Source organism: Luteibacter sp. P4_D7_3 (assembly GCF_056401735.1).
Genome location: NZ_JBFUIT010000018.1, coordinates 1 through 57,267, shown reverse-complemented (window position 1 = coordinate 57,267; position 57,267 = coordinate 1). Strand labels below are relative to the sequence as shown.

42 protein-coding genes are annotated in these 57,267 nt (G+C 63.5%); 14 read left to right on the top strand and 28 right to left on the bottom strand.

Going from position 1 to position 57,267, the window contains the following annotated elements:
* Positions 1-193: integrase core domain-containing protein (locus tag AC1DSN_RS03730; protein ID WP_477329635.1), on the top strand; the 193-nt coding region annotated here is incomplete at its 5' end.
* A gap of 75 nt (positions 194-268) precedes the next feature.
* On the opposite strand, the gene AC1DSN_RS03725 is transcribed toward AC1DSN_RS03730, so the two are convergent.
* On the bottom strand, positions 269-1,117 hold the full coding sequence (locus tag AC1DSN_RS03725; RefSeq protein ID WP_477294365.1) for a LysR family transcriptional regulator: 849 nt from the start codon (positions 1,115-1,117) through the stop codon (positions 269-271).
* Positions 1,118-1,229: 112 nt separating this feature from the next.
* Here AC1DSN_RS03725 and AC1DSN_RS03720 point away from each other — a divergent pair, with 112 nt between their 5' ends.
* Positions 1,230-2,231, top strand: a complete 1,002-nt coding sequence (locus AC1DSN_RS03720) for a zinc-dependent alcohol dehydrogenase family protein (protein WP_477329633.1) — start codon at positions 1,230-1,232, stop codon at positions 2,229-2,231.
* 20 nt (positions 2,232-2,251) lie between these two features.
* Here the strand turns inward: AC1DSN_RS03720 and AC1DSN_RS03715 are convergent, their stop codons facing one another.
* From AC1DSN_RS03715 to AC1DSN_RS03675, 9 genes are all read right to left on the bottom strand, one after another.
* On the bottom strand, positions 2,252-3,241 hold the full coding sequence (locus AC1DSN_RS03715) for a glycoside hydrolase family 43 protein (protein ID WP_477329631.1): 990 nt from the start codon (positions 3,239-3,241) through the stop codon (positions 2,252-2,254).
* Positions 3,242-3,314: 73 nt separating this feature from the next.
* Complete coding sequence (locus AC1DSN_RS03710) at positions 3,315-5,435, bottom strand: TonB-dependent siderophore receptor (RefSeq protein ID WP_477294371.1); 2,121 nt, start codon at positions 5,433-5,435, stop codon at positions 3,315-3,317.
* A 1,146-nt stretch (positions 5,436-6,581) separates the two neighbouring features.
* On the bottom strand, positions 6,582-7,490 hold the full coding sequence (locus AC1DSN_RS03705; RefSeq protein WP_157504091.1) for an alpha/beta hydrolase: 909 nt from the start codon (positions 7,488-7,490) through the stop codon (positions 6,582-6,584).
* A gap of 105 nt (positions 7,491-7,595) precedes the next feature.
* Positions 7,596-8,255 carry a M24 family metallopeptidase gene (locus AC1DSN_RS03700; RefSeq protein ID WP_477329629.1) on the bottom strand — a complete coding sequence of 220 codons (660 nt, stop codon included), beginning with the start codon at positions 8,253-8,255 and terminating at the stop codon, positions 7,596-7,598.
* Positions 8,256-8,285: 30 nt separating this feature from the next.
* A complete protein-coding gene (locus tag AC1DSN_RS03695; RefSeq protein ID WP_477294376.1) occupies positions 8,286-8,867 on the bottom strand; it encodes a TetR/AcrR family transcriptional regulator in 582 nt (193 codons plus the stop codon).
* 3 nt (positions 8,868-8,870) lie between these two features.
* A complete protein-coding gene (locus AC1DSN_RS03690; protein ID WP_477329627.1) occupies positions 8,871-10,328 on the bottom strand; it encodes an efflux transporter outer membrane subunit in 1,458 nt (485 codons plus the stop codon).
* On the bottom strand, positions 10,318-11,853 hold the full coding sequence (locus AC1DSN_RS03685; protein WP_063573016.1) for a DHA2 family efflux MFS transporter permease subunit: 1,536 nt from the start codon (positions 11,851-11,853) through the stop codon (positions 10,318-10,320). Before AC1DSN_RS03685 ends, AC1DSN_RS03690 begins: the two co-directional genes overlap by 11 nt.
* A complete protein-coding gene (locus tag AC1DSN_RS03680) occupies positions 11,850-12,917 on the bottom strand; it encodes an HlyD family secretion protein (RefSeq protein ID WP_345777502.1) in 1,068 nt (355 codons plus the stop codon). Before AC1DSN_RS03680 ends, AC1DSN_RS03685 begins: the two co-directional genes overlap by 4 nt.
* 145 nt (positions 12,918-13,062) lie before the next feature.
* Positions 13,063-14,139: an NAD(P)H-dependent flavin oxidoreductase gene (locus AC1DSN_RS03675; RefSeq protein ID WP_477329625.1), complete on the bottom strand. Its 1,077-nt coding sequence runs from the start codon at positions 14,137-14,139 to the stop codon at positions 13,063-13,065.
* A gap of 182 nt (positions 14,140-14,321) precedes the next feature.
* Between AC1DSN_RS03675 and AC1DSN_RS03670 the strand changes: the two genes are divergently transcribed.
* The 4 genes from AC1DSN_RS03670 (at position 14,322) to AC1DSN_RS03655 (ending at position 21,197) form a co-directional block, all read left to right on the top strand.
* Positions 14,322-15,032: a FadR/GntR family transcriptional regulator gene (locus AC1DSN_RS03670; RefSeq protein WP_213949038.1), complete on the top strand. Its 711-nt coding sequence runs from the start codon at positions 14,322-14,324 to the stop codon at positions 15,030-15,032.
* 199 nt (positions 15,033-15,231) lie between these two features.
* Positions 15,232-18,027 (top strand): TonB-dependent receptor, encoded by a 2,796-nt coding sequence (locus AC1DSN_RS03665; RefSeq protein ID WP_477294384.1) that lies wholly within the window; start codon positions 15,232-15,234, stop codon positions 18,025-18,027.
* A 26-nt stretch (positions 18,028-18,053) separates the two neighbouring features.
* A complete protein-coding gene (locus tag AC1DSN_RS03660) occupies positions 18,054-18,917 on the top strand; it encodes an aldose 1-epimerase (protein ID WP_477294386.1) in 864 nt (287 codons plus the stop codon).
* A gap of 33 nt (positions 18,918-18,950) precedes the next feature.
* Complete coding sequence (locus AC1DSN_RS03655; RefSeq protein ID WP_255548593.1) at positions 18,951-21,197, top strand: alpha-galactosidase; 2,247 nt, start codon at positions 18,951-18,953, stop codon at positions 21,195-21,197.
* On the opposite strand, the gene AC1DSN_RS03650 is transcribed toward AC1DSN_RS03655, so the two are convergent.
* Positions 21,194-21,712 (bottom strand): helix-turn-helix transcriptional regulator, encoded by a 519-nt coding sequence (locus AC1DSN_RS03650; RefSeq protein WP_477329623.1) that lies wholly within the window; start codon positions 21,710-21,712, stop codon positions 21,194-21,196. The two genes, AC1DSN_RS03655 and AC1DSN_RS03650, sit on opposite strands and share 4 nt — an antisense overlap.
* Positions 21,713-21,950: 238 nt before the next feature.
* Between AC1DSN_RS03650 and AC1DSN_RS03645 the strand changes: the two genes are divergently transcribed.
* A complete protein-coding gene (locus AC1DSN_RS03645) occupies positions 21,951-22,592 on the top strand; it encodes a response regulator transcription factor (protein ID WP_197478261.1) in 642 nt (213 codons plus the stop codon).
* 13 nt (positions 22,593-22,605) lie between these two features.
* Here the strand turns inward: AC1DSN_RS03645 and AC1DSN_RS03640 are convergent, their stop codons facing one another.
* Entirely contained in the window at positions 22,606-25,593 is a 2,988-nt protein-coding gene (locus AC1DSN_RS03640; protein WP_477329621.1) for a sensor histidine kinase, read from the bottom strand.
* A 267-nt stretch (positions 25,594-25,860) separates the two neighbouring features.
* Between AC1DSN_RS03640 and AC1DSN_RS03635 the strand changes: the two genes are divergently transcribed.
* Positions 25,861-27,177 carry an epoxide hydrolase family protein gene (locus tag AC1DSN_RS03635; RefSeq protein ID WP_477294574.1) on the top strand — a complete coding sequence of 439 codons (1,317 nt, stop codon included), beginning with the start codon at positions 25,861-25,863 and terminating at the stop codon, positions 27,175-27,177.
* A 152-nt stretch (positions 27,178-27,329) separates the two neighbouring features.
* On the opposite strand, the gene AC1DSN_RS03630 is transcribed toward AC1DSN_RS03635, so the two are convergent.
* The 6 genes from AC1DSN_RS03630 to AC1DSN_RS03605 form a co-directional block, all read right to left on the bottom strand.
* A complete protein-coding gene (locus AC1DSN_RS03630) occupies positions 27,330-36,476 on the bottom strand; it encodes an autotransporter-associated beta strand repeat-containing protein (RefSeq protein WP_477329619.1) in 9,147 nt (3,048 codons plus the stop codon).
* A gap of 578 nt (positions 36,477-37,054) precedes the next feature.
* On the bottom strand, positions 37,055-38,416 hold the full coding sequence (locus tag AC1DSN_RS03625) for a TolC family outer membrane protein (RefSeq protein WP_063573451.1): 1,362 nt from the start codon (positions 38,414-38,416) through the stop codon (positions 37,055-37,057).
* Positions 38,417-38,701: 285 nt separating this feature from the next.
* Positions 38,702-39,205: a hypothetical protein gene (locus AC1DSN_RS03620; RefSeq protein ID WP_477329617.1), complete on the bottom strand. Its 504-nt coding sequence runs from the start codon at positions 39,203-39,205 to the stop codon at positions 38,702-38,704.
* 226 nt (positions 39,206-39,431) lie between these two features.
* Complete coding sequence (locus AC1DSN_RS03615; protein WP_477329615.1) at positions 39,432-40,808, bottom strand: Fic family protein; 1,377 nt, start codon at positions 40,806-40,808, stop codon at positions 39,432-39,434.
* Between the two features lie 1,159 nt (positions 40,809-41,967).
* On the bottom strand, positions 41,968-42,279 hold the full coding sequence (locus tag AC1DSN_RS03610; protein ID WP_477298170.1) for a hypothetical protein: 312 nt from the start codon (positions 42,277-42,279) through the stop codon (positions 41,968-41,970).
* Between the two features lie 90 nt (positions 42,280-42,369).
* Positions 42,370-43,143, bottom strand: a complete 774-nt coding sequence (locus tag AC1DSN_RS03605) for an RNA polymerase sigma factor (RefSeq protein ID WP_477298168.1) — start codon at positions 43,141-43,143, stop codon at positions 42,370-42,372.
* On the opposite strand from AC1DSN_RS03605, the gene AC1DSN_RS03600 reads away from it, so the two are divergent.
* Positions 43,128-43,826: an ATP-dependent Clp protease proteolytic subunit gene (locus AC1DSN_RS03600; protein ID WP_477329613.1), complete on the top strand. Its 699-nt coding sequence runs from the start codon at positions 43,128-43,130 to the stop codon at positions 43,824-43,826. The two genes, AC1DSN_RS03605 and AC1DSN_RS03600, sit on opposite strands and share 16 nt — an antisense overlap.
* Here AC1DSN_RS03600 and AC1DSN_RS03595 read toward each other — a convergent pair.
* Together AC1DSN_RS03595 and AC1DSN_RS03590 are read right to left on the bottom strand one after the other, a co-directional pair.
* Entirely contained in the window at positions 43,796-44,083 is a 288-nt protein-coding gene (locus AC1DSN_RS03595) for a DUF1330 domain-containing protein (RefSeq protein WP_477329611.1), read from the bottom strand. The two genes, AC1DSN_RS03600 and AC1DSN_RS03595, sit on opposite strands and share 31 nt — an antisense overlap.
* Before the next feature lie 69 nt (positions 44,084-44,152).
* A complete protein-coding gene (locus AC1DSN_RS03590; protein ID WP_477295454.1) occupies positions 44,153-44,887 on the bottom strand; it encodes an SDR family oxidoreductase in 735 nt (244 codons plus the stop codon).
* 154 nt (positions 44,888-45,041) lie between these two features.
* Between AC1DSN_RS03590 and AC1DSN_RS03585 the strand changes: the two genes are divergently transcribed.
* Positions 45,042-45,416 carry an energy transducer TonB gene (locus AC1DSN_RS03585; RefSeq protein ID WP_477295456.1) on the top strand — a complete coding sequence of 125 codons (375 nt, stop codon included), beginning with the start codon at positions 45,042-45,044 and terminating at the stop codon, positions 45,414-45,416.
* Between the two features lie 10 nt (positions 45,417-45,426).
* Here the strand turns inward: AC1DSN_RS03585 and AC1DSN_RS03580 are convergent, their stop codons facing one another.
* The 3 genes from AC1DSN_RS03580 to AC1DSN_RS03570 are packed head-to-tail and all read right to left on the bottom strand — an operon-like array spanning position 45,427 to position 47,512.
* Entirely contained in the window at positions 45,427-46,413 is a 987-nt protein-coding gene (locus AC1DSN_RS03580) for an acyl-CoA desaturase (protein ID WP_477295458.1), read from the bottom strand.
* A gap of 48 nt (positions 46,414-46,461) precedes the next feature.
* Positions 46,462-46,941, bottom strand: a complete 480-nt coding sequence (locus AC1DSN_RS03575) for a hypothetical protein (protein ID WP_477295460.1) — start codon at positions 46,939-46,941, stop codon at positions 46,462-46,464.
* Positions 46,934-47,512 carry a DUF4166 domain-containing protein gene (locus AC1DSN_RS03570; RefSeq protein ID WP_477295462.1) on the bottom strand — a complete coding sequence of 193 codons (579 nt, stop codon included), beginning with the start codon at positions 47,510-47,512 and terminating at the stop codon, positions 46,934-46,936. The genes AC1DSN_RS03575 and AC1DSN_RS03570 overlap by 8 nt, the downstream gene beginning before the upstream one ends.
* 80 nt (positions 47,513-47,592) lie before the next feature.
* On the opposite strand from AC1DSN_RS03570, the gene AC1DSN_RS03565 reads away from it, so the two are divergent.
* Positions 47,593-47,916, top strand: a complete 324-nt coding sequence (locus tag AC1DSN_RS03565) for a metalloregulator ArsR/SmtB family transcription factor (RefSeq protein WP_477295464.1) — start codon at positions 47,593-47,595, stop codon at positions 47,914-47,916.
* A gap of 14 nt (positions 47,917-47,930) precedes the next feature.
* Positions 47,931-48,719, top strand: a complete 789-nt coding sequence (gene ubiG, locus AC1DSN_RS03560; protein ID WP_477295466.1) for a bifunctional 2-polyprenyl-6-hydroxyphenol methylase/3-demethylubiquinol 3-O-methyltransferase UbiG — start codon at positions 47,931-47,933, stop codon at positions 48,717-48,719.
* Positions 48,720-48,759: 40 nt separating this feature from the next.
* On the opposite strand, the gene AC1DSN_RS03555 is transcribed toward ubiG, so the two are convergent.
* Both AC1DSN_RS03555 and AC1DSN_RS03550 read right to left on the bottom strand, forming a co-directional pair.
* On the bottom strand, positions 48,760-49,440 hold the full coding sequence (locus AC1DSN_RS03555; RefSeq protein WP_213949057.1) for a type 1 glutamine amidotransferase domain-containing protein: 681 nt from the start codon (positions 49,438-49,440) through the stop codon (positions 48,760-48,762).
* Between the two features lie 78 nt (positions 49,441-49,518).
* Positions 49,519-50,127: a TetR/AcrR family transcriptional regulator gene (locus AC1DSN_RS03550; RefSeq protein ID WP_477295468.1), complete on the bottom strand. Its 609-nt coding sequence runs from the start codon at positions 50,125-50,127 to the stop codon at positions 49,519-49,521.
* Positions 50,128-50,415: 288 nt separating this feature from the next.
* On the opposite strand from AC1DSN_RS03550, the gene AC1DSN_RS03545 reads away from it, so the two are divergent.
* Positions 50,416-51,309 carry an alpha/beta fold hydrolase gene (locus AC1DSN_RS03545; protein WP_477295476.1) on the top strand — a complete coding sequence of 298 codons (894 nt, stop codon included), beginning with the start codon at positions 50,416-50,418 and terminating at the stop codon, positions 51,307-51,309.
* A 56-nt stretch (positions 51,310-51,365) separates the two neighbouring features.
* Here the strand turns inward: AC1DSN_RS03545 and AC1DSN_RS03540 are convergent, their stop codons facing one another.
* The 3 genes from AC1DSN_RS03540 to AC1DSN_RS03530 all read right to left on the bottom strand — a co-directional run bounded on the left by AC1DSN_RS03540 (position 51,366) and on the right by AC1DSN_RS03530 (position 56,243).
* A complete protein-coding gene (locus AC1DSN_RS03540) occupies positions 51,366-52,199 on the bottom strand; it encodes a hypothetical protein (protein ID WP_477329609.1) in 834 nt (277 codons plus the stop codon).
* A gap of 223 nt (positions 52,200-52,422) precedes the next feature.
* On the bottom strand, positions 52,423-55,482 hold the full coding sequence (locus AC1DSN_RS03535; protein ID WP_477329607.1) for a TonB-dependent receptor: 3,060 nt from the start codon (positions 55,480-55,482) through the stop codon (positions 52,423-52,425).
* Between the two features lie 521 nt (positions 55,483-56,003).
* The gene (locus AC1DSN_RS03530) at positions 56,004-56,243 is read right to left on the bottom strand and encodes a hypothetical protein (RefSeq protein ID WP_477329606.1); all 240 of its coding nucleotides are present in this window, start codon (positions 56,241-56,243) and stop codon (positions 56,004-56,006) included.
* A 317-nt stretch (positions 56,244-56,560) separates the two neighbouring features.
* Between AC1DSN_RS03530 and AC1DSN_RS03525 the strand changes: the two genes are divergently transcribed.
* A partial coding sequence (locus tag AC1DSN_RS03525) for a DUF418 domain-containing protein (RefSeq protein ID WP_477329604.1) occupies positions 56,561-57,267 on the top strand: 707 nt, incomplete at its 3' end.

The window sequence follows — 57,267 nt, the reverse complement described above, 5'->3', positions numbered from 1 at the left end:
CTTCAAGACGCTCAAGTACGAGTGGGTACCTGAAGGAGGCTACGCATCTATCGCCGAGGCCGAGAAGGAGCTGACCGACTTTCTGATCTACTACAACCTAGAACGGCAACACTCGCGACTAAACGACATCCCGCCAGTGCTCTTCGAGCAACTGGCGGCTCAGGCTCCTACACCGGTGTCCAGAAAAGCTTGACCACTGCAATTCATCGGCGATCCCGCGGCAGCAGGCGGGGTTGAGGCAAGCACCCGTTCGCCGATGAATCGGCTCCTACGGGGGTGCGGTATCGCCTGTGGCGCGGAGCACTTCGTCGACGAAGGCGCGCAAGCGTGGAAGGTGGCGAAGATCCTTGTGGTAGCCGAGCCAGACGTCGCGACCGGGAGGTGTTTCGCCGAGATCGATGCGGCGCAGACCGGGCGTCGCGTCACCCAGTGGACAAGGCAACACCGCGATACCCACGCCGAGCGCGCAGGCGCGTGCCTGCGCCTCGCGGCTGTTGCTGCGGAAGGCTACGCGAGTGTCAGGCAGGCGCGACTGCAGCCATGCTACGTCGGGCATGTCGCCGAAGGCGGTGTCCATCGTGATCCGTTGGGGTGCCACTGTATCGTCGTGCGTCGTCGCGATGTAGGCCGCGTATGGCATATGCAGAAGCCTGCGCTGTGCGATGTCCGGCTCGTCGAACGGCGCGATGCGGAAGACGAGGTCCGCCTCACGGCGCGCCAGGCTCAGCCGTCGCGCATCCGTGATCAGTTCGACGGTCACCGCCGGATGGCGACGATGCATCGCTGCGATCGCGGGACTCAGCACGTGCGCGCCGAACCAATCCGATGACGACACGCGCAGATCACCCTCCAGTTCTCCTGCGTGCCCGCTCGCTGCACGAGCGATGCCCAGCGCTTCGGATTCCATCCGTTCGGCGTGCGCGAGCACGGCCGCACCCTCGTCGGTGAGGACGAACCCTTCGCTGGTCCGCTGGAACAGGGTCAGGCCCAGGGACGCTTCAAGCGCGCGGATGCGCCGGCCCATGGTCGGCTGGGTCTGGCCAAGTTCGCGCCCGGCAGCGCCGAGCGTGCCGCCTCGGGCCACCGCCAGAAAGATGCGCAGATCGCTCCATTCCATGCCGCATCATGCAGTTATGCATGGGTGTCGTGCAATTCTGGCCGTTCTCCATGCGTGATCGAAGGACTAACGTAGTCGCCAAGGACGACGCCGTCGCCCACCAGAGCCCACCATGACACCTTCCCGCCCGATGTCCGCCCTGCGCCTCGATGCGCCGGGTACCCCCCTGGTCCTTGCCCACCTTCCACGCCCGGTAGCGGGCGTTGGCGAAGTCCTTGTCCGCATCCTGGCCGCGGGTCTCAACCCGCTGGACACGAAGATCCGTGCCGGCCAGGCCGCGCATGCCCGCCAGCCGGCACCGGCCGTGCTCGGCATCGATATGTCTGGGACGGTCGAAGCGGTGGGCGATGGTGTTGATGGGTTTGCGCCCGGCGACGCCGTTTACGGCATGACCGGCGGCGTCGGTGGCGTGCAGGGCTCTCTGGCGGAGTTCGCCGCCGTCGACGCACGGTTGCTCGCGCACGCTCCTTCCCGCATCCCCCTCGCCGATGCCGCCGCCATCCCGCTGGGTTTCATCACCGCCTGGGAAGGCCTGGTCGATCGCGCCGACGTGCAGCCCGGGCAGTCGGTGCTCGTCCATGGCGGAGCCGGCGGCGTCGGTAGCATGGCCGTCCAGTTGGCGGTGGCACGCGGTGCGCGCGTCGTGGCGACGGGCAGCGCTTCCCAGCTGGCGACGATGACCGCCATGGGCGCGACCGCCGTGGACCGGCAGGTCGAAGACATCGAGACGATCGTCCGCGAATACACCAACGGCGAGGGTTTCGACGTGGTTTACGACACTCTCGGCGGCGCGACGCTCGACGCATCCTTCGTCGCCGCGCGACGTAACGGTGGCCACGTGGTCAGCAGCCTCGGCTGGGGTACGCACTCACTCGCGCCGCTGTCGTTCCGCGCGGCGAGCTACTCCGGTGTGTTCACCCTGATGCCGTTGCTGACCGGCCACGGGCGCGAGCAGCATGGGCRCATCCTGGCTGAAGCGACGCGGCTTGCCGACGCAGGGAAGTTGGTGCCGGTGCTATCGGCGCAACGCTTCAGACTCGCCGGCGGCGATGCCGCGCTCGATCTGGTCGAGAGCGGCCGTTCCGCCGGCAAGGTGATCGTGACCCTTCCCTGAGCCGATCAGTGCAGGGCCGATCAACGCAACGGATTCGCCTTGACACCTTCGTTGGTCATCTTGACCGGGAGGATGCTGCCGTCCTTGTCGAACGACATGACATCGATGGACGTCACCCGATCGTTACCGTTGGTGTCGCCCAGAGGATGCCGGTGGTAAACGATGTACCAGCTGTCGTCCTTCGCGTTGTGGAACACCGAGTGATGGCCGGCCCCGGTGGCGACCTGCGGATCTTGCTTGAGGATCGTGCCCATCCGCTTGAACGGTCCCATCGGTGAATCGCCGATGGCATAGGCGACGGAATAGTTGGGGCCGGTCCAGCCGCCTTCCGACCACATGAAGTAGTAGTGCCCGTTGCGCTTGAACATCAGCGGGCCCTCGACGTACTCCGGTCCCGGCGTGATTTCCTTGAAGGCCGTGCCGTCGGCCATCGGCTCGACGCCGGTGAAGTCCGACTTCAGCTTGACGATGTTCGCGTGCTTCCAGCCGCCGTAGATCATGTAGTACGTGCCGTCGTCGTCATGAAAGACGAACTGGTCGATCGGCTGCGCGCCGTTGTGGAAGGCACCGACCAGTGGCTTGCCCAGCAAGTCCTTGAATGGCCCCTCGGGCTTGTCGGCCACCGCCACGCCAATGCCGCCCACTTCCTTGTCGCTCTGGATATCGTTCGCGGCAAAGAAGAAGAAGTACTTGCCATCCTTCTCGACCAGGGCGGGCGCCCAGAGCGCTTTCTTCGCCCAGGGAATCGCCTTTATCTCGAGCACGTTCGCATGTTTCGTCCAATGGACGAGATCGGGCGAGGAGAACGCGTCGAAATGGGTCTGCTCGCTGTACGGGAGCGATGTGGTCGGATAGATCCAGTACTGGCCACCGAAGATGGCGGCTTCCGGATCGGCGTACCAGCCGGGAAACACGGGATTACCCGAATAGCCCGGAGGCGGCGCGGCCAGCGCATTCGTGGAGAGCAGCGCGGCCAGTGCCGCGCTCCCAAGCATCTTGCGAAACCCCATCACGATCTCCGGTTCGACGTTAGCGAACGTTCGATCCTAATGGGTCTGGCCGTCCAAAGGTTACGACGGCTTATCAGAACCGGTAGCGTGCGGAACCGACAATGCTGCGACGCGGACCGTAGAAACAGTCACCGCGGGCAAGGCAGCTTGCGCTGTACGCCTGGTCGGTGAGATTGGCCGCGTTGACGGAGAAGCGCCACGGGCCCTGTGTGTACGCGACCATCGCGTCGAACAGCGTCTTGTCCGGGACGCGAATCGACCCTGTCTCGTCGTAGTTCACGCCGATGTAGCGCGCGCCCATGCCGAAGCTCAAGCCGTCGCCATCCGCGTCGTTGACGTGATACACGCCCCATACCGACGCCTGGTTCTTCGGCAGGCCGGCGACGATCGTGCCGTCGTCGGGACGTGCCTTGGTCCAGGTGTAGGTACCGATCAGGTCGACGTGACTGGCCACGCGGGTCGACGCCTCGAGTTCGACGCCGCGGGTCTTCGCGCTGCCGGCCTGGATCTGGTTGAGCGGATTGGTCGGGTCGGGCGCCAGCCGATTCTCTTCGCGCAGGTCGTAGTACGTCGCCGTGATCAGCGTGGCGCTGCCGACCGGCTGGTACTTCACGCCAGCTTCGTACTGCTTGCCGCGCAAGGGCTGGTAGGGACGGTTGTAGAAATCCAGGCTGTCCAGCGGCTGGAAGGACTCCGTGTAACTGACATATGGCACCAGGCCGTTATCGAAGCGATACATCACCCCGTAACGAGCCGTGGTGGCGTTGTCCACGGAGCGGGTATCGCCTGTCGCAAGCGTGGCGCGGTCATGGCGCACGCCCACGGTACCGATCCAGTGCTCGCCCCAGTTGATCTGGTCCTGCAGGTACACGCCGGTCTGGCGCGTCACGCTCGATGCCACCGGGAAGATGTCCGGTGCAACGAAACCATTGCCGTAGACAGGCGAGTAAAGGTCGAACGGCACGCCATCGAAGCCATTGCCCTGGCGCGAGTCCGTGTGTGAGTGCGCAAGGTCGACGCCGATCAGCACACGATGATGCATCCCGCCAACATCGACGTCGGCTTCGGCGTGCGAATCGGTAGTCAGGCGCTTGTGCCGATCGATCGATACATAGCTGTAGCGCGCGACGGTGCGCTGCGCGTCGTCCAGGAACGGGTACGACGGATTCGAGTACACGTCGGGATACAGCGAGCGGTAATCGACATTGTCGTGCGAGTAGCGTGTGTTCTGAACGAACTTCCAGGTGTCGTTGAAACGGTGTTCGAACAACGACGTGATGGAACGCTGGTCGGTGTTGTAGCGATCGAAGCCCGGCTCGCTGACGAAGCGATCGGTGCGGATGCGACCGTTCGGATTCGGAAAGATCGTACCGGCATGCGGCAGGAAGTTGAGCGTCGAACCGCTGTGGTCGAACTGCAGGTTGGCGAGCAGCGTCCAGTTCGTATCGGCGTCGGGATGCCACGTAATCGATGGTGCGATGGCCTTGCGGTCATCGGCAACATGGGCGACCTGCGCGTCTGCATCGCGGACCACGCCGATCAGCCGATACGCCCAGTGCCCAGCGCTATCCAGCGGCCCGGTGAAGTCGAACGCAAGCTGCTTGCGCGCATTGTTGCCGAGCTGCACTTCGACTTCGTGACCCGGCATGAACTCCGGGCGCTTCGAGGTCAGGGCGATGAGGCCACCCGTGGTGCCCTGGCCGTAAAGTACCGACGACGGACCGCGAACGATCTCGAGGCGGTCGAGGAAGTAGGGCTCGGTGCGTGCATAGGCATTGCCGAAGAACTGCCGAAGACCATCGAGGTACTGGGTGAACGAGGTGCCGCGCAGGAACGCGTCATCGCCGCGGCTATCGACGCCATAGGCATCGGCCCGGACGCCGGCCGAATAGCGCAGCGCGTCCTGAACGGTGAGCACGCCCTGGTCGATCATCTGCGTGTTCGAGATGACGGAAATCGCTTGCGGCGTCTCGATGAGTGGCGTGTCCGTCTTCGTTGCGCCCGAGGCGTCGGAGCGCGTGTAGCCCTCGTCCTGCTTGAGGCCCTGCACAGCGACGGGAGCGAGCTGCACGGCCTTGTCGCTGGAAGCCTGAGCGGTTGCGTCTCCTCTAGGCGTGAGACTTTGGCCGGGCGTGGCGAACGGAAGCAACGCTCCGGCGATCAGGAGCGGCAGCGAATTCCTGCGAAGAATCATGGAGTTGTCCTATAGGTCGCACGAGGGCCCTTCTCCCTTCGTGCGAGCTTAATTGCGAATGACTATCATTTGTATGATGTAGGAATTCGCTGACTCGCGCAATCTTGCGATTCGCAGAAAAGCGAAGGCCCCGCACGAATGCGGGACCCCGTACGCCGGAACCTCTTGAATATCCCACTCTTGGTGAGGACCCCGAAGGGCGGACGAACGCCGGGCCGGGTATACGTTCGCCGAGGACGATACGTGCAGCACACGCAGCCCGCAATGAAGATGTTTCTTAGAGACGGTCGGTAGACCCTCGCGCTTGGTAAGCGAACGTGAAGCACATTGCCGACATGATCTTCCGCAAGGACCGATAACGAACAACGCAACGAATACGCCTCACTACTTGCTTTACCTAGTGGGGCTTTTCGATGGGAGTGAACTGGGCTACGGGGCTTATGAGATGGCAGCCCTACGTTGCATCATCAGGGAAAGCCTTTCCGCTAAATCACCTGCATCCTTTTAGATTCGCATTGCGCTTGCCCGCAGCGCCAGGCTCGAGTGAGATCGATGTTGACATCGAAATAGGATTCTCCATGCACACCTTTACGCGTGGGCGCCGTGCCGGAGACTCGTCGGAATCGACCTACGCGGACGCGCGCGAGTGTCGCGTCTTCGACGAGGAGCGTTATGCGCTCTCGTACAGACTTCCCGAGATTGTCAAGAATCTCTGGGCACGCAAGTGTTACCACGCGCGAAATCAGAACTATCTCAGCCTGGATGGAATATCGACTGCCGAGAGACCATGCGACTACCGCGTCTTCTTCGTATTGCGACGTTTGAAAAGAGATGGGGCTTCCCCACGGCCCTGCGTAAGACTGATTGTCCAGAGCGCCTACGCTACCCGTCCCAGTAACCAGGGAAAGGAAAGACCAATCCGCTTTCGCGTGCTCCTGCATCGAGTTCTAGGGTTAGGCGTCGGCTCAAAAAAGCGAAGGCCCCGCACGAATGCGGGGCCCCGTAGCCCGGATCTCTTGGATATCCCACTCCTGGTGAGGACCCCGGAGGGCGGATGAACGCCGAGGCGGGCGGTGCGTTCAGAACGAACGATACGTCTAACGCCAAAACACCGCAATGCCGATTTTTCTCAGATGTATGTAGGACTTACCTCTGCAAGTCCCGTTTCCCCGGCAACGCCCACAGCAATCCCCGCGTGATGACCGAAGGAAATACCGTGAGGTGATCTTCGTCGGGGATGGTCGTCATCTGGATATGCAAACCGGGATACCGCTTCGCCTTGAGTTCATCCATGAAACGCCGCGCGTTGCGCACCATGTCGACGCTGCGGTTGTAGCGTGGATCGTGCGACGAAGGCTCGAGGGTTTCGTAAGCGCCAAGTACCATCAGCACATGGGCCGGCATGTCCTTCAGCGTCGATGTGGCCTTGCGCATGCGCGTGAACTCGACCTGCCGATCGAACTGCAGGGACGGACTGCCGAGGATGTAGTACTGGAACATGCCCGGGTCTGCGATGAGCATGTCCAGGCCGAGCAAGCCGCCGTACGAGTGACCGGTGTAGATCTTCCGGCTCATGTCGGCGCGATAGTTCGCAGCGATCAGGGGGAAGACCTGCTCCTTGATGAAGCGACGATAGAGATCGCTCTCACCATAGACGACGGGACGCCCGGGCATATCGGACACAGCGTCTGCGGTGCCGTGTGGCGTCGGCGTGTAGTCGCGTCGCCGGCTGTACTCCGGCGTGTCGCCCACCGCATACGCCAGGCCAACGAGGATGAAGTCTTCGGTGCCGTCGCCGTGGTCGCCGACGCGGCGTCCGATGCTTCGGATCAAAGGGAAAGCGTAGTTGGCATCGGTCACGAAGATGACCGGGTATCGCCGGTTCGGGTCCTTCCTGTACGACGGCGGGAGGCTGACCAGGACCTGATAATCGCGATCCGTTCCATCGGCATGCAGCGTGCGAACTTCGGTGTCGTCCAGCACGTAGGGTGGAGGCACCTGGGGGTCGATCGGCTTTGAAGAGACCACTGACGGCGCGGCAGTGGCCGCGCTCATCCAGATGGCACACGCCACGAGAAGCGATCTACTACGTCGGTCCATCCCTGGTGCCTCGCGTCGGGTCAAAACCCGATTGACGCACGACGCCCGAAAAATCTCCAGCTACGCCATCAGCAGGTCTTCGTAGAACGCCCCGATAGGAAGGGTCGGATGCGCGATCTGGATTTCGAGGATCCACAACCCCGGAACGGGGACTGCGTCGAAGCCACCGAGCGCACCGGCCTTGTGCACGGCATGCGGATAGTCGCCGACCCGATGCCCCTTGGTGGCGTGGTTGAGGCGCCAGCCCATGGCCTCGGCTTCGGCACTGGCGTAGTCGTAGAGGGCCACGCCCGTCACGCCTCCGCGCCACCGGGCGGCAGTGCGGGCGAAGAGCTGGCGTGAGGCTTCCGAGCACGCGTGCATCGTCGCGTCGTCACCGACCACGAAGGTGTCACCGACATCGCCCTCGTGGCCATCGAAAACCGGACCCAGGTCGATGAAGAAGATGTCGTTCGCGGCGAGCACGGTATCGGGGGCGGAACGCTGACGGAACGTCTTCAGCGTGTTGGCACCGAAGCGGACGATGCTCGGGTGCCAGATGCGCTGCATGCCGGCGGCGGCCAGGCGTTCGCCGGCCAGATCGATGGCCTCCGGCTCGCTCATCCCCGGCGCGACACGCGACGCGATATCGCGCAGGGCCGTCCATGACTGCTCGCGGGCACCGAGCATCTGCTCGAGGGAGAAACGCTTGCCAACATGTTCGGCGGTCGCGACGGCCATGGCTCGGTCCTGCTTGGGGTCAGGGCCCGATTATCCCTCTTCGATGCCCGCCAGTTCGAGCGCCGCGCGCCGACCGGCGGCAAGCACCTCGTCCGACGTGGCTGGATCGTTGGTGGCGCGGGCGACCTGCATGGTGCCAGCCATCAGGCCGTAGAGGGCGATGGCTCGCGACCGCGCCTGGGCCGGTGGTAGCGCCGGCCATTGCGTGGCTGCCAGTTCCAGGAACTCGTTCACTCCGACCGTGAAGGCCGCTCGCACGGCGTCCGAATGACGGGCTACTTCGGCAGCGACAGCGGACGAGGGACAACCACGTCCGGGATTGTCCCGATGGCGAATGGAAAAGTAGCTCCGGATGAGCCCGCCGAGTCCCTCGCCACCATCGATCCAATGCCGGAGTCGCGCCACCCGGTCCTTGAGCGCCGCCGTCACTGCCTCCCGCGTCAGGTCTTCCTTGGATTCGAAGTGGTTGTAGAAGGCACCGTTGGTGAGACCCGCCGCTGCCATCAGCGATTTCACACCCTCGCCTTCGATGCCGTGTTCGCGAAAACGGAACGCGGCGGTCTCGACGATGCGCTGGCGGGTCTGGTCCTTGTGTTCCTTGTCGTAACGCATGGCTCAGTGCTCCGTGGTGGCGACGTCGTCGCGAGGTGCGTCCCAACCGCCGCCGAGGGCGCGGAAGGCGGCCACGGCGGAGCGCGCGTCGTTCGCGTGGACCTGTGCGAGCAGGTCCCGCGATGCGAGCAACTGGCGATCCTCGTCGAGCACTTCGATAAGGCTGATCGCACCGCCCTTGTACGCATCCTGCGCTGCGTCGCGAGCACGGATGTGCGCATCCACTTCGTCGGTCAGCAGCGCGTGCTGGGCCTCGAGCTGGGACAGGGACACGATGGCGTTCTCCACGTCTTCCGTGGCACGCAGCATCGACGCGCGGTACTTCGCCAGCGCTTCGGCATTGGCGCCCCTGGCCTGCTGCACCTCGGTGTCCACGCGGCCGAAGTCGAAGAGACGCCAGTGCAGGCCAAGCGCACCCTGGGGCTGGAAGGCGGCGCCGGTAAGCAGGTGGCCGGCGCCCAGCGTGCTGAAGCCGAGCAAGGCGGACAAGGAGACCGACGGGTAGTACTCGGACACGGCGACACCGATCCGCGCATTGCTGGCGGCGAGCTCGCGCTCGGCGGCGATCACGTCCGGGCGGCGACGAAGCAGGGCAGCCGGGCCGCCCGCCGCATCCACGCCGGGCACGAGGTACGACTTGCCGGCGCCACCGATCTCCGCGGCGTAGGTTCCCGGTGCCGCGCCCATGAGCACGTCGAGACGATTGAGCTGTGTTTCCAGTTCGATCTTCAGCGGAGGTATCGTCGCCCGGGCCTGCAGGAGCAACGCTTCGGACTGGGCCGTCTCGCGTGCCGTGCCTACACCGTGCTCCGCGCGCAGGCGAACGAGGTCGACCAGGCCAGTTTCGTTCTTGATCTGCTCTTCGGCGATGGCGATACGCTCCTGCGCACCGCGCACGCGGAAGTACGCGTCGGCCGCTTCGGCAGCCAGCGAGATGCGCACGCCGACGTGCGTGGCCTCTGCCGCCTGGTATTCCGCATCGGCGGCTTCGGCACCGCGGCGGAGGCCACCGGCAAGATCAGTCTCCCAGCTGGCACCGGCACCGATGTCCTGGATGGTCTGGTCGCGCTCGTAGCCCGGGAAGGCGCTGGCGATCGTGCCGAGCGGGCTGCGCGTGGACTGGTGCTGCCGGGCGACGCTGCCGTCGAGGCTTCCGCTCGGCATGCGATCGGCCTGTGCGTGCGCTGCCGCGGCACGCGCCTGTGCAACGCGGGCCGTGGAGGCGGCAAGGTCAAGATTTTGCGCCATCACGCGATCGACGATGGCAACCAGCTCGGGATCGTTGAAACCCTTCCACCACGCGTCCAGTGATGGAGCAGGCGCCGCGACCTGGCGCGCGGCCAGCGCGTCGGACTCATGCCAGGTCGGGTTGCTGGCCATGTTGGGCCGGACGTAATCGGGACCGACCGTGCATCCCGCGAGACCCGCGGCCAGCAAGGCGAAGAGGAATTTAGTGCGCATCGGGGGAAGGCCCTTTCGGCGGCTGCACCTTGCGCATCAACGGGACCATGATCGTCGCGATGACAAAGCACACCATGATGGAGAGGAAGGCGTCGCTGTAAGTCAGCGTCTGCGCCTCACGGAAGGTCAGTTGCCAGAGCGATTGCAACGCGGCGGTGTAGTTCTCGGTATCCGCCGGGTTGGGCAGTAGGTTGTTCATCGCTTCGTTGGTCGGGTTCAGGTGCTCGGCAAGGCGGTAGAAATGCAGATTGGTACGATCGCTGAGGATCGTTGCGCATCCGGCGATGCCCATCGCGCCACCGAGGTTGCGCATGAGGTTGAACAGACCCGACGCCTGCTTCAGTTTCGAAGGCAGCAGTCCGCCCAGGGTGAGCGTGACGGTCGGTGGAATGGCCAGCTGCTGGCCCATGCCACGAAGTGCCTGCGGGAACAGCAGCTCCGTGCCGCTCCAGTCATGCGTGATCGGGGTGAACTCGAACATCGACACCGCGAACAAGGCCAGGCCGACCATCAGCAACCAGCGCAGGTCGACGCGGTTGGCCAGCATCGAGTAGATCGGGATGGTCAGGATCTGGAAGACGCCCGTGGAGAACACCGCTTTGCCGATCTGCAACGCGCTGTAGCCTTCCACGCGGCCCAGGAAGAGCGGCGTCAGGTAGATGGTCGCGAACAGGCCGATGCCGGTAACGAAGGAGAAGAAGCAGCCCAGTGCGAAGTTGCGGTCCTTGAGCGCACGAAGGTCCACCACCGGATGCTCGGCGGTGAGCCCGCGCCAGACAAAGAGCACGCCGGAGATCGCGGTGATCCATGCCGTGGTGCGGATGGTCGAATCCTGCATCCAGTTCCAGCGCGGGCCTTCCTCGAGCGTGTATTCGAGGCAGCCCAGGAAGGTGGCGATCAGCGCGATGCCCAGCCAGTCGCCCACTTTGAGCAGCGAGAAATCGGCTTCGTCGATCTTCACCAGGATCGGCACGGCAATGGTCACGAACGCACCGGGAATCAGGTTGACGAAGAACAGCCAGTGCCAGGAATAGTGGTCGGTGATCCAGCCGCCAAGCGTTGGCCCGAGCGTCGGCGCCAGCGAAGCGAGCGCGCCGATGGTCGCCGCCGCCACGACGCGGTTCTTCCCTTCGAAAAACACGAAGGCCGTGGTGAAGACCATCGGGATCATCGAGCCGCCGAGAAAGCCCTGGGCGGCGCGGAACACGATCATGCTCTGGATGTCCCAGGCCAGGCCGCAAAGCAGGCTGGTAAGCGTGAAGCCGGCCGCCGAAACGGCGAACAGCCAGCGCGTGGAAAACACGCGGCTCAGCCATCCCGAAAGCGGAATCACCACAATCTCGGCGATGAGATAGCTCGTCTGTACCCAGGCGGTGTCGTCCGCGCCGGCCGAGAGGCCACCGCCGATATCGCGCAGGGAGGCGGACACGATCTGGATGTCCAGCAACGCGATGAACATGCCCAGGCACATGCTCGCGAAAGCGAAGACCTTCTGGCCCTGGGTGAGATGAGCGATCGGGTTCATGGCGCTTTGGTATCGATCGTCGCAGTGACGGAAAGGCCCGGGCGCAACGTACCGAGGTCGCCGTCGTTACCGTCGAGGGTGACGCGGACCGGTACGCGCTGGACGATCTTGGTGAAGTTGCCGGTGGCGTTCTCCGGCGGCAGGACGCTGAATTGCGCACCGGTGGCCGGCGCAAGGCTGGTCACGTGGCCTTTGAATGTCTTGCCCGGCAACACATCGGCGCGAACATCGACCACCTGCCCCACGCTCATGCGGGCCAGCTGGTCTTCCTTGAAGTTGGCATCGACCCAGAGGCCGTGGGCGGGCACGACGACGAGCATCTGGCTACCCGCCGCGGCATAGGTACCGACGCGTGCGCGACGGTTGCCGATGACGCCATCGACCGGGGCACGCAGTTCCGTGTACGAGAGATTCAGCCTCGCAATGTCGGCTTCGGCGTGGGCCTGGCTCAGTGCGGCCTCGACCTGATGCTTCTGCGTGTCGATGACGTCCAGCTGTCGCTGCGCGCCCTGGACCACCGCCGAAGCGCGGTCGGTGGCTGCATGGGCCGTCTGGAAATCGGCCTGGGCACGCTGGGCGCTTTCCACCGAGACGGCCGAACGGCCGGCGAGGTCGCGGTAGCGCTGGTCGTCGAGTTTTGAACGGTTCGCTTCGGCCTGGGCGGCCGACAGCCCGGCCTGGGCCTGCGCAATCACGCTGTGCTGTAACTGGGCCACCGCATCGAGGTTACGCAACGACGCTTCCTGCGCCGCGACGGCCGCCTCGGCTTTTTCCAGCGCTGCCTTGTAGTCGCGGTCGTCGATCTTCACCAGAAGATCGCCCTTGTGGACAGCCTGGTTGTCCGTGACGGCGATGCCCTGGATGTACCCGGGAACCTTGGAGCCGATCACGGTGATGTCGCCGCCGACATAGGCGTCATCGGTGTCCTCGATGAACCGTCCGGTCGTCCACCAATGGGCGCCGTACAGGCCGACGACCACGATGAGGCCAACGAGGCCGATGATTTTAAAGCTCTTTTTTCGTCCCACAGCTTCGGAGACAGGAGTATCGATGACGGCGGCCACGGCGGTACCTGCTGGATAGTGAAATTACGAACGTACTTTTAATGAAGATGATACGCGTAATCTCAAGAGGCCGTGCACGACTTTTTTTCAAGGCAGACGTGAAAAGGCCGCCATGCGGCGGCCTCGGTATGCCTGTGGCATCGTTTTATAGGCGAAGCAGGCGGGCCGCCTGCTCCACCACGTCGGCGACGATCTGCGCCGCCCCCGCCTCCCGGGCCAGGGCGCCGGACTGCCCGGACCACAACGGTTGGAAGTCGCCCAGCCCGTCCGGTTCGGTGGCGGCGCGCAGAGGAGTCAGCGGACCACCGGCCAGCGGGAACGGGAGCGGGTCCGTCGACAATACTCCCAGCTCACGCATGATCCGGTTGACTACACCGCGCGCCGGTCTTCCGGTGAGTACGTTGGTCACCGCCGTGTTGTCGTCGCGTGCGGTGCGCAGCGCGTTGCGATGCGAAGTGACGCTGGTCGCCTCGTCCGCGAGCAGAAACGCCGTACCCAGCTGTACCGCCGATGCGCCAAGGCAAAGTGCGGCGGCCATGGCCCGGCCGTCGACAATGCCTCCCGCGGCAATGACCGGCACGGTCAGCGCATCCACCATCTGCGGCACGAGCGCGATGCTGCCGGGTTGGGTGGCCATGTCATCGCTAAGGAAGTTGCCGCGATGCCCCCCCGCTTCGTAGCCCTGCGCGATGACAGCATCGCAACCGCGATCCTGGAGCCAGCGCCCCTCCGCCACTGTCGTCGCCGATGCAATCACGATAGCGCCGGTTGCCTTGACGCGATCCAGCAGCACGTCGTCTGGAAGGCCGAAATGAAAGCTCACCACTTCAGGACGCAGGTCCGATACGAGCGAACACATGGCGGCATCGAAGGGTGCGCGTCCGCCAGCCTTCGGCAGCGTAGCGACATCGACGTCGAACTCGGCGAAGTAAGGCGCAAGTCGGTCGAGCCAGCGCCTCGTCATGTCGTCGGTCGGCGTGACAGGTGTATGTGCGAAGAAATTCAGGTTGATCCGGGAGCCCGGCGCTGCCGCGCGGAATGTCCTTACTTCCGCGTCTATCGTGTCGAGGGAAAGGGATGCACAGGGAATGGCTCCGAGGCCACCGGCACGTGCCACCGCGATGGCGAGTGCTGACCCACCCGATCCCGCCATGGGCGCGAGTAACAGGGGGTGCTCGATGGCGAAGAGGTCGAGGGCGCGGCGATCTATCCAGGCGGTCATGGCGATTCCTGACGAACAGGCATCGACGCACGCAGGAGGGTACGTCGACGCATTGCGATGAGAAGATTCTAGCCTGCCACAATCAGACATGGGTCAAGACCGTCGGAGCAGGTAGCTTCTCTTTCGACGCTCGCACCCCGTACGATGTATGCCTCGGGCGAATCGTCAAAGGAGCGCATTGCATGGTGAAGCCCGTGGGAGCACGTAGCCTCCACAACCAGGTCGTTCACGAACTGGGACAGCTGATCGTCAGCGGCAAGCTTGCGCCGGGCGAGGGTCTTCCGCGCGAGGATCTCCTGGCCGAACAGCTGCAGGTCAGCCGCACCGCGCTGCGCGAAGCGATGAAAGTTCTCGTGGCGAAGGGACTGATCGAATCCCGCCAGCGAACCGGTGCCCGCGTGCGCGAGGCCATTCACTGGAAACAGCTCGATGCCGAGGTGCTGGCCTGGCGCTGCGCCTCCATGCCGACGGACAGCTTCGTCGAACAGCTGGTCGAAATGCGTGAGCTGATCGAGCCCGGTGCCGCGGCCGCAGCGGCAAAACGACGAACCGACGCACAGATCGTCGAGCTCAAGGCCGCCTACGATGCGATGGCGGCGTCCGAAGACCTGGATGCCTGGGCCGAAGCGGATCTGGCCTTTCACGAGATCCTGCTGAAGGCCACCAACAACTCGCTCATGGTGTCGCTGTTTTCGGTGATCGAGACGGCGCTGGGCACGTTCTTCCTCCTCTCCGCACGCAACGCGAGCAACTTCAAGGCGGCCCTGCCGCAGCACCAGAAGGTCTATGAAGCCGTGCGTCGCGGCCAGCCCGAGGTGGCGAGGAAGGCCATGCTGGCCATGGTGGCCGAGTCACGGGCCAACATTCTCCGCCAGGCCCAGACCAAGGCCTGAGCGCGGGCCGGCGGGAAGCCCCGTGCAGCGCCATTTCACGCAAATGCTGCGCCGCAGCTTGCGGTCATATAATAATAAAATACTACAATTGACCCACGGGACAATCTTGAACGGCGAGTGAGAGCGGTGATGGAGGCAAGGCGACTTGCTTCCCGGGGAACCGTGCGCCGCAAATTCATCCATAGTGGGGAGTTAAGGAATGCAGCGGAAGGTACTCGCGCTGTCGGTGCGCAACGCACTGGCGGGCATGCTCGGCATCTGTTTCATCGGTGGTTTCATGCCGGTCCACGCGCAGGACGCGCCTGCCCCTTCCACCCAGGACACCCAGCGAACGACCGACGGAAAAGCTGTCACCGACCTCAACGGCGTCTCCGTGACCGGCCAGCTCCAGTCGTTGTTCCTTTCGCAGTCGACCAAGCGCGACGCGGTGAACACGGTGGACTCGGTGTCGGCAGAAGAAGCCGGCAAGTTCCCCGATCAAAACGTGGCCGACGCGCTCCAGCGCGTACCCGGCGTGTCGGTAAATCGTAGCGGCGGCGAATCGAACCAGATCACCGTGCGTGGTTTCGGTCCCGACTTCGTGAACGTGCTGCTCAACGGCCGCACCATGCCTACCGCGGCCAGCGACCGCGCCTTCGACTTCGACGTACTGCCCTCGGAAGTGATCCAGCAGGCCGTGGTGCAGAAGACCAGCACGCCGGATCTCGAAGAAGGCGGTATCGGCGGTACGGTCAACATCATCACGGCGCGTCCGTTCGACTTCAACGGATGGCATGCCGCAGGCAGCGCGGCTGGCGTCAACGACAGCATCAATGGCGGCTTCGCCAACAAGACGACGCCGAAAGTCTCCGGCATCATCGGCAACACGAACGCGGACCACACGTTCGGCTGGCTCGCCTCGGTCGTCTATTACAAGCGCGACCACATCGAGCAGTCCATCGACACCCTGGGCTGGCTGCAGAACCAGGACTTCTCGCGGATCAATCCGTCGTACACCAACCTGTCGCTGCCGCAGACACTGCAGGGCCAGGTGATCAATGAGACCCGCACGCGCACCTCGTTCAACGGCGCTATCGACTGGAAGCCGCTGGACGACGTGACCGTGAAGCTCGATGGCCTTTTCTCCGAGTACAAGGTGGACTCGACGTACAAGGCGTTCGGTTCCTATACCAATACCGGCATCATCCAGAACATCACGCCCGGCGCGAACGGCACCGCGCAGAACTTCGTGATGGACCAGTCCGGCGGCATGTCGAACGACTACGCGGAACAGGCCAACCCGCGTGACGCCTTCAACACGCAGTTCGGCAGCCATATCACCTGGCAGATCGATCCGTCGATGGAGCTGGACCTGGATTCCGCCGCATCCGGGGCGTGGAACAAGCAGTCGCAAGGCGGCTACTTCGTGGTGCTCGGTACGCGCAATGTCGGCGTGAATCCGACATGGACGAACAACGGGGACGACCATCTCGGCAGCTATACCGGCCTGCTTCCGTCCACCGACGTGAACGACCTGCATGCCCACGTGACCAACCAGGGCACGCAGAGCCCGAACGTCAGCGACAAGATCCTCGAAAACCAGCTGCACTTCGGCAAGAGCTTCCTTGATGGGACCTTGTCGCGCATCGACTTCGGCCTGTCCAATTCCAACCGCACCAAGACCGAAGTGACGTACAACACGCCGAACAGTTTCGGCTGCGCCGAGTACTGCGGCTACGTGGTGGATGTGCCGGCCGATGCGGTCAACGCCCAGGTGTTCCATGCGGGAAATCTCGTCAACGGTGCCTCGCCGGGATTCCCGCGCGACTGGGTAAGCTACGACGTGAACAAATTGTTCGCCTACCTGGCCACGCCCGCGGCCTATAACCAGCTGCCCAACGCGGCGGCCTTCAAGGCACAGCTCGACGCCAACGGCGGTGGCTTCACGTCGGTTCCGGATCCGAATACCTACAGCATGATCAAGGAGCGGATCAGTTCCGCTTACGGCATGGCCACGCTCGAAGGTGACGGCAGCATGCCGTGGACCCTCAACGTCGGCATGCGCTATACGAAGACGAACACCACCTCTTACGCGTACTCGGTGCCGATCGTCGGCATTGCCGTGAATCCGAACGACCCGACGAATGCGATTCCGACGTACGGCGCGTTGAGCCCGATCTCGGAGAACGGTAACTACCACGAGTGGCTGCCGTCGGCGAACTTCAAGCTCAACCTGCTCGACAACGTGGTATTCCGCGCCGCGGCATCCAAGACATTGACCCGCCCCGACCTGAGCAATCTGGCCGCCTCGGCGTCGTACAGCTTCCGCCCGCAGGACCAGACGGTTACGCGCGGCAACACACAGCTCAAGCCGTACCTGTCGAAGAACTACGATGCCGGCATCGAGTGGTACTTCAACGAAACCAGCTACACGGCGTTGAACCTGTTCCGCAAGCAGGTCAGCAATTTCAGCACCCTGATCACCACCCAGACGACCTTGCTGGGCTTCCCGTTCCTGCTGACCGAGCCGGTGAACCTCAACGAGGCCACGATCAAGGGCGCGGAGTTTACCTTCAACTACCAGTTCACCAAGCTGCCTTCGCCATTTGACGGCCTGGGCGTGGCGACCAACTACACCTACGTCACCAGCGACGCGACGATCAGCCAGGACAAGCTGGCAAATGCGGGCAAGTTCGCGGTGCCGGGCATCGGCAACTCCTACAATGCGAGCCTGTACTACCAGAAGGGCCCGGTGGAGATGCGCGTGGCATACAACTGGCGTGCGAAGTACCTCGCCTCGATCGCGGGCAACCAGAGCCAGCCGACCTCGGTGAAGGATTATGGCCAGCTCGATCTCAGCGCCAGCTACAAGCTCAACGAGCATGTCTCGCTGTTCGTGGATGCGACCAACCTGACCAACGAGAACATCTACCAGTACCAGGTGTACGACGATCGCCAGAGCTATGCCGAGGCCAATGGCCGCACCTTCTTCCTCGGTGTGCGCGCGTCGCTGTGATCCAGCTGTGCAACGACCGGTTGAGCGTGTGCCTGTTTCCGTCGGCCGGCGGAGGCATCGCACGCTTCGACTGGCTGGGTGGCGACGAGGAGGTGCCGCTGATGCGGCCCTGCCTCGGCGAGCCCGAGCGGTCCCCCGGCCGCTATGAGCCCAATCGACTTGCCTGTTACCCCCTCCTGCCGTGGAGCAATCGCATTGCCCACGGCGGCTTTTTTATGGGGGAACGGCGCGTATCCCTGCCGCTTAATCGCGACGACGATGCCTATCCGATCCATGGCAGCGGCTGGCAAAGGCGCTGGACCGTACGCCGGCACGATGCGGAAGAGGCCCACCTCGAGCTGATCGAAGCAGCGCGCGACGCTTACTCGTACCACGCCAGCCTGCACTATCAGCTGGACGGCGCCGCGCTGAAAGTGCGCCTGAGCGTCACCAACACCGGCGACGACGCCTTACCTTTCGGACTCGGGCTGCATCCCTTTTTTCCGCTTCATGGCGGCGCCACGCTGCTGGCCCCCGCCACCGGCGTCTGGCACAACGATGGACGAGGCCCCCTTCCCACGCATCATGGCGCGGTACCGGCGCCCTGGGACTTTCGGACGGGCCTGCCGCTGCCTGCCGATGGTGTCAATCACGCTTTCTCCGGCTGGACGGGCCGCGCGGTTATCGAATGGCCACAACACGCACTGCGCCTGCATGTCGAAGCAGATGTCGATGCCTATGTACTCTATACACCGGGGGACGAAGACTTCTTCTGCTTCGAACCGGTGGACCACCCGATCAATGCCGTGCATCTTCCGGGGGGCCCGGCAGCAAACGGCATGACCCTGCTCGGCGCCGGCGAAACGCTCGAACGCCACTTCGTGTTTCGTGCAGAGGTGTTCGAGGGCTGATGGCACTCCATTAACAAAGAGGTTGAACACTTGATGCGTCACGCCAGGATCGCCCGGTTCGCCACGCTCGTTGCGGGAAGTCTCCTTCTCATGCCCGCCTTCTCCGCGACGCGGACGACGTCGGCGGCGACCGCGCCGCCGACGTACGACGCCGCACATAAGGTGTTCCGCCTCGATGCAGGTGGTGTCACCTACGCCATGGGTGTGGACCCCCAGGGCAAGCTGCAGACGCTTTACTGGGGCGCGCGGCTGGCATCCGGCGACCCGCTCGGCGCGGCGACGCCCGCGCCGGAACGTTCGTCGTTCGACCCCGCCGGCAGCCTCTCGCCGCAAGAGTATGCGGGCTGGGGCGGCGCCATGACGGCCACGCCTGCACTGAAGATTCGCCTTGCCGATGGCAACCGCGACCTCGTGCTCCGCTACGACAGCTACACGATCGACCATGGCGCCCTGTCCATCGTGTTGCGCGACACCCAGGCCGGCGTCGCTGTCACGCTGCGCTACACAGCAGACGCGTCGACCGGCATCGTCGGCCGCTCCGCGCATATCCAGAACACCGGACAGCAGTCGCTGGTGATCGACAGCGCCGCCTCCGCCGCCTGGAACCTGCCGCGCGGCAGCGATTATTCGCTTCGTTACCTCACCGGCACCTGGGCTGGCGAATGGCACCTGCAGACACGCGCCATCACGCCGGGCGCGACCGTGCTCGAGAGCCGTCGCGGTAGCACGGGCGACGAGAACAATCCCTGGTTCGCCATCGGGCGCGGCAACGCATGGAGCGAGACCCACGGCGATGTCTGGTTCGGCGCCCTTGCCTGGAGCGGTTCGTGGAGCATCCGCGTGGACGAGGACATCCTCGGCCAGGTGCGCGTGGTCGGGGGATACAACCCCTTCGATTTTGGTTACAAGCTGCAGCCCGGACAGGCACTCGATACACCGGTGTTCTACGCGGGCTACACGCGCGACGGCATGGGTGAGGCATCGCGCCTGCTGCATCGCTTCGAACGCGACCGCATCCTGCCGGAAGGTTCGGGCACCCCCCTGCGTCCGGTCCTTTATAACTCCTGGGAAGCCACCGAGTTCAAAGTCGATGAAGCCGGCCAGGTACGCCTTGCCGAGAAGGCTGCCGCGCTCGGCGTGGAGCGCTTCGTCATGGACGATGGTTGGTTCGGCGCGCGTAACAGCGACCGCGCCGGCCTCGGTGACTGGGTGGTCAATCGGAACAAGTTTCCGAACGGATTGAAGCCGCTCGTCGACAAAGTGCACGGGCTCGGCATGAGCTTCGGCCTGTGGGTGGAGCCGGAGATGATCAATGCGGACAGCGACCTTTACCGCGCGCATCCGGATTGGGTGCTGAATTTTCCGGGACGCGACCGCAGTGAAGGCCGGCACCAGATGGTGCTGAACCTCGCACGCGAGGACGTCAAGGCGCACGTGCTCGAGGTGCTGGATGGCCTGCTCAAGGACAACGACATCCAGTTCCTGAAGTGGGATTACAACCGCAACTGGTCCGAGCCGGGCTGGTCGCAGATGCCGCCCGACGAGCAGCAGAAGGTCTACGTCGCGTACGTCAACAATCTCTACGACATCATTCGCGAGCTGCGCAAACGCCATCCGAAGGTCGAGATCGAATCCTGCTCCGGCGGTGGTGCCCGCGTGGATCTCGGCATCATGGCGCTCACCGATGAAGTCTGGCCGTCGGACAACACCGACCCATCGGATCGCCTGTCGATCCAGGACGGCTTCAGCCAGGCCTATGCGCCAGCCACGATGATGGCCTGGGTCACCGGCTCGCCCAACTGGGTGAACAACCGGACGAGCTCGCTCGATTTCCGCTTCCTCTCATCCATGCAGGGCGGGCTGGGCATCGGCGCGAACCTGCTCGAGTGGACGCCGGCGGACGAGACGACGGCGCGCCATTACATCACCGAGTACAAGGCGATCCGCGGTACGGTGCAGAAGGGCGATCTCTATCGCCTGCTGTCACCGCAAGACCGTGCACCCTGGTCCGCGACGGAATCGGTGGCCGGCGATGGCAGCCAGGCCGTGCTGTTCGCCTTCCAACGGCAAGGCGAAGAAGCGCGACCGTTCCCGACCTTGCGCCTTCGCGGTCTCGATCCGTCGACCCGCTATCGGTATCGCAGCATCCACGGCATGGCGGCCCCGGGTACACCGGATGTCGCAAGCGGCGCGTACTGGATGGAGCACGGCATCGATGTGCTGATGAGAGGCGATCTCCAGGCGGCAGCATTCGTTTTCGAGCGCGACGGCAAGCACTAGGCTCGCGCCGAACGCCTGGCCGCATCGCGCCGCCAGGCGCCCGGGCTCTGTCGACGGAATCGCGAGAAGACGTTGGTGAAGTGACTCTGGTCGGCGAAGCCGCATTCGGCGGCGATATCGACCAGGGTCCGGTCGGCGACTTCGAGTAAGGTCTGCGCACGACGCACGCGCTGCTCCAGGCGCCAGTGGGTCGGCGACAGACCGGTACTTGCCTTGAAGGCACGAGAGAAATGGCTGCGCGACACGCTGCAGGCTTCCGCGGCGCGGTGAATCGCCGTGCCAAGGTCCAGCTCGTTCGTCAGGTGGTCACAGGCGACGTGTAGCTGCCAGGCAGCGAGGCAGCCGCGGCTTGTGCGTGACATCGGCGCCGCCGGCCTCGAGGCCGTCTGTTTGAAGGCCTGCAACGCCATCGCCACGTGCTCGTACACCGGGTCATCGGCTGGCTGCTGGTCGCCGATGGAACGCCGAAGGAACGATGAGAGCGCATTTTCGATCGACACGAGTGTGGAGATCATGGACCCCGCCTTACTGGTCGTTTGCGTCAGACGGCCCCTGTATCCCGCCGACAGCAACAGACTAGGATGCAAATTAGGCAAAGGGCATCCTAATTCGGGGCCAGATGCCCATCCGATCGTGGGATCGGCGCTCACACTTTCGTGTCACGACCCGGTACCCATAGCAAGAATCATCCATTTGGGTATTGAACGCTGCCGCCGTTCTTCACAAGATGGGATGTGAACAGGGAGATTCCAGGTGACCGAGCCGATCGATCCGTCTGAAAAGATCCGGGTACTGATCACCGACGATCACCCGATCATGCGGCGTGGCCTGCGCGCGGCGATTACCCAGGAAGCCGATATGGAGCTGGTCGGCGAGGCAGCGGACGGCGCCGAAGCCATCACACTGTTCCGTGACCTTCAGCCGACGGTCGCCCTGCTCGACCTGCAGATGCCTCATGTGGATGGACTGGAAGCCATCGCTGCCATCCGCGGCGAATTTCCCACCGCGACCATCATCGTCTTGACCAGTTACCCCGGAGACGCGCGCGTGATGCGTGCACTGACCCTGGGTGCCACCTCCTATCTGCTGAAGTCCGCCACGCTGGAGGAGATCATCAAGGCGATCCGTGCCTCGGTGGCGGGTCGGCACGTCGTTGCTTCCGAAGTAGCCCACGAGATCGCCCGGCATGCGGGCTCGGACAACCTCACCTCACGGGAAACCAACGTGCTTCGGCTAGCCGCGGCCGGCCAAAGCAACAAGGCGATCGCCGAAGCGTTGTTCGTCTCCGAAGACACCGTCAAATCGCGCATGCGCAGCATCATGGCCAAGCTGGGCGCGCTCGACAGAACGCACGCCGTAATGATCGCGGTGCAGCGAGGCTTCCTCGACTCATGACCATCGTCCGCGCTTAGCGAATCGTCGACCACCAGCGCCGCCGATACCCGGCATACGCGGTATGTCCGGGCAGCTTGATGTGAATCTCGGTGCCCTCGCCCGGTTCGGACTCCACGCTCAACGTGCCCGCGAGGCGCGTCACGCGCTCACGCAATCCGATCAGACCGAAGTGGCCACTTTCGCGCGCTTTCGCCATGAGCGACTCGTCGAAGCCCGTCCCGTCGTCCGTGATCACCAGCCACAAGGCGTCCTCGGCATAGCTGAGCACGAGGACGACCTTTTCGCCGTGTGAGTGTACGAAGGCGTTACGCAGGGCTTCGAAGGCGATGTCGCGCAGTTCACTCTGACACTCCTTTGCCAGCGCCCGCGGTGTTCCATTCGCTTCCAGCGAGAAAGCCATCCCATGGGCGGCGTGCAGACGGCGGCCTTCGGCAGCGATCTGGTCGTATAGCGCCAACCCGTGGTCCTCGTTACGACGGAGCAACAGAATGCGCTCACGGCCTTCGAGCAGCGCAGCGCGCGTCTGGTCGGACACCTCCAGCATGTCCGAGCGACGATCGCGCGGAATCGTCTCGTCCATCGCCCATGCCTGGAGCGTCAGCATCAGCCCCTGGAAACGTTGCAGCAGCGTGTCATGGATATCGCGGGCGACGGCTTCGCGCTCCTCGGCGCGAATGCGAAGGCTACGTGTCACGGCGTGCGTGCGCCGTTTATGCGCGAGCCAGAGGAGAAGGATCACCGGCAGGATGCCGAGTGCACGGAACCACCACGTCTCGTAGTAAGCAGCCTGCCTGACAATCTGCGCGCTGGCTGTCGTCGTACTGACCACACCGTTCTCGTTGGACGCCGTGACTTCGAAACGGTAGCTACCCGGTGGCACGTTGGTGAAGACCGCTTCCCGCCTCGAGCCCGMTTCCTGCCATGTGTTGTTGTACCCGACCAGGCGATAGCGGAAGCGAACGCGCTCGGGGCGGCTCAGCATCGGCGACGTATAGGACACGCGGAAACTGCGCATGTCGGCGGGCAGCGTGGCTGTCGCCTGAAGGAGCGGGTAGGCCGTATCACCGCTGGTCACGCCCTCGACGTACACCACCGGGATAACGCGGTTCTCCGGAATGCGCCGGGGATCTATCCATGCAAGGCCAGAAGCCGTTTGCGCCCAGAGCAGGCCGTCGGCACTCCGGCGCAGCGTAGGTAAGGTGCGATCGGGATCCGGTGCGCCCGGCAAGCCATCCGTCGCGTCGAACGCGCGGTAGGGAACGAACGTCGCAGGCGCCGCCAGGGCTTTGGAGAGGTCATCCAATGCCACTTCGCGAACCCCGTCGAGCGTCTGGATCCACAAGTTGCCCCCGGCGTCCTTGACCAGGCCGGTAGCCGTCTCGAAGGCATCGTCGTCCAGCGCCCCGATGGACGTGAAGCGTTTGCCGTCGAAGTGCTGGATACCCTCGTCACCGCCGATCCAGACCCCGTCGGGTTCAGCAAGGAGGGCCCTGATCACACCCTTCTGCAGCCCTTGCCGTTCATCGAACGCGGTGGCGACGCCCTGCGCAATGCGCGTAAGGCGCGGTTCTCCCGCGGCACCCACCCAGAGGTTGTCGTGCTCGTCCATCGCAAGGACTTTCGGGCGCAGGCTTACCGTCGTGGCGTCGCTCCAGTCGTGACCGTCCCACACCAGCAGGTTGTGTTCCGGTCGGCTCATGCAGACGAAAACGCGCCCCTGGCTGTCGCTGACGACGCAGTTGTTCGCCGCATGGGGGCCGCCTTCGCGAACCGCGGTGGCTCGTGTGGGTATGCCGTTCGAGATGGACCACAAGGCATCCACCGCGGCCGCCCATACGGTATCGCGCCTGGCATCGAAGAACGTCGCCATGGTGAGCCGCGGGACCTCCGTCTCCAGCCACGACGAAGGAGGGACGAGGCGAAGCAAGGCATGGGTTTCGCTGCCGACCCAGATCGACCCTTCGGCGTCGACCGATGCCGAGACCTCGTGAATACCATCGGGAAGCTTCATCGTCGTAAAGGCCGATCGCCGGAACCGATCCACGCCGTTCTGAGTCCCCACCCAGATGTTGCCTTCGCGATCCCGAATCATCGGCCATGCATAGCTGCCGGTAAGGCCATCCGCGCGGTCCATGAACTCCGCGACCGGTTCGGCGTGCGCGGCCTCGGCACGACGGAGGGCGTCGGGGGAGACAAAGGCGACGGCGCGTGTCGTACTCGTGACCCACACCGCTCCCTCGTCGTCTTCCTGCACCGCGCTGGCGGAAATACTCAAGGGCGCTGCCGTTTCGATGAGCGTCGACCCCTCGACGCGGTAGGTGTACACGGCCAGTCGCGTCGTGATGTACAGCCGGCCGGACGTCCCGCGAAAGATGTACCGGGGCTTGTCGGGGCCGTTGGGAACATCGATGAAAGCCCTGGCGCCACGAGGACGGACCCGGACCTTGCCACCGCCCACCAGCCACAAGGCACCACTCCGGTCGAAGAGTCCGCGACTGGTCGACGCATCGGCCGTATTGGGCTCGACCATCACCCAGGTTCCGTCCTTGAAGCGGATCACGCCTTGGGGAGACACCGCCCACACGCTGCCCTCGGGGTCCGCAAAGAATGAGTGGATCGCGGCGACAGCGCCCTTCGGCTCGTCGAAGTGACTGAGGTGGCCATCCTTGAGCAGTGTGGGGCCGCTGTCCGAATTGGCGATCCAGAGGCCGCCGCCCTGTGCAGGGAAGATCCCGTTCAACTGGGCGGCCCGAAACGCTTCACCGGGCACGGGCCTGAAGGGCCGGAAGGACACGCCATCGAAGCGTGTCACGCCCTTGGTCCCGGTCATCCAGAGGAAACCATCGGCGGTCTGCGCGAGGCTGGCGATATCGCCCGGCGCACCGTCCTGCTTCTGGAAGGCCGTGTGCTGGTAGCTGCCCAGCGACAGGGGCTGGGCGGCGGCGGCCGTGCCCGCGAGCAGCAGCGAGGCAAGGGCACCGAGCCATCGTGACGCACGCACGGATGCATTCATGCCATTGACCCCCGGAACCTGCTGCGTTGACCTACCCAGGTTCCTTGCATGGGTGCCCTCGAAGCAGGGTGCCTGCTTAGGCGGCCTTTGCACAAGTAGTGCTTTTGGTTCCCCGGCGTTTGTACCGCTTTGTATACGGATCGGTGAGGGATACGTAGTGTTTCAAATAGCCGCCTTTCCGGACACGAGGGGCGTCGGGTGCCCTCCATAGACTGTGAACACGCCCACCTATCTATGGAAGATCACAGGAGAACGATGATGTCATCCGCACACGCCCCCACCGCCCGCCGCACCTCCTTCGCCCGAGGCACGCTCGCCATCGCGCTTGGCTTCGCGACGCTCGCACCCTCGGTTTACGCACAACCGGCTGTCACCGGCACGACGAAGGTCGACGAGAGCATCCGTCCCTTCCGTGTCCATGTGCCGCAGGACCAGCTCGACGACCTTCGTCGTCGCATTGCGGAAACACGCTGGCCGGACAAGGAAGTGGTGAAAGACGAATCGCAGGGCGTGCAGCTCGCCCGCGTGCAGGCTCTGGTCAAGTACTGGGGCACCGACTACGACTGGCGCAAGGCCGAGGCGCAGCTCAACGCGTTGCCTGAGTTCGTCACCAACATCGACGGCGTCGACATCCAGTTCATCCATGTGCGCTCGAAGAACCCGCATGCCCTGCCCCTCATCCTGACGCACGGCTGGCCCGGCTCGACCTTCGAGTTCATCAAGACCATCGGCCCGCTCACCGACCCGGTGGCCTACGGTGGTCGCGCGGAAGATGCCTTCGACGTGGTTATTCCTTCGATCCCGGGCTATGGCTTCTCCGGCAAGCCCACGGAACTGGGCTGGAACCCTGAGCGCACTGCGCGTGCCTGGGACGTATTGATGAAGCGCCTCGGCTACAAGCACTACGTGTCCCAGGGTGGCGACCACGGCTCGGTGATTTCCGATGCACTCGCACGTCAGGCACCGAAGGGACTGCTCGCGATCCACCTCAACATGCCTGCCACCATTCCCGGCAACCTGGTCAAGGGCATCAACGCCGGTGACGCTGCGCCAGCCGAACTCAAGCCGGACGAAAAAGAGGCTTACCAGTCACTGAGCAGCTTCTTTGGTCGCAATGCCGCGTACGGCGCCATGATGGTCACGCGCCCACAGACGATCGGCTATTCGCTCTCGGATTCACCCTCCGGCCTCGCCGCCTGGATGTACGAGAAGTTCGGCCAGTGGAGTGACAGTAACGGCGTGGCCGAGAACGCGCTCTCCCGTGACGAGATGCTCAACGACATCACGCTGTACTGGCTGACCAACACCGGTGCGTCGTCGTCGCGCTTCTACTGGGAGAACAACAACAATAACTTCAGCTCGGTCACCCAGCGCACCAACGAGATCAAGGTGCCCGTCGCGATCACGGTCTTCCCGAAGGAGATCTACAAGGCACCGGAAAGCTGGAGCAAGGCCGCCTACCCGAGCCTTTACTACTACCACCAGGTGAGCAAGGGCGGCCATTTCGCTGCCTGGGAGCAACCGCAACTCTTCGCCGAGGAATTGCGCGCCGCGTTCAAGTCCGTTCGCTGAGAAACCCTGATAGAAACGATCTCTTGTAGGAGCCGATTCATCGGCGAAATGGCGTCGCGATATCCCGCCAATGACGCCTGATCCTTTCGCCGATGAATCGGCTCCTACAACAGCGGGCCGATCCAAGGGTTTCCGATACCGTTGGCGCTTGCTCAGAAATTCCAGCGGACGCCGAGGTTCACCGCGTTACTGGTGGTGTGCGAGGCGACATCCGCGTTGTAGTACACGAACGTGCTCGCCTTCGGCGTGATGTCGAAACTCACGCCCACACCTGCCTGCCAGTGGTTCTGCACCGGTCGCGAACCCTGTACCACGAAGCTGTCCGACGGCTCGCCGGCGAAGGCGTTGTTCACCGACACCGTGTCGTTCTTCGTGTTGTGCAGGTAACGCACCAGAACGATCGGATGCAGGCGCGTCCCTTCCACGCCCAGGTCGACATCACCGATCAATCGCGCGCCCACGCCGTACTGCATGCTGCTCGCATCGCTTCGCCCCACCCTCAGGTCGGCGTCACCGGCGTTCTTCTCGGTGAACGAGTCGTACTTGACCTTGGTGTAGTAAGCGCCAGCGAACGGCTCCAGATGCATGGCGTGGCCGAGATCGAAGCGGTAGCCGCCTTCCAGCGCGGCGTTGGTCGTCTTGCCGTTGTARTGCCCGGTCGCCTGCGGATCATAGGGACCGACAACGATTCGGCGGTTGCTGTCGGCATTCTGCCAGCCATACGACGCCAGGCCCTCCACCCACCACTGTTGCTGATTGAAGTAGAGCGCGTGCAGGCCGATCGACGCCTGGTCCACGTCGGTATAGTCGCCGCGACTGTTCACCTCAGTGCGGGAGTTGGCGAAGTTGGCGTGCACACCGAGGCGAAGGTCAGGCGTTACCGGCGCATCGGCGCCGATGATCACGCCGTGGATGCGGTAATCGGTGTGGGCCGCGTCGGTGCTGCGGTCGAAATCGCTACTCGAGGTATACGGCTCGGCCCAGACCGCGGATCCTTGCTCACCCGTATCGCGCTGCAGCTTCAGCCGATAGAACAGCGTGTCCTGGTACTGACCCTGCCCGCTCAGTTCCGCATTCGCCGCCGACGCGTAGGTTTCACCGGAGAGCGAATCGAACGCCTTGATGGCCTGGTCGGCACGTAATCCGCGTGCGTAACCCAGCAAGGTCGGCAACGGGTTACCGCCCGAGGTAGCAATCTGCTGTAGCGCCGCCGCCACGCTCTGCTGGTTTCCGTTGAGGCCGGGGAACTGGTCGAACGGCGTACCGCCGGTACCCTGGCCACTGCCGGCCTGGCTCAACGTGAGGATCAACTGGTTCCCTTGCTGCGTGACGCTCGCATCGAGGAAGGGCAGCGTGTTCTGGGTGACGCCGGCGTAGGCGCCGGTGATGCCGCCGCTCGCATTGACGACCGTGTAGCTGGTGGTCGGCCCGTACGTGCCCGCCGAAGGCGTGGACACCAGCTGGCCACCGAGGGTCGCGCCGCCGTTGACGTTGATGCTGTCGCTGGTGCCGCCGCTGTTGCTGCGTATCTCCGTGGTCGAGCCCGCACCGAGGGTCAGTCCGCCGACGGTCAGCACCGAGCCGGGCGTTCCCGTACCCGCCGCCGCACCTGTCGCACCATTGACGCCGCTCGGCGCCACCGTGCCGTTCACCGTGACCGGACCGGTAATCGTGCCGCCACCGACCAGGCCGCCACCCGCGTTGATCGTGGCGGGGCCGCCGAGGTTGCCGTTCACCACCAACGTGCCGCCGATGGTGCTGCCACCGGCGAAGGTCACCGATGTTCCACTGTCCACCGACAACGTACCCGCACCGACCGTGAGATTGGTGATGTCGTTGAACGAGCCGCCCGGCAGGGTGGCTTCACCCGTGCCCGTGATGTTGAGCGTGGAACCCGGCGCCGTACCGTTGACCGTGCCCGTCACGCCTGGCAGATCCCCGTAACCGATATTGATGCTGCTGCCGCCGCCGAGATTCACCGTGCCGCCGATCGGTCCGGCCACGGTGACCGCGTTGCCGCTGCCGTCCAGGTTCAGGGCGCCGCTTGCGCCGACCGAGATGCCACCGGTGTAGGGATTGCTCGCATTGAGGATGCCGCCGTTGACCGTCAGGTCGCCGCTGAAACCAGCGAGTGACCCCCCCAGGTTGAGCGTGCCCGTGCCTTCCTTGTCGAGACCGCCGGTGCCGCTGAGACTTCCGTTCAAGGTGAGATCGTCCGGGCCCTGCACGGTGACGCCGTTGCTGCCGACGGTGACGTTGTTACCGAGCGTTACCGCCGCGCCGGCCTGCAACGCGGCGCCGTTGATGGCGAGGTCACCGGTACCCAGTGCCGCATTGCTGCCGACGACCAACGTGCCACCGTTGACGGTAGCGCCGCCGGTGAAGGTATTGCTGCCGTTCAACGTAAGCGTGTCGGCACCGTTCTTTACCAGGCCACTGGCGCCGGAGATGACGCCATCCAGCGTGAGGTTGTTGCTTCCCGGAAGGGTCAATGTCGCGTTGAGGGCGATGTCGTTCGCGAGTGAGGTGGCCACCGTCGCATCCAAGGAAGCCGCGCCGTCCACCGCGAGTGCACCCGTGCCGAGCGCCGCATTGTTGCCGACACTCAGGCCGCCGGCATTCAAGGTCACCCCACCGCTGAAGCTGCTCGCGCCGCCCAGTGCCAGTGTGCCGGCACCATCCTTCACCAGGCCACCGGTGCCACCGATGCTGCCGTCGAACGCCGTATTCGCCGCGCCACCCAGCGTGAGGTTATTGCCACCGAGCGCGATCGTGCTGCCGGTGACGCCTGCCAGCGTACCGATGGTCTGGTTGCCGCCCGCCGAGATATCGAATGTGCCGGTGCCGGTCAGGTTCACCGGGCCCGTCGAAGCCAGGCTGCCGCCGGCACCGATCGCCAGCGTACCGCCGTTGATGTTGGTACCACCGGTGTACGTATCCGCTGCGGTGAGGGTCAGCGTGGCCGCGCCGTCGCTGGTGGTGTCGAGGGTCGAGGTGCCGCCGCCGACCGTCAGGCCACCCGTGCCCAGCGCCGCGTTGTTGCCGACGGTCAGGCCGCCCGCATTGAGTGTGACGCCGCCGCTGAAAGTGTTCGCACCACCAAGCGTCTGCGTGCCCGGGCCGTTCTTCACCAGGGAGCCGGTACCGGCAAGGATGCCGTCGAAGTTCGCGTTGCCGACACCGCCGAGGGTCAGTGYATTCGCGCCCAGCGTCACTGTGCTGCCGGCGACGCCGTTCAGTGCGCCGATGGACTGGTTACCGCCGGCCGAGATGTCGAAACCGGTACCGGCCGCCGTCAGGTTCACCGCGCCCGTAGAAACGAGGCTGCCGCCCGCGCCGATTGCCAGCGTTCCTACATTGATGGTGGTGCCGCCGGTGTAGGTATTCGCGCCGGTCAGCGTTTCCGTGCCGGTGCCCACCTTGATCAGGCCACCCGTGCCGGCGATGGATCCGCCGAAGGTGCCGTCCGTCGGACCGCCGACGATCAGCGAGTTGCCGCCGAGATTCACCGCGCCATTGCCAGTGAGCGTGCCGAACGTCTGCGTGCCGTTGCCGGCCGACAGATCGAACGTCGCGCCTGCTACGACGTTCACGACGCCATTGGCATACAGGCTCGCGCCTGCGCCAAGGGCCAGCGTGCCCGCGTTGATGCTCGTCCCACCGGTGTAGGTATTCGCGCCATTCAAGGTCAGCGTGGCCAGGCCCTCCTTGGTCAGGCCGCCGGCGCCGGAAAGGTTACCGTTCAACGTCAGGTCGTTCGTGCCGACCACCGTCAGGCCGGCGTTGAGCACGATGTTGTTCGCCAGGGTGATCGCGCTGGCGGAGTCCAGCGTCGATGCGCCCCCTACCGTCAGGGCGCCCGTGCCGAGTGCCGCGTTATTGCCGACGATCAGGCCGCCCGCATTCAGCGTGACGCCGCCGGTGAAGCTATTCGCGCCACCGAGCGTCTGTACGCCGGTGCCATTTTTCACCAGTCCGCCACTGCCACCGATCGACCCGTTGAAGGTGGCGTCCGTTGCGCCACCCAGCGACAGCGTGTTGCCCCCCAGTGCGACCGCACTACCGGCGACACCCGCCAGCGAGCCGATCGTCTGGTTGCCGCCTGCCGAGATGTCCAGGGTGCCCGTACCGGTGAAGTTCACTGCGCCCGTCGATGCCAGGCTACCGCCGGCGCCTATCGCCAGCGTGCCGCTGTTGATCGTCGTGCCACCGGTGTACGTGTTCGCACCGGTCAACGTGACGGTCGCGGCGCCGTCCTTGGTCAGGCCGCCGGCGCCCGATATCGCGCCGCCGAGGGTCAGCGCGTTGGTGCCGAGCAGGTCGAGGTCGGTGCCGCCCGTAAGGCTGATGGTGTTCGCGATCGTGAGCGCTGCGTTGGTATCCAGCGTGGCGTTGCCGCCGACGGTCAGCGCACCCGTACCCAGCGCACCGTTGTTGCCGAGCAGCAGGCCACCGGCATTCAGGGTCACACCGCCCGTGAAGAGGTTCGCGCCGCCGAGTTCCTGGACGCCGGCGCCATTCTTTACCAGGCCACCGGTTCCGGCGATCACGCCATCGTAGTTTCCGTTACCGACCCCACCGAGCGTCAGCGTGTTAGCGCCGAGCGTCACGGTGCTTCCGGTTACACCGTTCAACACACCGATCGACTGGTTACCGCCCGCCGAGATATCGAAGCCGGTACCCACGGCCGCGACGTTGACCGCACCGTTGGCGGCAAGGCTGCCGCCGGCGCCGATCGCCAGCGTGCCCGCGCTGATCACGGTGCCGCCCGTGAACGTGTTGCTGCCGGTGAGGGTTTCCGTGCCGGCACCCTCCTTGATCAGTCCACCCGTCCCGGCGATCGAGCCGCTGAAGAGGCCGTTGGTGGGACCACCGATGGTGAGCGTGTTCGCACCAAGGTTGACCGTGCCGCCACCGCTGAGGGTGCCGAAGATTTGCGTGCCGTTACCCGCGGAGAGGTCGAAGGTCGCACCTGCCAGCAGATTCACGACGCCGCTGTTGGTGAGGCTGCCGCCCGCGCCCAGCGCCAGTGTGCCGGCGTTGATGTTCGTGCCGCCGGTGAAGGTGTTTACGCCGTTCAGGGTCAGCGTCGCCAGGCCGTCCTTGGTCAGGCTGCCCGTGCCGGCAATGTTGCCGTTGAGGATCATCGCGTTGCTGCCCAGCACGGTCAGGCCCGCGTTGAGTGCGATGGTGTTCGCCAGGGTCACGGGACCGCTGGCGTCGAGTGTCGCCGCACCGTTGACCGTCAGGGCACCTGTGCCGAACGCGGCATCGTCACCGGCGACCAACCCGCCGGCATTGATCGAAAGGCCGCCGCTGAAGGTGCTCGCGCCGTCGAACGTTTGCACACCCGCGCCCGCTTTCACCAGCGCGCCGTTGCCGCTGATGGCACCCGCGAAGGTCTGGTTGGTGGCGTCGCCGAAGTTCAGGGTGTTGCCACCCAGCGAGATGGTGCTACCCGTGACGCCGGAGAGCGCGCCGATGGTCTGCGTGCCGGCGGCGGAGATATCCAGTCCGGCGCCCGCACCGGCCAGCGTCACCGAGCCGCTCGCGGCCAGACTACCGCCGGCGCCGAGCGCCAGCGAGCCAGCGTTAATGGTCGTGCCGCCGGTGAACGTGTTGGCACCGGACAGCGTGAGTGTCTCGGTGCCGTTCTTGGTCAGACTACCCGCGCCCGTGAGGGCACCGGCAAGAGTCAGCGCATGGCTGCCCAGCTCGGTGAGGTTCGCGCCCGCCGCGAGTGAGATATTGTTGGCCACGCTGAGCACCGCACCGGTGTCCAGCGAGGCGCTGCCGCCCACATTCAGCGCACCCGTACCCAGCGCGTTGTTGTTGCCGAGCAGCAGGCCGCCGCCATTGAGGTTCACGCCGCCGCTGAAGGTGTTGGCGCCGTTCAACGAAAGCAACGAGGGGCCATTCTTGGTGAGGCTTCCGGTGCCGGATACGACACCACCCAGGGCGACGTCCTGGCTCCCCAGCAGGTTGAGCGAACCGCCGCTGAGGATGACGCCGTTACCCAGGCTGACCGCCGCGCTGCTGTCGAGCGTCACCGCGCCGCCCACGGTCAGCGCACCGGTGCCGAGGGCACCGCTGTTACCGAGCAGGAGGCCACCGCCGTTCGCGGTCAGACCGCCCGTAAACGTGTTCGCGCCATTCAACGTCAGCAGTGAGGCACCGTTCTTGGTGATGCTGCCGGTCCCTGCGATCGCGCCGCCGAGGGTAAGGTCCTGCGTGCCCGGCAAGGTCAATGCGCTGCCCGCATTGAGATTCACGCTGTTGGCGACGTTAAGCGCGGCCGTGCCGTCCAACGTCACCGCGCCGCCGACATTCAACGCACCGGTTCCGAGTGCATTCGCATTGCCGAGAAGCAATCCGCCCGCGTTGACCGTCGTGCCACCGGTGAAGGTATTTGCGCCGTTCAACGTGAGTACCGACGCGCCGTTCTTGGTCAGGCTGCCCGTGCCCGACACCACACCGCTGAGCGCCACGTTCTGGCTGCCGAGCAGGTTCAGCGCGCCACCGGCGAGGTTGACGTTGTTGCCGAGGCTGAGGGCCGTCGTGCTGTCGAGGGTACCCGGGCCGCTCACGGTGAGCGTACCGGTACCGAGCGCACCCGCATTGGCGAGCAACAGGCCACCCTGGTTGAGATTCACGCCGCCGCTGAAGGTGTTCGCACCGCCAAGCGTCTGTGTACCGGCGCCTGTCTTCGTGATGGCGCCTGTGCCGGAGATGATGCCGGCAAAGGTCTGGTTGGTTGCGTCGCCGAACGTCAGCGTGTTCGCACCCAGGGAGATCGTCGTGCCTGCCACACCGGACAAGGCGCCGATGGCCTGGTTGCCGGCTGCCGAAATATCGAAGCCTGCACCCGGTGCGCTGAGGGTGACCGCGCCGGTCGCCGCCAGTTGACCACCCGCTCCCAGCCGCACGGTGCCCGCGGCGATGTTGAGGCCGCCGGTAAACGTGTTGGCACCGCTAAGGGTCAACGTGGAGGTACCCGACTTGATCAGGCCACCCGTGCCCGCGAGTACGCCGCCGAAGGTCAGTGGCTGACCGCCGAGGACGTTCAACGACGCGCCGGCGCCGAGGTTCATGTTGTTGGCGAGGTTGAGCGCCGTCGTACCATCCAGCGTGACCGCACCATTGACACTCAGGGCACCGCTGCCGAGTGCGCCGCTGTTGCCCAGAAGCAGGTCGCCCGCGTTCGCCGTCACACCGCCGGTGAACGTGTTCGCGCCGTTCAACGTGAGCAGGGTCGCGCCGTTCTTCACCAGGTTGCCTTGCCCGGAGAGGATGCCGTTGAAGACCAGCGGCTGGCCGCCGAGGAGGTTCAGCGAACCGGTGCTGCCGAGGTTGACGTTGTTGGCGAGCGACAACGGCGCGGTGCCATCGAGTGTGACCGAGCCGCCGACGCTGAGCGCGCCACTGCCGATCGCGTTCGCGTTGCCGAGCAGCAAACCACCGCCGTTCAAGGCAACACCGCCCGTGAAGCTGCTGTTGCCGCTGAGCGTTTGTATGCCGGCTCCCACCTTGACCAGCCCGCCGGTGCCAGCGATCGCTCCCGAATAACTCGTGTTGCCGATCCCACCGAGGGTCAGCGACTTAGCTCCGAGGTTCGTCGTACCCGAACCCGCCAGCGAACCGATGGATTGATCGGCCGCCGCCGCAGAGATATCGAGGCTGGTACCCGCACCGAGCGACATGGCCTGCGTCGCCGACAACACGCCGCCCGCGCTGACGGCGAGGGAACCGCCCGTGAGGGAGAAGCCGCCGGTCATGCTGTCGACGCCGCCGAGCGTCAGTGTGCTCGCGCCCTGCTTCACCAGCGTGCCGGCGCCCGAGAGCGCGCCGTTCAACGTCATGGCCTGGTTGCCGAGGAGGTTGAGCGTTCCTCCGCCATTAACGACGACGTTGTTGGCGAGATTGAACGCACCCGTGGTGTCGAGCGTGGCGTTGCCGCCGACGGTCAAGGCACCCGTACCCAACGCACCCGCGTTACCTAGCAACAGGCCGCCGGCATTCAGATTCACGCCGCCAGTAAACAGGTTCGCACCGCCCAGGGTGACGACCGCGGTATCGGTGACGGTCAGGCCACCCGCACCGGAGATCACGCCGCCGAGCCCGAATGCGTTGGTACCAGCAAGCTCGAGGTGACCCGACGTGAGATTGATGGCATTCGCCAGCGACAGACCTGCTGTCGATGCGGCGATGGCGCCGCCCTTGGCCGTCATCGGCTGGCTGCCGAAGACGCCGGCGTTATCGAAGTTGACCAGGCCGTCATTGATCGTGGCGTCATCCGTAACAGCCGCACCCTGAAGATTCCACGTACCGCTGTTCACCACCAGGTGCTGGAAGTGGAGGTAGTTCGCGGCGTTGATCGTGGAGACGGCACCGCCGGTACCTGCGCCTGTACCGGTCGCGGAGTTCTGCAGAACGAGGAGATTGTTCGTGCCGAGCCCGCCGTCCACGATGCCCGCGCCCGCAAGACTGATGTTGAGCGTGAGGATGACAGCGTTGAGGCTGATGCCGTTATTCACAACGCTCGACCCGCTGACCGCGGTGAACGTGTTGCCTGTGGACGTGTCGCCCATGTAGAGGCTGCCGTTGATGGTGCCGGCATTGATGAACGTATTGCCGGCCCCCGGCGTATTCGACGCACCGAAGCCAATACGACCGGTAATGCTCTTGCCCGCGGAGTTGATGAAGTTCGTCTGCCCACCGCCGTAGGTCAGGATCGTTGGTGCATCCGCGGTCGTGAACCCATTCAAACCGAGAATCTGCATCCCGAACGTTCCGTCGTTCGTGATGTTGGTGACACCGCCAGTCGCGTTCTGCACCGTCAGTGACTGGCCACCGATACTGAGAAGGGAAAGGGCGTTGACCAGGCCGTTGATGTTGCCGCCAGCGAGGTTGTGCACGTTGATCGTGTTGCCGCCGACCGTGTTGTTACCGAGCACCGCACCTGATGCGGCCAGACTCAGACCGCCGTTGAGCGCCGGGTCGATCGTGCCCGAGTTGTCGAGGGTAATGCCATTGCCGGAGAGGGTGAGCGCGCTGCCGCCGAGCAAGGGCGGCACGCTGACCACCGCGCCGGTGTTCACGGTCATCGTGACTCCGTCCGTCGAGCTCGCAACGTTGTTGGTATTCGATCCCGTGGGGCAGGTGATGGTCACACCGGCCGTGGTACATGCGGCGTGGGCGGTGCCGCTGAACAAGGGCATCGCCAGCATCGATGCCAGGGCGAGATAAATACCCCTGCTGAGTGAATTACGACGAATGCTTTCCACCTGACGCTTATTCATACCACCCCCGGTAAGTCCGGCCCACTCCCGGATTCCGGGAATGCCGGCCGCACTTCAGCGACGACACCAGTTTCCTGGGCCGCTAAAAAAATAGACGTCTGAATGAACGACGCCGGATTGGCCTGTGCATGAGGCCGACGTGCGCGGTCAGCCTATGCGAGCGCTCTCAGGGGTGAGTGCACAAATCCGGCGAGGGGTTTTAGCGTGTTTTCAAGGTGCCGCGAACGCGTGCACCTTTTCCTGCGTTGTCTACAAATACGGCAGGAGCCGACCATTTATTGGCGCGACGTTCGGGCGGCGATCGGAATCAAACATGAGCAAGAACGCGCTCGCCAGCGCATTTTCGCGCCGTGTTGACCTTTCAAGGCCCGGACGCGGCGACACCTTGACGCCATAGCGGGGATTCGATCTTTGCCGAATATCGCTGTCGATAAGCAGGTAATTGCAACCCGCATCCCCGCGAATCCCCCCGCTTTCCTGTAGGAGCCGATTCATCGGCGAAGGGTCTGGCCCTGTTGCAGGGTTGTCGCGAGGCCGTTCGCCGATGAATCGGCTCCTACAGAGAGTGTGTCGGGTATTTACTGGAGGAGTCGGTTGATCTCTTCGATATCCTTCAGTTCCGCCCCGCCCACGCTACGCTTGAGCAGCAACTTGTTGAGAATGAAGTTGTGACGAAGCGAGGTGTACTGCGTGCGGATCTCGGCGAGGATCTGAATGGCCACGACGACGTTGGTCAGGCTCTGCGTACCGATGTCATAGCCGGCACGCATCGATGCCAGGGCCTTCTTCGCCGAGTCGACCGCGTCGCGCGAGTCGCTGACCTGGCCGATGCCGGCGACCACGAGGTTGAAGTAGTTGGTCGTATCGCGCGCGGTCTGGCGGCGGACACTTTCCAGATCGCTCTGGTCCTCGTCACGCTGGTGAATAGCCTGGCGAACCTGCGACTGGGTCAGGCCACCGCTGAACAAGGGAACGGTCAGCACCAGACCAATGGTCGTGCTTCCGGGACCGTAGTTGGAGCGACCGGGAACCGTGTTCGACCACTGGCCATTCTTGTCATAGCCCACCGCCGCGTTCAGCGTGGGCAGGTGGCCGCTGCGTGCCGCGTTGATCGAGTGCTCGTCGGCGCTAACCAGATGGTTGGCGGCGATCACGGACGGATTCTGGCGCATCGCCTGGTCGACCCAGGCAGCGGCGGTATCCGGTGTCGGCGTCTCCATGGGCAGGTCTTCGCGCAGCGTCTTCAGCGTGCCCGGCTCCTTCCCGGTCAGCTGCTGGAGCGCACGGCGTGCGTCGCGCAAGGTATTTTCCGCATCGACACGCTGGGATTTGATGAGCAGGTAGTACGCGCGTGACTGCGTCAGGTCGGCTTCCGGCGCCAGCCCCTGCGCGAAGAGCGTGGTGGCCTGATCGAACGACTGCTTGTATGCGTCCTCGTAGGAGCGGGTGATCTCGACCTGATCCTGCGCGACCAGCACGTTGAAGTACGCCGTCGTCGAGCGGACGTAGAGATCCTGCAGCTCGCCTTCGTACGTGGCTTCCTGTGCTTCCTCGGTCTGCTTCGCCTGCCGCTCGCGGGCGAACTTGGAAAGATCGAGCACGGTCTGGTTGAGCGACAGCGACAGATCGCGCTCGCGACTGTGGCCGTCGCCCGTGCCTGTCACCGGTACGTTCTCGTTGCTGTTGTTATCCGGCCCCGAATAGCTCGGGTGAAACTGCTGCAGGCTCAGTCCGGCCGAGAGTTGGGGCAGCAGCGCGGCACGCGCCTGCGGTACTCCTTCGGCGACGACAAGGCGGCGCGCATCGGCGCTGGCCAGCACGGGGTCGTTGGCGACCGCCTCGCGATAGATGTCCATGAGGTCTTCCGCGTGAGCTACCGCGGGAAGGCCGGTCATCGTGAGCAGGCCGGCAAGAGCCGCCGACAAAAGCCTGGTTTGCATGGTTGGGGTTCCCTTGAGCACCGATTGAGCTTGGCGACCGGCAGTGCAAGTAGCGTGCCGGGGCTCGCGCGGCGCCGGACGGTGTCCCGCAACGGCTCTGGTGCTGACTCTCGTCGCGGGTCGACACGCGATGGAAGGGAAGCGAGGGTGTCCGCGGACGCTAGCCGGCGGACACTGGCGGTCAGTAGCGTGCTGGCTGCGTTGTCCACCTTGGCAGGCTGGTCAGCGATGCGGGTTGTCGACTCCAACCTTGCCGGGAAGCAGGCGAAATATCGTCCAGGGCCTTCAACTGAAGATGGAGGCCAGCGTGCCCATGGCACCAATAGCGACGAAGGACCAGGCGAGCACGAGTTGCCACGCTGACCAGAAGCGGAAGGCACCGCCGCCCGGATAACTTGCCTGCGCCGCCGTTCGACGAGTGAGCAGATACGCATACGTCCCGACAATTGCCGTCGAACCCAGCYAGGCCAGAATAGTCGACCCGRTAAGGGCTCTCTCGACGAGGCACCACGCGAACACGGCCGCGATGATTCCGACGCGCGCGGCGACCCCGTAGTTCCATACCAACTCACGTTGCGACGGCGGGGCGTTAGCTGCGATATAGGTCCGCCGAAGAGCGATATCGTCGAGCGATTCAGCATGCTCGCCGCGCTCTATCAACTCATCGCGCAGCGCTGTCTCGGCCCAGTCCGTTCGACCGTCCGTCGACCAGAGCTCCCTAAGCACTTCCGTGTCGGTTTCGGCAAACCGGCGTCGTGCGTTCTCTAGAAGCGTGCTTTCCGGTGACATCGCTTACTCCCTTTGGCAGCCGGCGATTCCGTCTCTGCCATGCACTCTTGTGTCCACTGCTTCGCGTGCGCCTGGCGAATCGCGAAAGCCCCCTGTTACACCGTGCGGAAGTTTGCAGCCGGCATTGCACATCGTCAAGCTGACGCGGGACACGCATGCTTCTTCTATACCTGGAATGGCTGGTCCGGTTATCCCGCGTTACTTGCTCCCTTTTTCGCTCTACCCGCTATCGGGGACGTCCCGCTGCGATCCACCGAACCGTCGCCTCTTCGGACAGGCGATATCGTGCATTGTTATAAGGCTGCAGCGAGTTCAACCTTTCGCTTAGCATTTTGACGAACTGCGCTTCGTCTTCGGCATTCAAGCCTTGCGCCTTTACCGCGTCGCCGAACGACTGGCCGTCGGCAACGATCCGACCGACGGCAGAGGTCAGTGCATCCCGGAAACGAATCGCCAGGGGATTGGGCGCGCCCGTTGACTGGATCACGGCCTTGTATCGCAAAATCGACCGTTCGTACGTCCACACGAACAAGTCGATCGCGGCACTCACGTCGTTGAACTCGTACACGCCCATCATGGCTAGTGCATAGTCACTGCGATCGACATCCATGAAAGCSAACGGTGCGCAGTTGTACAGCGTCAACGGGATGTTCGCCGAGATGCGGCTCGTCCTCTTGTTGCCGTCGACGAAGGGCTGCAGGTAAGCGATCTGTACCCAAAGGAAGAAGGCGGCCTCCACGGGATTGGGTATGTCGCGCGCCTTGTCGACGATCTTGACGAGTAACTCTTCGACGACTTGGGCGATCTGCAGTGGGACAAAGGTCGTGCCCGCGATGTACACGGGTGTTTCGCGGATGGCTCCCAGCTGGTTGTCGTCCAGCAACTCGCCCATCAGAAGCGTATGGATATTCCGCACCGTGCTGACCACCAAGCCACGAAGCGGAGCTTCGGCGACGAGGTACTCGATGGCACGCTTGTGGTTGAGCAACATCAGCGTGTCTGTGTCGCTGCCCTCTGATCCCTGCTGGAAAAGATGCTTGGTATCCAGCAAGGAATAGGTGTTGCCTTCGAGCTTCGACGATGACCAGGAGAGCTCTACAAGCAGTTGGTCGAGCACCTTCCTCGCATAGGTGCCCGCGGGTTGCTGATCGGGCAGGCGACCACGGGCCAGAAGATCTTCCACGATGACCTTGGGCAACAGAGCGTCGACACCCGGCCTATAGTCATCGAGGAGTTCACGGCGGTACGCAATGGGCTGCCGGGTGTGCAGAGGTGCCTCTAGCTTCTGCAAGAGCGCGACCGACTCCGGGGACCAGGGAATGGCCCTCGTCTGCCAGCGGCTCGCAGACGTTCGCGCGGCTTCGCCGCCCGCTGTTCCCGTAACCGTGCCGTTTACCAGGGAGTAACGTGTCGCGCGGCCCTTACCCAGAACGATGACATCGCCGCTTTGGGTCAACTGAGCCAGGAGGCGCCTTGCCGTGGACGCTGAGATACCAGTCTGTTCGGCCAATTCCGATACGGCTATCGCTGCCAGCCCCGCCCTGGCGAGATGACTCATTACCCCGAGAACCTCGTTCTTAAGGATGTCGTTTAGGGCGGTCACGGGGACAGACTCCTTTGGCAGTCTTTCAAATCTAGTCAAACTGACGCGATTATAAGCAAATCGCGTCAAAATGGCGCGATAGTCAGGCTATTCGCGTCAACTCGACTAGATAATGGCGAATCGCGTCAGTTCGATGCGATTTTTTGGGTTCTTCGCGGATTACCGGGGCCCGGGCGCGCGGGTTTAGGTCGGGGCATTCTTTCGCACCTCGCACCTCGCGCATGGCTCGCCTTCGGCTTCGCGGGTGGCTCGGCTCCGCCATCGCTCTCTACACTTGGGCGTCTCGCGGGGAGACCTTGGTGCCCAAGCGGACCGTTACGGCGGTCGTGCAGATACGTCATTTCCGACGCGGCGAGCGTTTTCCTCGCCGCTGCGCTGACTCGCGGACGATCTCAGCGCGCTGGGGTCGACCGATTGGCGATGCCGACGAGCCAGTAGCCGGAGCGGCGCTGCTCTGTCGGCTCGACCCACACGAACCTCAGGGATGGGAAGAGTCTTCGGTGCCCACCCTCGAGGCGAGTTCCGCACAAGTGGAGCGGCCGTAGGCCAAATAAGTACACGGCCGCGCAGCGGCCTTTCCGGTACGAAACGCGGAGGACGTGTCTGAGCAGCGAGGGTGGGCATCGAAGGCTCTGTGCCGCTACGTCTGAGCACCGAAGGCTCTGCGCCTCACCGTCTTCGGCGTCCCCGGCATTCCGCGAAGAACCATTTTCTTGGTCGCCGGGCTGCTCCGGTCTACCTGTCGCCACTGAACTTTGCCGTGCCGGGCACATCTGATTAGCTGTCGTGGGCCTCGCGCGTCCGAGAGTCCGCAAGGGGAGCAGCGTTCGCCTTGCCAGAGGGAGACCGGCCAGTGAGACACGAGGGGAATACATCTGCTGACCCACTCGGGTCGGCCCGGCGAATCGCGGCGATGGTCGTGGCGATCAGCTGCCATCTCGGGCTATCGATGGTTCTCTTGCGGCCCGCGTGCCCGCGCGCGAACACGGCTCCCCCGATAGACAATCATGACACGGCACTTCAACTTCGATTGATCGCCGTGCCATCAACTACACCTATGCCATCCGCGCCACCGACAGCCAGGGTAGAACCTGCATCGCCACCGGCCCGACGTCCTCAGCGCATCGCTGCGCAGCTGGAGGCACCTTCCTCTTACGTATCATTCCCACCTGTAGCAACGGCTGGACTTGCCGCGACCGCGGCGCCCGATAGCGACGCGAACATTCACACCTCCGTGGGAGATGGCGGCTTTCAGCAGCGCCTGCTCAACGCGCAACACGCCCGAGATGTCAGAGGTGTTCCCGGTTCCGATGCGAATGCCGTACCCGGCATCCAACTTACCAACACGCAAGACCAGGGCGTCGGCGCCGTCATGCGCAGCACGCAGCGGTTGTTTGGCATCACGGATCGCCACTGCATCGATGTCGAAGTGTGGCAGAGCCTCAGCCCGGATGAATTGATCGCGCGGCATCTCACGCCTGCCGATATACGAAGACAGAGCGATAGATACGGTTGTAATCGGCCCTTAGGATTAAATTTCTAAGTCCTGTGGCGAACGGGCTCAAGCCACCTCGGTCATCGCCTCGCCCAACGGTATCCAGGTGACCGGGCCATCGCCGATCTGGATCCGCAAGGCCAGTTGATCGGCGACCTGGACCACCTGCGTTCTCGGTGCCTTTGCCGCAACGACTGGATCGCGGTTCCCACTCGTTGCGAGCGCGGCCATGGCCTGCGGCGCCGCCGTCCGCACCAGCGTGACCAACGCAGCTGTCTCGCACCGTGCGAGTGCCTGCTGGCACAAGGCAAGCAAGGCAGCCTGGTCCTCATCCTCCGGCATCGCCAGGGAGGTGGGCCGAGGCAAGCGCGCCATCAGCCGATGGAACCGCTGACGCGAAGCCACCTCACTGCGCCCGGCCAGGGCGCCCAGTTCGGCATGACTGACATCAAAAACCTCATGCAACAACCACGCGGCGACGTCGTCGGCCGGCAGGTGATGGATGAGGCTGAGCAAGGCTTCGTCGACGCGCTGGGCCTGCGCTGCCAGATGCTCTGGCTGATCGCCGTCGCTCTCGGCCGTCCACTCGCCGGCAAGCTGTCCAAGGATGGCCTGGTAGCGACCCTGGCGGCGCAGTTGATCGATGCACAGGTTACGCAGCACCGTGACGAGCCAGGCTTCCTGGCTGGCTGCCGAAGCAGGCAACGGGCCATCCGTCGTACGCAGATACGCATCGTGCAGCAGATCTTCGGCGGCGCCTGTATCGCCCAGCCAGTGTCTGGCCAAACCCATCAAGCGCCGGCGGAGCGCGGCGTCTGTGGCGAATGGATGGTCATGCACGGGAGATGTCACGTTCGTGGCCGCTCGTTCGTTTATGGGGTGAACCTACCACAATGGAGCGATTCCCCATGTTTGCGAATGAGACGGACAACACCTCCCAGCCGCCGCAGAACAGCGCGTTCCTGGAAGAGAAAACCTTCCGCGCCCGGACCGTAATGGTCTTCGGCACAGTCACCGACACGATGGCCTCGGAGACCGTACGCCGCCTGCTTGCGCTCGATGCCGAATCGAACGCGCCCATCGACATGATCGTCTCATCGCCTGGCGGCCATCTCGAGTCGGGCGACGTGATCCACGACGCGGTGCGTTTCATCTCCTCGCCGGTCAACATGATCGGTACCGGCTGGGTGGGAAGCGCCGCCAACCATCTCTATCTGGGCGCGCCGCGCGAACGCCGCTTCTGCCTGCCGCAGACGCGCTTCCTGATCCATCAACCCAGCGGCGGCGCGGGTGGGCCGGCCAGTGACATCGCCATCCAGGCAAAGGAGATCCTGAAGGCGCGCGAGCGCATCGCCATGGTCATCGCACGCGAGAGCGGGCAACCCATCGAGCGGGTGCGTGAGGATATCGAGCGCGACAAGTGGATGTCCGCCGAGGAGGCCGTCGAGTACGGCCTGGTGTCACGCATCATCGTGCGGCGGGATGAACTGTCTCAGACGCCTTCGATCATGAAGACCCGATAGTCGGAACCCTTCAGCCGGTGCTCCTTCGCTTCGCTGTACAACGGGCTGTTGTACCAGGCGAGGGCTTCGTCCTTGCTGGGAAAGCTGAGGATCACCGAACCTTCGATGGGACTACCTTCCAACGTCTGGATGTCCCCGTAGAAGGCCAGGGGCGTCAGGGGATGACCTTCACCCGCATGGCGGGCTTTCTCGGCGTAGATCGCCATTTCCTTCGGGTCGGTAGTGCGTTCACGGGTGAAGACGACGTAGGTTGTCATGACTCGATTCCTGAAAAACCGTGGGACGGAGAGCTGGCCGTGCACGTCGCACGGCCAGCCGAAATAGCCTTACCAGGGAAGCGTCTTGCCGAGATAGGTGAAACTTCCCGTGGGGCCTTCCGCACCGATCAGTGCCATGCCGACGCTGCTCTTCGCGCCGGTCGGCACGTCGATTTCGCCGTGACCGCCGTTCATGTCGGTCTGCACGTAGCCCGGATGAATGGCGTTGACCTTGATCGGCGTGTCGCGCAGTTCATAGGCCAGATGCACGGTCCACGAGTTGATCGCGCTTTTGGAAGCGTCGTAAGCCGGCAGCTTGAAGTTGTAGATCGGCGAATTCGGATCGACATGCAGGGTGATCGAGCCCAACTGGCTCGACACGTTGACGATGCGCGCCGCCGGTGCCGCCTTCAGCAGGGGAAGGAAGGCCTGCGTCACTTCGACCACGGCGAACAGGTTGGTGTCGAAGGTTTCGCGCCAGGCGGCCAGCGTCTGTTCCGACGGCGCCTTGCCCATGTCGTCGACGAGGATGCCGGCGTTGTTCACCAGGATATCGAGTTTGCCAAAACGCGAGGTCACGTCGGCGACTGCCTTCGTGATGCTGTCGCCGCTGGTGACGTCGAGCACGACCGACTCGACGGGCAGACCCTCGGCCTTGAGCTTGTCCGCCGCTGCCTTGGCGCGACCGGCGTCACGGCCCGCGAGAAGCGTGGTCACACCGGCCTCGGCCAGCTGACGAACCGTTTCCAGACCGATGCCGCGTGTGGCGCCCGTAACGAGGGCAACTTTCTGTGTAGCGTTCATGGCGTGTCCCTATCGAGAAATGGCGATACAGCCCGGAATGGCCGGGCGCTGGGTATCGACATAGGGATGCCTTAGCTGGAGATAAAGGGGGTGGTCGACTGGCAGCGCAACGCGATGGACGTTACGCTCGGCCAGAATCGGAGTCAAAGTCGCGATGAGTCAGACCTTGCTCGCCCTGCTTCTGCTCGCCAGCCCGGACACGGCGGTGGTGGATTGCGGTGTTGCTGCGCATAAGGCAGAGATCGCACAGACCATGCTGAGTGTGAGGCGACCGGTGCCTGTCGAAGCCACGGTGGGCGAATTCCCCACGGCGGAAGGAACGCATGAATGCGTTCGGGTGACGTTTTCGCTGACCCCTTGGGGAACGATGTATCGGCTTCGTTTTGTCGAGACATCGGGCAACGCCGCCTTCGAACTGGCGGCGAGGCGTGCGATCGACAGGTACAAATTCGAAGGGTCCGTTCCTGGCATCTTCGAGACGAAGACCCTCGTCCTGCATGGCATCGACAACAAGAAGCCCGCGGATTGATAACCGGATATCAGCGCATGCCTTCGCTAGATGCACGCAGCGCAACCTGTCCGGGCGCGGCGACTGACTCGGCACCGGGGCGAACCGGTGTAATGCCGGCGCGCGGCGGGAGGTTCGAGGGAAGTTGGACGTTCCACGCCAGTCCGAAGTATTCCAGCACCTGGATGAAGCGGTAACCCAGATCGATCTGGCCCGGGTACAGCCCATGACGTGCCGAGCCGGGAAACGCATGATGGTTGTTGTGCCAGCTCTCGCCCATCGTCGGGATAGCGGCAAGGGGAACGTCGTGCGCCTGGATGCCGGCATGATCGACTGTCCAGCTCTGCGGTCCACGCGTGTGGGCAAAGTAAGAGATGAACCAGTGCATGGTGGTGCATGCCGCGACCCGGACGAAGACGCCCCAAACCACCCACGGCCAGCCGCCGAAGTAATACAACACCAGCGCTAGCGGGATCTGGTGGAACTTCCATGTCCGCTCGAGAAACCGGAGGAAGGGATCGTCGGCGATGCCCGGACCGGGATCGAATCCCGGCGGATTGTCCAGAACGAGGCGGCAGTGAAGATTCCACCAGCCGTCCTTGAGCAGGCCATGCCGATGGGCCAGGAAGTCATGGCACGCCGGCTGGCGCTGCGCCCAGTCGCGCATGTCATGGGTGCGAATGGTCCAGAGCGGGCCGCCCATGCCCACAAGCGCTCCCATCCACGCCAGCAGACGCTCCAGCCATTTCGGGCAGGCGAAGCTTCGGTGCACGAGACGGCGATGAAAACCTACCGAATGGCCGCTGCATAGGGTGACCGCCGAGAGGATCAGGAAAACCCCCAGTGCACTCCAGCTGACGTAGAAAGGCGCGAGCACGACCGCGGCAGTGAGCATGCTTCCGTTCCACAGCGAGCGGATCGGGTCCCAACGCACGTGGCCGTGTATGGGATTGACGCCGGGACCGAGGATAAGCGAGTTGACCTTGTAGGGATCGCGTTGGGCAATGTCTTCGATCATGGGGGCGTCCGTTCTGAGGTGGCAGGAAGGTCTTTCTGAAAGCAGCGTCTAAGTCGCGAGGAGGCTCACTACGGTGACCAACAGAACCATCGGCGCCAACATCAGCGAGAACGACAAGCAGACGAGGCGCAGGTACGCCAGAACGTGGCCCAACGTCGGTCGTGCGGAGGCTGTCGGTGCGAATCGGGTGCGTAGTTCGTCTATCGGAAGCGTGAGCACATGGCTCGACGGCGGCAGTCCGTAGAGCGACGTGCCGTGACGACCACGCAGGAAAGCGGCGAAGGTACGTCCAGGCAGAAAGATGGCTCCCAGGCCCACCAGCGGCAGACAGAACGCCGTCGCGCCAGCATGGGGAAAGCGTCCTGCGGCAAACTCCCAGGCGGCCATCTGCATTTCACCCGCAGGAGTGAGGGGGAAGCCCGTGAGTGCGTGATGTAAGTCGTGCCGGGCAAGCGCGGTGCGGCGCCAGGCGAAGTTGGGCAAACGTACGTGCAACAGGCCGTCGCCGAGATACCAGGTCTCATCCATGATGGCTCGGTTCCAGGACGCCGCTGTAGCGAATCACTTCACCGAGAACCGGCACCGCGAAGGCGACGTGGAATCGGTAGTGGCCACCTTCGATGCGCTTATAGGCCGTCGAACGAGGGATCATCCACAACGGGATACGCATGCCGCGCAGGCTTGCGCGCATCACGCGCCAGTACCACCCGCCGTCGATCACGTCGACGGCCAACGCGAGCTCGAGCGTACCGGTCTTCTCAACCCAGTAACCCTCCGGCCAGTGACCGACGGGAACGAAGGTCGAGCGAAGATCATGGGTGTCGTCGAAGCACCGATTCCACGACAGCTTCTTCGCGTCATGGCGGATCGTAACGGTCAGGCGATGCTTGCCTGCGGTATCTGGCATACCGAGCTTGCGCGCCATATGGCGTCCGAACGCACTGGCCACGGCACTCTCGCCGAAGCGCAGATCCACGGTGCCATGCAACTGACTGTCCTGGCCATGTAGCGTCTGAAGCAAGGGATGGAGCTCGCCGAATCCGGCGCCAAACCAGTCCGCGACCGCATGGGTGCCCTCTGTTCCGACCGCTGTGCTCATGACCGCCCCCTTTTTGGCGATGGAAAGACTCCGTCCTATGCGCTAACATACACACTAGTTAACTAAATAGCTAATTAGTTATGAAGATTGATGCGACCTTCGAGGCCCTGGGCTCCACCACGCGACGGAAGATCCTCGCCTATCTGTCCGAGGCCACGCTGACGGCCGGTGAGATTGCCGACCGCTTCGACATGAGCAAGCCGGCGTTATCCAAGCACCTGAAGATTCTCGAGAACGCGGGCATGGTCCGCAGCGAGAAGAAAGGCCAGTTCGTTCATTACAGTCTGGCCGACGAGAACATGCTGGCAACCCTGCACAGCTTCCTGACCACCTTCTGTCCCGTGGGTGGACCCCTGAAGCGAGAGAGCGCGGCGATTGCCAGGAACAAGCGCAAGACCGACTGACACAAGGAAGGCTCATGCAGGAAATAGACAACGCGATCTATGACCGGGTCGCCACCACGTGGTGGGACCAGGACGGCTTCATGTCGTTATTGCGCACATCGGTCAATCCGCCGCGGTATGCGTACTTTCGCGAGGCGCTGGTCTCGCGTCTTGGCCGGGACCCTAAAGGACTCCGTGTCCTTGACGTGGGTTGTGGCGGTGGCCTGCTGTCGGAAGAATTCGCCGCCATGGGTTGCGACGTCACCGGCATCGATCAATCCCTGCCGACACTGGCCGCCGCTCGCCAGCATGCCGACGCGTCGGGTTTACCCATCCGCTATCTCGAAGGCAGTGCCGAACAGCTGGCGTTTGAGGCGGGAACGTTCGACATCGTCTGCTGCTGCGATGTGCTCGAGCACGTGGACAACCCCGATGCCGTCATTGGCGAGATATCGCGCGTGCTGAAGCCCGGCGGGGTTTTCTTCTTCGACACGATCAATCGCACGTTCAAGAGCAAGCTCGTCGCGATCAAGCTCGCGCAGGACTGGCGTCTGACCCGGCTCATTCCGCGGGATGTGCACGTGTGGGAGAAATTCATACGACCGAGTGAGCTCGTTGAGCTCCTCGATCGCCATGGCATGCCGGGGTCTGAGCTCGCCGGACTCTCGCCGGCGATGAATCCATTCACCGCCCTCGGTGCGCTGATCCGGAACAAGCTGGGAACGATGACGTTTGCGGAGCTGGGTGAGCGGGTCAAGCTCAAGCAGAGCAAGGACCTCTCCATTTCCTATATGGGCTTTGCCGTGCGCTCTGCCGCGGCGTAAACATCGGCGGGCCTTCACCCACGGTTGGCCCGCCATGCACTCATACCGAGAGCTGTTTCATCAGCACCGCTGCGGCTTCCGATGACGAGGCCGGGTTCTGGCCGGTGATCAGCAGGCCGTCGGTGACGACATACGAGCCCCAGTCCGGCCCCTTCGAGTAAATGCCGCCCTTGGCCTTGAGTTCGTCCTCGACAAGGAAAGGCACGATCTCGGTGAGGCCCACGCCGGCTTCCTCCGTGTTGGTGAAGCCGGTGACCTGCTTGCCTTCGACCAGCGGCCTGCCGCTCGATGCCTTCACGTGGCGAAGCACGCCCGGCGCGTGACAGACCAGCGCGACCGGCTTGCCGGCTTCGATGAACGACTCGATCAGCGCGATGGAATGCTTGTCTTCGGCGAGATCCCACAGCGGGCCGTGGCCACCCGGATAGAACACGGTGTCGAAGTCGGCCTGCGACACGCTGTCCAGCCGCACGGTGTTGGCGAGCTGGGCATTCGCCGCCGCGTCCGCTTCGAAACGACGGGTGACGTCGGTCTGAAAAGACGGCTCGTTGCTCTTCGGATCCAGCGGCGGTTGGCCGCCCTTGGGCGAGGCCAGAACGATCTCGGCGCCAGCGTCTTTGAACGTGTAATAGGGCGCGGCCAGCTCTTCGAGCCAGAAGCCCGTCTTACGACCGGTGTTGCCGAGTTCGTCGTGCGAGGTCAGAACGATGAGGACTTTCATGGTGGTTCTCCTGGTGGTGATTGTTGAAGTAGACCAGTCGTCTACAGCACAGGTAAAAAAATAAGCACCGCTCGCCTGTCAGGGCGAAAGGTTGAGGATCTGGCGCGTGGTCTTCATCGCCGTGTGGAAAGGCTCGGTGTTGCGGACGATCTTCACCATGACGCTCGCGCCTAGCCACAACTGGTACAAGCTTTGCGCGACATCTGCCGGCGCTTCGTCGACCGCTAACGAGCCGTCGTCCAACCCGGCTTCGATCGCACCTGCAAGCTGCCCGATGATTCCCGAGGTGCCGCGCTTAAGCGACGCGCGCATGGCTTCGGACAGGTCCGCGACCTCCGCGCCCAGCTTCACGGCAAGGCATTTGCCCTGGCAGTCCTGGAAGGATTGGTTGTCCTGCCAGGCCTGGAAGTAGTTCTCGAGTCGACGCGACATCGGGCCGCCTGCCTGACGCAGCGTCCGGTCCATGTCGGCCAGGTAATCCTCGAAGTAGTCCTCCAGCAGCGCTTCGCCGAAGGCTTCTTTCGAACCGAAGTAGTGATAGAACGAGCCCTTCGGCACGCCGGCGGCGGTGAGAATCTCGTTGAGACCGACGGCAGAAAAGCCCTTGCCGCCCATGATCCGCTGGCCAGTGGCCAGGATCTTGTCGCGGACATCGGACGATTCGGTGGGGGCGATAACGGGGCTCATGGGGTGAACTATAGACGCAATTAGACCGGTCGTCTACTGCAATCTTTCCCAGTCGCTGACGATGACGGAATGACCCTGGAACGGTCATTCACCAAGACAGCAATCTTCTGCAATTCTGGCCCTTAATGTCGCTTCATAGTGCCTTTGTCATCCAACCTCCAGGGGAATTCCATGAGTGAGACCGAAGTTAACGCGCCACATGACGCCCCACGCCGCAAGTTCGTCACCTCGGCGGGCCTGACGGCCGGCGCCCTCGTCGCTGGCGGCGCATCTGTCGTCCAAGGCGCCATGGCCGCGCCTGCTCCAGCCCCTTCGAAGTCCGCTGCCGGAGCGCACCGGGCCGAGTCGTCGACCGTTGTCACCAAGGACGGCGTCGAGATCTTCTTTAAAGACTGGGGCCCGAAGGACGCACAGCCCATCGTGTTCCACCACGGCTGGCCCTTGTCGGCGGACGACTGGGACGCGCAGATGCTCTTTTTCGTCGGGCACGGCTATCGCGTCATCGCGCACGATCGGCGCGGACACGGCCGTTCGCAGCAGGTGAGCGATGGGCACGACATGGATCACTACGCAGCCGATGCGTGGGCCGTCGTCGAGCACCTGAACCTGAAGAACGCCGTGCACATCGGTCACTCCACCGGTGGTGGCGAAGTCGCCCGCTACGTGGCGAACTACGGCCAACCGAACGGTCGCGTGGCCAAGGCCGTCCTGGTAAGCGCGGTGCCTCCGCTGATGCTGAAGACCGCGGCGAATCCGGGCGGCACACCGCTCGACGTGTTCGATGGATTCCGCAAGGCCCTGGCTGAAAATCGCGCGCAGTTTTACTTCGACGTTGCCTCAGGCCCCTTCTACGGCTTCAATCGGGCGGGTGCCAAGGTGTCCCAGGGCATTGTCCAGAACTGGTGGCGTCAGGGCATGATCGGTGCTGCGAAGGCGCACTACGACGGCATCAAGGCTTTTTCCGAAACCGACCAGACGGAAGATCTCAAGAAGTTCACCGTCCCGACCTTCGTCATGCATGGCGATGACGACCAGGTAGTCCCTTACAAGGATGCCGGTGTGCTCTCAGCAAAGCTCATCAAGGGCGCGAAGCTGAAGATTTATCCGGGTTACCCGCACGGCATGCTGACCGTGCACGCCGATGAACTTAACAACGACATTCTCGAGTTCATCAAGAGCTGACTTGCGGTTCAATTTCCGGTCGGGGCGCAACGCCCGACCGGACGTCGGATGCCGTATCAGCCGCCCGGCCGGCAAACAAACTGGTGCTTGATCGCATCGTAAGCATCCAGATGGCTGTCGAAGATCCGCTCGCCCGCGACATAGCTCAGGCTACAGGCGAGCTTGCCGGTGCCGTTTGTCCGGATGCTTCGCTGGCGAACGAGGCCGTGGTCCGTATGCATAACGATGTCGTATTCCAGGGCCCGGTAGCCGTCCCAGGTGACTTCGACCGGCGGCGAGACGTCGAGCGTCATGTTCTTCAGGCTGGCAAACGCACGCTCACTCTTGACGACCACGTTTATCCCGGCTTCCAGCGTCACGGAGGATGAGTTTCCCTCCTTGATGGCGATCAGGTTCGCGGCGGATTGCTTGTTGACGGTCAAAACGGCCCTGCTCGTTACCATGTTCCCGGCTACCGCCCGTGACACAGGAAGCGCCGTCCAGCCTGCGGGCCACGTGAGGCTGGGTGCAGGCATGGGATCGTGGCTTGCTTCCCAGGCCAGCGTCATGACACTGGGAAGGGTCACGACCACGGTCAACGTGACGATGCCGGCGATGCGATAGCGTGAGCCGACGAGAACGCTGATGAACGTCACGATGGCGGGTATGAGCAGGACCACGCCGGCGGCCGCGGCAACTACGAGCGGCATGCGGGACGGCGTCGGTAGCAATGTGGCGAACCGCCACCATGCAAGGAGCATCAGCGCCACGGCCGCCGCGATATAGGCGAGCCACGGCATGTCTTTCCCGCCGCTGACCGTTGTCGGCGCGGTTGTCGGCGCGCCCAGCGGTGACGTTGGCGGAAGGTAAGGCGACGCCGGTGGCAGATCCGGTTGCGGCTCGTTCGTCATGTTTTCTTCCGGCATCACGGGCAGTCCAGCTGAAAGCCGTGCCGGGGCGGCTACGGGTCATCAGGGAAACAAAAAAAAGCCCTCGAAACCGAGGGCGATCTGGGTAGAGCTCTATTCGTCGCCTTTGGGGCGGTAAATCCGCCCCGGACTCTTGTTGTAGATAGGCGTGGGCCCGTTTCCATTCAAGCCGTAGCTTGTCGTGAAACGAGCCGTGTGCGACGGATCAATAGTCGTACGTTACGCCGAAGCGGAAGTAGCGAGGCGTCTCGAACGCGATAGGCACGTTGTAGGTCGGCTCCGGCGCGTCAGTCGTACCGAGGTACGGATCCGACTGGGTCTTCTTCTGCTCATTGAACAGATTGAAGACATCGATCGAGAGGCCGAGCTTGCCGTCGGCAAATGCCGGGCGATAGGCGAGCGAAGCCGAGACGACGTGCGTGATCGGATTGCGGCCCACGGCACCCGGCGGCGATGGCTCACCACCACACCAGTGGTAGGACTCAACGCCATAGCCAGCGTCGATCTGGTCGGGGCCGAAGCCGCCGTAGCAATTACGCGGTGCACCGGAAACGATGGCGATGTTGCCCGAGACCTGCCATTCCGGCGTGATCTCGTAGGCACCGTAAGCCTTCAGTGCGTGCGTATGATCGTTCGCGAGCTTGCCGTTCGAATACACCATCAGCGGGGCGTTATCCCACGCCTGCGTGACCGACGGGTCGCTACGCGTACCGGCGTCGGAATCGGTCTGGCCTTCGCTGTTGCCGTAAAGCTTCGAGTATACGTAGCTGACGTTACCCCACCACTTGCCGTCGCCCTTCTCGCGCTGCAGATGCAGCTCGAGCGCGTAGTAGTGGCGCTTGAGCTGCGGGAAACCGAGCTCGTCGTTGGTGGCGCGGACACTGTCGTAACCACCGGCCGCGTTTGGCGCCAGGAACGTGTTGGCACGACCCGGGTTGAACAGATAGCAACTGACGCCGGCCTGGCTCAGGTCAACGGCGGAACCGCTGGCGGTGAACAGCTGCTGCAACTGTCCCGCCGGGTTGTCGCCCGTATCGCAATAGTCATCGATCGCATTGCCGAGCTTGCGATAGGTCGCCTTGGCGCCGTAGACCCAGTTCTCGCCCCATGTCTTATCGAAGCCCGCGATGTACTCGTCCTGGTACTCCGACTTCAGGCCCTTCGCGCTGACCACGGTCGGATCCTTCGGCTGGCCGTATTCGTTGTTGGGCGAGTACGGCTGACCCGGGCCGTTGACCGTATTGAGCGGCGTCAGACCGAGCGGATAGCCGTTGGACGGATCGATACCCGTGTACGAAAAGTACGTGTTGGTCTGCGTGGAAGACGACGCACCGCGAAGCGCGGGAGCCAGCGGCAGTGCGAGGAAGTAACGCCCCGCGTTGCCGTAGACCTTGAACGTGCTGTCGCCGTAGACATCCCAGGTGCCACCCAGGCGCGGCGCCCACTGCGGCTTGGTCTGGGTGATGTAGGCCACGCCATTGCCGTTGTAGTTGGTGAACTGGTCGTTACGGATACCGAGTGACAGCTTGACGGTATCCGATACCTGCCACTGGTCCTGTACGTACTGCGCGCGCTGACGCACGCGCACCGAGGCGGCGGTCAACTGACGGTACTGGGAAACGTAGTACGGCGTACCGACCGGCGCGTCGACGGCACCGCCTGCGATGGAGCCACCGTTAGCGACCGTGTCGTAGCTCCACTCATAGCCGGCGTTGTTATAGACCTTGTCGCCGTCGTTCAGATCCCGGCTGTTCTGATTGTCGATACCGACCGAAAGGGTGTGATCGCCGAGCACGTAAGAGAGGTCGACGCGGTAGTTCGACACCTTGCTTTCATGGGCCGGGTCGCTGATGGTGGTCAGGTTCTGCGCGTTGGTGATGCCTTGCGGGAAGCCTGGCGTCAGAGCCGGATCCTGATTTCTGGCACCAAGAATGGGAATCAGGTTCGGATCGGTGGTACCGGTCTGCGTGAACAGCTTCGTGTCCTGCTTACCGTACTGGGCGGTCAAGGTCAGGCTGTCCGTTATGTAGCTCGTGTACTTCGCGATCCACATCGTCTGCTTGGTGCTGGTCGCGGTATCCGGCGCGATGAAATCGCCATCCTGGCGCGTGTCGTTATCGAACGTGTACACCTGGCCGGTGTAGTCGTGCTTTTCGCTGGCAGCGGTCAATTCAAGCAGATTGCTATCGTTGATATTCCAGTCGAACTTGGCGTAGATCTTCGGATCTTTGTAGGTCTGCACGTAGTTCTTGTTCGACGAGGCGATCTGGACGTTATCGCCCTTGGTCTTCTCACCTTCCACCGCGATGAAGGCAAACAACGTGTCCTTGATCAGCGGGCCACCTGCGTAGGCCGAGTAGATGGCGTCCCAGCTCTTGTTGAGGTTGCGATAGCGGTAGGTCTGTCCATCGAGAGACGAGCTACCCGGGTATTTGGCGTTGATCGGAGAGGCGTAGGAGAAATCCGGAGTCCAGAGGATCTGACCGCCGAAATGGAATTCGTTGGTGCCGCGACGGCCGACGATACTGATCACGCCACCGTCCGAGCGACCGTACTGTGCACCGTAACCGCCGGTCAGGATTTCCTGCTGGTCGATGGCACCGTATGGCAGGGTCATGCCACCGTAACCCGCGATCGGATCGGTGGTGTTCATGCCGTTGATGTAATACGCGTTCTCGGTCACCGAAGAGCCGCCGAACGAGACCAGGGCTTTGCCGGTCGGGCTCTGGAAGCCGGTGCCGRTTGCACCCTGCGACACGCCCGGTGCCAACAGGGCAATCGCTTCAGCCGAACGTGCCAGCGGCAACTGCTTGAGCTGGGACTGGGTGATCACGGTGCGCGAGTCGAACGTGGAAACGTCGATCGGCGGCAACGCGTTGCCGACAACGGTCACACCCTCAAGGTTAGCGGCATTCTGTGCGCTGGCAGCGGCGGCAGCAAATGACACATCGGTACCGGCGTTAACGCGCAGCTCGACATTGTCACGCGAATCGACGGTGGTCCCGCCCTTGACCAGGCTGACTTTGTAAGTGCCCAGCGGCAGGTTTGCGAAGCTGTAACGACCGGCTGCGTTGACCGTGGTGGTACGAGTCACACCCGAGCCGCTGGTGATCTGAACGGTGTCGCCGGCTTCGGCTGAACCGAACAGGCTACCCGTGGTGGCCTGGGCGAAAACGCTGCCGGTGAGACCCATGCCCACCGCGAGCGCGAGGGCCAAAGACGAACGACGCAGGACCGATGCCTGCCCGATAGTGCCAACAATCATTCCGTGTCTCCCCTGATCGACCCTCGAAGGGCCAAAGAAAGCAATAAAGTCCGGCCAATGGCCAGGACTAAGTGATTTCACATTTACCCCGGCCAGAAGGCCAACAGCGACAGACTCCTCCAAAGCCGATCGCTGGCCCCGCCGTGTACTCGTCAACTCTCAACAAGTACCGACCCGAACCTGCCTAACTAACGAAACGTTCAGTTCGGTGTGGCCGGAGTTCGAACATATGCCCGACGTTAGCTAAGTGTCAACACGTTGTTGCGTTTTTGAAATGACATCGTCTTCACAATTCATCGCAAGCAATTTCGCAATGAGCCGCAAGCACTTACGAACACGCCGCACGATGCGATCATTCCTAACTGAAAGGTGTTCTTGCCTTCACCATTCTCCGCGATCGGTAGCATTTGCAAGGACTGAGAAAGACCAGATCGCGTTTTCACAGCGCCAAGCCGGACCGACACAGCGTTAGCGAGGTCTGCCGAATATGGGCATCTGCGAAGCAATGTATTTCAGCCCAACTATGCCACCTGCACCCGCTTCCGAATGATGTCCGCAAGCACGCCCTGCCCACGCATGCGCGTCGCAAAGTTCGAGTCGTAATCCTTCCCGCCATTCATCTGCTGAATCAGGCTGATGATGTGCGAGGCGCGACCTGGGTATTGCACTTCAAGCCACTCAAGAGACAGCTGCTTGAGCGCGGGAATAACCGGCGCAACCAGAACACCCACTGGCCCGCCCGCCTTGGTCAACGTCTCCACGGCCTTCATGCGCCGATGTGGTGCGCTCGCGCGCGACTCGAGCGAGCTTGATGCTCGAAAGTTGCACCCTCCCCGCCCGGCCATCAGATATTACGATCTAAATCGTAGATTCATTTTTTTTAGCAGACGCAGCAACCCCATCCGCGCTCAAGCGCACTCATGCGCTCAGAGTCGTGGCCTTCGAATACGAGCACCCGCATCCGCGCCGATGGCGTGATACCCGAACCTACTTAACTTAAACGATTGCTGACCCTGTCGGACGAGGCCGCCTCGTTATTTCCGGCCCAACCGATTCTTTCATACAGAGCTCGATACGAATGATGAAGTCCACTGCAGACGTTCCGGATGGTTGGGTTATGCCTGTTGCATCCACGATGAACGAGCACGAAATTTCCTCGACGACGACGGTGGCCCCAGCCACCCGCGCCGAACGCATATCCAGCATCGATGTGCTTCGTGGATTCGCATTGCTGGGCATCTTGGTTATGAACATCGACAGCTTCGGCGACGTGCAGGCGGCACACGACATTCCCTTCGGCACGTCACTGGGTGCCTTTGCGGGCTCGTACGCGCACTGGAACCTGGCGTTGTTCTACATAAAGTGGCTGTTCTTCGAGGGAAAGATGCGCGCCATGTTCTCGATGTTGTTCGGTGCCGGCGTTGTCTTGCTAACCAGTCGAGCCGAGAAGCGCGGTGCAGGTGGCATGGCAGCGGATATCTACACGCGAAGGAACATCGTGCTCGTGCTGTTCGGGCTGATCCACGGTTGCTTCATCTGGGAGGGGGATATCCTTTTCGACTACGGATTGGTTGCCTTGCTTCTTCTGTATCCATTGCGGAAAGCGCGGCCAAGGGTATTGCTCGCGTTGGTAGCCATATCGTCCTTGTTGAGTACCTTTTCGTACGAGTCCTACTTCCATATCGCGCAGAATATGCTCTTGTCCCGTCAAGCTGCAGCCGTCGCGACGAAGGAACAGCGGCATCAGCCGGTCAGTGCTGCGGAGCGCTCCGTGCAGAAGAGAAG

What these genes read in the sequence shown, in the direction of transcription:
- AC1DSN_RS03725 (WP_477294365.1), bottom strand. Translation starts at nt 1,117, where the DNA reads ATGGAATGGAGCGATCTGCGCATCTTTCTGGCGGTGGCCCGAGGCGGC.
- AC1DSN_RS03715 (WP_477329631.1), bottom strand. Translation starts at nt 3,241, where the DNA reads ATGGGGTTTCGCAAGATGCTTGGGAGCGCGGCACTGGCCGCGCTGCTC.
- AC1DSN_RS03710 (WP_477294371.1), bottom strand. Translation starts at nt 5,435, where the DNA reads ATGATTCTTCGCAGGAATTCGCTGCCGCTCCTGATCGCCGGAGCGTTG.
- AC1DSN_RS03705 (WP_157504091.1), bottom strand. Translation starts at nt 7,490, where the DNA reads ATGAGCGCGGCCACTGCCGCGCCGTCAGTGGTCTCTTCAAAGCCGATC.
- AC1DSN_RS03700 (WP_477329629.1), bottom strand. Translation starts at nt 8,255, where the DNA reads ATGGCCGTCGCGACCGCCGAACATGTTGGCAAGCGTTTCTCCCTCGAG.
- AC1DSN_RS03695 (WP_477294376.1), bottom strand. Translation starts at nt 8,867, where the DNA reads ATGCGTTACGACAAGGAACACAAGGACCAGACCCGCCAGCGCATCGTC.
- AC1DSN_RS03690 (WP_477329627.1), bottom strand. Translation starts at nt 10,328, where the DNA reads ATGCGCACTAAATTCCTCTTCGCCTTGCTGGCCGCGGGTCTCGCGGGA.
- AC1DSN_RS03685 (WP_063573016.1), bottom strand. Translation starts at nt 11,853, where the DNA reads ATGAACCCGATCGCTCATCTCACCCAGGGCCAGAAGGTCTTCGCTTTC.
- AC1DSN_RS03675 (WP_477329625.1), bottom strand. Translation starts at nt 14,139, where the DNA reads ATGACCGCCTGGATAGATCGCCGCGCCCTCGACCTCTTCGCCATCGAG.
- AC1DSN_RS03670 (WP_213949038.1), top strand. Translation starts at nt 14,322, where the DNA reads ATGGTGAAGCCCGTGGGAGCACGTAGCCTCCACAACCAGGTCGTTCAC.
- AC1DSN_RS03665 (WP_477294384.1), top strand. Translation starts at nt 15,232, where the DNA reads ATGCAGCGGAAGGTACTCGCGCTGTCGGTGCGCAACGCACTGGCGGGC.
- AC1DSN_RS03655 (WP_255548593.1), top strand. Translation starts at nt 18,951, where the DNA reads ATGCGTCACGCCAGGATCGCCCGGTTCGCCACGCTCGTTGCGGGAAGT.
- AC1DSN_RS03650 (WP_477329623.1), bottom strand. Translation starts at nt 21,712, where the DNA reads ATGATCTCCACACTCGTGTCGATCGAAAATGCGCTCTCATCGTTCCTT.
- AC1DSN_RS03635 (WP_477294574.1), top strand. Translation starts at nt 25,861, where the DNA reads ATGATGTCATCCGCACACGCCCCCACCGCCCGCCGCACCTCCTTCGCC.
- AC1DSN_RS03625 (WP_063573451.1), bottom strand. Translation starts at nt 38,416, where the DNA reads ATGCAAACCAGGCTTTTGTCGGCGGCTCTTGCCGGCCTGCTCACGATG.
- AC1DSN_RS03610 (WP_477298170.1), bottom strand. Translation starts at nt 42,279, where the DNA reads ATGCCGCGCGATCAATTCATCCGGGCTGAGGCTCTGCCACACTTCGAC.
- AC1DSN_RS03600 (WP_477329613.1), top strand. Translation starts at nt 43,128, where the DNA reads ATGGATGGTCATGCACGGGAGATGTCACGTTCGTGGCCGCTCGTTCGT.
- AC1DSN_RS03595 (WP_477329611.1), bottom strand. Translation starts at nt 44,083, where the DNA reads ATGACAACCTACGTCGTCTTCACCCGTGAACGCACTACCGACCCGAAG.
- AC1DSN_RS03590 (WP_477295454.1), bottom strand. Translation starts at nt 44,887, where the DNA reads ATGAACGCTACACAGAAAGTTGCCCTCGTTACGGGCGCCACACGCGGC.
- AC1DSN_RS03585 (WP_477295456.1), top strand. Translation starts at nt 45,042, where the DNA reads ATGAGTCAGACCTTGCTCGCCCTGCTTCTGCTCGCCAGCCCGGACACG.
- AC1DSN_RS03580 (WP_477295458.1), bottom strand. Translation starts at nt 46,413, where the DNA reads ATGATCGAAGACATTGCCCAACGCGATCCCTACAAGGTCAACTCGCTT.
- AC1DSN_RS03575 (WP_477295460.1), bottom strand. Translation starts at nt 46,941, where the DNA reads ATGGATGAGACCTGGTATCTCGGCGACGGCCTGTTGCACGTACGTTTG.
- AC1DSN_RS03570 (WP_477295462.1), bottom strand. Translation starts at nt 47,512, where the DNA reads ATGAGCACAGCGGTCGGAACAGAGGGCACCCATGCGGTCGCGGACTGG.
- AC1DSN_RS03565 (WP_477295464.1), top strand. Translation starts at nt 47,593, where the DNA reads ATGAAGATTGATGCGACCTTCGAGGCCCTGGGCTCCACCACGCGACGG.
- ubiG (WP_477295466.1), top strand. Translation starts at nt 47,931, where the DNA reads ATGCAGGAAATAGACAACGCGATCTATGACCGGGTCGCCACCACGTGG.
- AC1DSN_RS03555 (WP_213949057.1), bottom strand. Translation starts at nt 49,440, where the DNA reads ATGAAAGTCCTCATCGTTCTGACCTCGCACGACGAACTCGGCAACACC.
- AC1DSN_RS03550 (WP_477295468.1), bottom strand. Translation starts at nt 50,127, where the DNA reads ATGAGCCCCGTTATCGCCCCCACCGAATCGTCCGATGTCCGCGACAAG.
- AC1DSN_RS03545 (WP_477295476.1), top strand. Translation starts at nt 50,416, where the DNA reads ATGGCCGCGCCTGCTCCAGCCCCTTCGAAGTCCGCTGCCGGAGCGCAC.
- AC1DSN_RS03540 (WP_477329609.1), bottom strand. Translation starts at nt 52,199, where the DNA reads ATGACGAACGAGCCGCAACCGGATCTGCCACCGGCGTCGCCTTACCTT.